Raw genomic sequence first — 49,800 nt, 5'->3', positions numbered from 1 at the left:
TTTTCTTCCGCTTCCCCTCCCAAGACATCCGCCCCAGTCCGTTCCGCGCCCCAACCGCGCCTCAGCGCCGCCGGTGAAGGGGCTTTTACGGTTAGCCCCGGAGAGTCGCAAGAGGTTTTTTTCACAAAACTGCAATTTTCTTCATCCCGCCGGATTTTTCCTCGAAAAGCTTCGTTTTCGCTCAAGCATCTCGTCGCAGCCCTTGACCCTCCAGTGACTGGAAGGACTATTTTACAGGAAAACACGGAAGGAGAGGCCATGCCCGGCGACGCCACATTGAGAATCGAGGTTCAGGGGATGAACTGTGCGGCTTGTGCCGGGCGGGCCGAACGCGCGCTCGGCGCGCTGCCCGGGCTCCACGATGTTTCGGTCAATTTTGCCAGTGGTCAGGCAAGCATGGTGGTGCAGGGGGCGCAGGCCAGCGACGTGGCCGAGGCCCTCGAGGCCGCCAATTACCCGGCGCGCGAGGAAAGCGTGACCCTGAGCGTCTCGGGCATGAGTTGTGCCTCCTGTATCAACCGGGTCGAGGCCGCTCTCAAAGCCCTGCCTGCCGTGCTCGAGGCTCGCGCCAATCTGGCCAATGAGACCGCGCAGGTCCGCTTCCTACCCGGCGGTACCGATGCCGCGGATCTGGCGCATAGGCTGACCGAGGCGGGCTATCCCGCACGGGTGCAGGATGACGAAGGCGAGGATCAGGTCGTCCGGCGCGCTGCCGAGATCGACCAAGCCCGCAGGCAGGTCTGGGTTGCAGGTCTTCTGACGCTGCCGGTGTTCGTGCTGGAAATGGGCAGCCATGTCATCCCCGGCCTGCATGGGCTGATCGCCGGGACCATTGGCATGGGCGCATCCTGGTTGGTGCAATTCGTGCTGACCACGGCTGTGCTCATCTGGCCGGGGCGGCAATTCTATCGGTTGGGCATGCCTGCGCTGCTCAAGGGCGCGCCGGACATGAACAGCCTCGTGGCCCTCGGCGCAAGCGCCGCCTGGGCCTATTCCACCGTCGCGCTCTTCGCGCCCGCGTTGCTGCCCGAGGGCACCCGTGCGGTCTATTTCGAGGCCGCGGCGGTGATCGTCACGCTGATCCTGACGGGCCGCTGGCTCGAGGCGCGGGCCAAGGGGCGCACCGGGGCCGCGATTCAGCGCCTGATCGGGTTGCAACCCAGGACCGCGCGGGTCGAGCGCAACGGCGAGGTCCGTGATCTTGCCATCGAGGAGGTCGCGGTCGGCGATCTCCTCCACCTGCGCCCCGGCGAACAGGTGGCCATCGACGGCGAGGTGACCGAGGGCAGCTCCTATATCGACGAATCGATGATCACCGGAGAGCCCGCCCCGGTGGCCAAGGGCCCCGGCGACATGGTCGTGGGCGGCACCATCAACGGCGATGGCGCGCTCAGCCTTCGCGCCACTGCCGTGGGTAGGGACACGGTGCTGGCGCGGATCGTCGCCATGGTCGAAGAGGCGCAGGGCGCGAAACTGCCGGTGCAGGCGCTGGCCGACCGGGTGGTGCGCGTCTTCGTGCCGATCGTCATCGCGGTGGCACTGGTGACGGTGGCGGTCTGGCTGATGGTCGGCCCCGCCCCGGCCCTCACGCATGCGTTGGTCGCCGGGGTTTCGGTGCTGCTCATCGCCTGCCCCTGCGCGATGGGGCTCGCCACCCCCACCTCGATCATGGTGGGCACCGGGCGCGCCGCCGAGATTGGCGTGCTCTTTCGCAAGGGCGAGGCCCTGCAACGGCTCGATGAGGCGCACGTCGTGGCCTTCGACAAGACCGGCACGCTCACCCAAGGCAAGCCCGCCGTGACACAGATCACGGTGAGTGATACCTGGGACGAGGCGACGGTGCTGCGGCTTGCGGCGGCGGCGCAGGGCAAATCCGAGCATCCCATCGCGCGCGCCATGGAAGATGCGGCGACGCGGCAGGAGCTGGACCTGCCCAAGGTCCAGAGCTTCAAGGCCATCGCCGGTCACGGGATCGAAGCCGAGGTCGACGGCCATAGCCTGCTGATCGGCGCGGCCCGACTGATGATCCGCGAGGGGATCGAAATCGGCGCGCTTGAGACCGCGGCCGAGGATCTGGCCGGGAAAGGCCAAACCGCGATTCACGTCGCCATCGACGGGCAGCACGCTGCCGTTCTGGGCATCGCCGATGCGGCCAAACCCTCCAGCCGGGCGGTCATCGAGGCGCTGCATGCGCGCGGCCTCAGGACCGCGATGATCACCGGCGACAGCAGTGCGACGGCGCAGGCCATCGCCCAAGAGCTTGGCATCGACCATGTCGAGGCCGAGGTGCTGCCCGAAGGCAAGGTCGATGCGGTGCGCCGCCTGCAGGACCGCTTCGGTGTCACCGCCTTTGTCGGCGACGGGATCAATGACGCACCGGCCCTTGCACAGGCCGATATCGGCATCGCCGTGGGCACCGGCACCGATGTCGCCATCGAATCGGCGGATGTGGTGCTGATGTCCGGCGATCTGGCCGGGGTGGTCAACGCGCTCGACCTGTCGCACCGCACCCTGCGCAACATCCGGCAAAACCTCTTCTGGGCTTTTGCCTACAACACGGCGCTCATTCCGGTGGCGGCGGGGCTGCTCTACCCGGTGACAGGGCTCATGCTCTCGCCGATGCTGGCGGCGGGGGCGATGGCGCTCTCCTCGGTCTTTGTCCTGTCGAACGCGCTGCGCCTGCGCGGAGTGCGCCCTGCGATGGAGGGTAGCGCATGAACATTTCCGACGTGGCCCGCGACACCGGCCTGCCGCCCAAGACGATCCGCTATTACGAGGAGATCGGCCTGATCCGCCCGCTGCGCAGCGAGAACGGCTATCGCGTGTTCCGTGACAGCGATGTCCACAAGCTGGCCTTTCTCGGCCGCGCCCGCACGCTCGGCTTTTCCATCGAGGATTGCCGCACGCTTCTGGCCCTCTATGAGGATCAGGACCGCGCGAGCGCCGATGTCAAGCAGGTGGCGCAGGACCATCTGAACCAGATCGAGGACAAGATCGCACAGCTGCAATCCATGCAGGCCACCTTGCAATATCTGGTTCGGGAATGCGCCGGCGACAACCGGCCCGATTGCCCGATCCTCAGCGATCTCGCCAAAGGCTGAAACCGGAGGCCGCCATCGACAGATGGCCCACCGGAGTGGGTTTCTTCTTGGTGAAAATACTCAAAAAGCGTCACTCGCCATAGGCGAGCCCCTCGCGGCGGGGATCGGCCCCGCCCTGCAGGGTCTCGCCGATCTCGATCGCATGCAAGCCGGAGGTCAGATCGCGCACCGTCACCTCGTAGCCCATTTCTCGCAGCGGCGCGGCAAGACGCGGCTCTTCCAGATCATAGGCCCCGAAGCGATTGACCAGATGCGGCAGGGCCACGGCCTCCTGCACATCCATCCCCCAATCCGCCCAGGCGATGATCGTCTTGGCCACATAGCCGATGATCATGCTTCCCCCCGGACTGCCCAGAACCAGCACCGGCGCACCATCGCGGCGCAGGATCGTGGGCGCCATGGACGAGCGCGGGCGCTTGCCTGGCTCCACCCGGTTGGCAATCGGACGGCCCTCGTCATGGCTGGCAAAGGAGAAATCCGTCAGTTCGTTGTTGAGAAGGAACCCCCGCGCCATGAGCCGCGAACCGAAGCCGTTCTCGATGGTCGTGGTCATGCTGAGCGCATTGCCATAGCCATCGACAATCGAGATTTGCGAGGTCGACGGCAGCTCGATGGATTGGTCGTCGGCCAGGTTAAGCGCGTGGTCGAATTCCGGCCTGCCCGGCGCGACCTCTGGCAGGGCATCGTCCCCCCGCAACAACTCCGAGCGCGATCTCAGGTAATCCGGGGCCAGCAGCCCCTTGAGCGGCACCGGCACGAAATCGCTATCGGCGAGGTAGCGCCCCCGGTCGGCAAAGGCCAGACGGCTGGCATCGCCAATCAGCCGCCACGCCTCCGGATCGTCGGGGCCGAGCCCGGCCAGATCAAACGGCGAGAGCAGCCCGAGGATCTGCCCGACGGTCGACGCGCCGGACGAGGGCGGTCCCATCCCGCAGACCTCATAGACGCGATAGGGCACGCAGAGCGCGGGCCGCTCTTTCACTCGGTAGATCGCCAGATCGGTTTCACTCAGCACCCCCGGATTGCCCGGCGCGCCCTGCACCGTGGCCACAATATCCGCCGCGATCTCGCCTGTATAAAAGGCGCGTGGACCATGCTCCGCGAGGGTACGCAACGTGTCGGCATAGGCCGGGTTGCGCAACCGGTCCCCCACGGCGAGCGGCTCGCCACCCGGCAGGAAATAGGCGCGCGTTGCCGGGAACCGTGCAAGCCGCTCTGCATCGCCCGCCACCAGCGCGGCCAGGCGCGGGCTGACCGGAAACCCGTCCTCGGCCAGCCGGATCGCATCTTCGAACAGCCCCGGCCAAGCGGCCCGCCCCCACCTCTCATGCGCCGCCTTCAACAACGCGGGCGTGCCCGGCGTACCCACTGAGCGCCCGCCCACAACCGCGTCGAAAAACTCCAGCGGCTGGCCCGTCTCATCCTGAAAAAGGGTTGGCGTGGCCTCCAGCGGCGCAGTTTCGCGCCCGTCAAGCGTGGTGATCTCGCCGCTCGCCCCATCATGCCAGACAAGGAACGCACCACCCCCCAGTCCCGAGCTTTGCGGCTCCACCAGCCCCAGCACCGCCTGCACCGCCACCATCGCATCCGCCGCCGTGCCGCCCGCGCGCAGCACCTTCGCACCCGCCTCGACCGCCAGCGGATGCGCCGCTGCGATCATCCAGGTTTCCGCCTCGACCGGGCGGCCCGCATCCTTGGACGCCTGCGCGCCCGCCAGCAGGCCGGGTACCTGCAAGGCCCCTGCCCCTGCCCCTTCCGGCGCGACGGTATCCGCCGCCTGCTGCGCGTGAACCGGAATGCACAGACCGATCCCCAAGGCCAGAAACGCCAGAAACAGCGCGCGCATGTGCCAAACCCTCCCTATAGCGGATCGGTGCGCCAGAGCGTCACCTTGAGCCCACCATGCGCCACCGGCGGCCCGGCTGGCAAGAACGGCAACCCGGTGGATTTCGCGAGGCCCCCATCGCTGGTCACCAGCCCCACGCGCCAGCCACGCATCTCGCGCCGCAACACTTCGCCAAGGCTTGCATAGAGACCAAAAAGCAGCTTGCGATTGCCGATCCGCGCGCCATAAGGCGGGTTGATCATCACCAGACCCGGCGGGCCTTCGGGCCGGGTCAGGGCCGAAATCGGCTGGCAGACAAATTGCGTGATCTCCCCCACCCCGGCGCGGACGGCATTCTCGCTCGCCATGCGCACCGCACCCGCGTCGCGGTCACAACCGTAGAATCGCAGCGGCGTCTCGCGCGGCGCGGGGCCATGCCGCATCGCCGCCCATGCCTGCGCATCGAACCCCGCCAGATCCTCGAAAGCGAAACGCCGCGCCCGCCCGGGCATCAGCCCCGTCGCGATCTCGGCGGCCTCGATCGGAAAGGTGCCCGAGCCGCACATCGGATCAAGCACCGGCTCCGATCCATCATACCTGCATTGCCGCAGGAAAAGCGCCGCCAGCGTCTCGCGCATCGGGGCCTTGCCCACGGCCTCCTTGGAACCGCGCCGATGCAAAGGCTCGCCGGAGGTATCAAGGCTGAACGTCACCAGATCATCCTCGATCCGCGCCATCAGGCGCAGCGCCGCATCCTCGCGCACCTCGCCCCCCAACACATCGGTCAGCGCGCCCACGATCCGCTGCGTTGCCGCCCCCGCGTGGTAGATCTTCGACTTGCGGCAGGTCACCTCGACCCGCACCGGCACATCGGCGCGCAGATGCGCGGCCCAGTCGAATTTGCGCGCCCGCTTGTCGAGTTGGGCAAGGTGAAACGCCCGAAACGACCCGATCCGCGCCAGCACCCGCCCGGCCCCGCGCAACTCCAGATTGGCGCGCCAGACATCGGGCCATATGCCCATGAAACTGACCCCGCCGGGCAGAACGGTAACGGGGCCAAACCCGGCCTCGCGCGCCTCTTCGGCAAGGGCGGTTTCATGCCCCGGCGGGGCGGCGAGGAATATCTCGAAAGGGTCCGCGTGGCTCAATGCAGAATCACAACATCGCCGGCACGACCTGATCGGGCGGGCGATGCCCGTCGTCAAAGGTCTTGATATTGATGATCACCTTCTCGCCCATCTCGATCCGGCCCTCGACCGTGGCCGATCCCATATGCGGCAAGAGCACCACGTTCTTGAGCTCACGCAGGCGCGGGTTGATTTCGGTCCCGTGCTCATAGACATCGAGGCCCGCGCCCGCGATCTCTCCGGCGCGCAGCATCCGCGTGAGCGCGTTCTCGTCGATCACCTCGCCGCGCGAGGTATTCACGATCACCGCATCGGGCTTCATCAACTTCAGCCGCCGCGCGTTCATCAGGTGAAAGGTCGAGGGCGTGTGCGGGCAGTTGATGCTCAGCACATCCATCCGTGCCACCATCTGATCGAGGCTTTCCCAGTAGGTGGCCTCCAGTGCCCGCTCGATCTCGGGGCGCAAGCGACGACGGTTGTGGTAATGCACCTGCATGCCAAAGGCCGCCGCACGCCGCGCCACCGCCTGCCCGATCCGGCCCATGCCAAGTATGCCCAGACGCCGCCCGGCCACACGGCCACCCAGAAGGGCCGTCGGCGACCAGCCCTGCCAGTCTCCCGACTGCATCCGCGCCAACCCCTCGGGCAGGCGGCGGGTCACGCTCAGGATCAGCGCCATGGTCATGTCGGCGGTGTCATCGGTCAGCACACCGGGCGTGTTCGACACAAGAATACCGTGCTGACGCGCGGTGTTGACGTCGATATGATCGACACCCGCGCCGTAATTGGCGATCAGCTTCAGCCGGTCGCTCGCCTGCGCGATCAGCCCCGCATCAATCCGGTCCGAGAGCGTCGGCACGATCACATCGGCCTCGCGCATGGCGCGGGCAAGCTCTTCGCGGCTCATCGGCGCGTCATCCTCACGCAGCGCCACATCGAACAATTCGCGCATCCGCGTTTCGACCGGCTCGGGCAGGCGTCGCGTCACGACAACACTCAGGCGGGCAGATGGCATGAAACGCCTCCTCAAGCTTTCATTTCTTGCGCGTTGCTGCCAGAGTGGCGCAGGAAAGAGCGAGGCACAAGAACCCGCTTGCAGTTTGACGGGCAGAAATCGAATGGCAGTGATGAAATCAGGTGGCTTGACGGCGCTTGCGCTGGTGCTCTGGCCGTTCTTTGCCGGGGCCGCGGATCGCGGCCCGGTGACCAACCTGCCCCTTCCGCGCTACGTGTCGATGAAGGCCTCCGAGGCCAATGTGCGGCGCGGCCCCAGCCTGACCCACCGGATCGACTGGGTGTTCAAGCGCCGCGACATGCCGCTGATGATCACCGCCGAATACGGCCATTGGCGGCGCGTTCAGGATCGCGACGGCGCGGGCGGCTGGATGCATTACACGCTTCTGTCGGGCGTGCGCACGGCCATCGTCGAGGCCGAAATGCTCGAAATGCTCGCCCGGCCCGAACCCGGTGCGATGGTGGTGGCACGGTTGGAACAGGGGGTGATAACGCGGCTCTCCGAATGCGGCCCGGACTGGTGCGAGATCTCCGCGCAAGGCTATGACGGCTGGGCCCCGAAATCGGCACTTTGGGGGATCGAAGCGGAGGAAACGCTGGACTGATCCAGCCCGCCCCACGAAAGCCGCATATTTTTTGCTTTCCGCTCTTGAACCGCGCGAGGCTCCAGAGTAATTAGCGCGGCACGTTGGGGTGTAGCCAAGTGGTAAGGCAGCGGTTTTTGGTACCGTGTACCGTAGGTTCGAATCCTACCACCCCAGCCAGTGACCTTGACCACCTCGGCGGAAATTCCGTTAAAGCCCAACTGGAAACGGGTTTTTTCCGAAATCGGCGCTTGATCGGTCACTGAAATCCCGCAACATTTCCCGCAACACCGCCAATCTGGTGGGTAATTTCGCGCGGGAGGTTGTGATGGCGAAAAGGATCTTGGCGGCGGCGGTGGCGGTTCTGGTGGGGCTTGCGGCGCTCCTGTTCATTACCGGGTCACCATCGGGCGACGGCCCGGGCCTCGAGCGGACGGGCTATTTCAAGGATGATGAGCGATTCCGGGTGATGGCGTTTCGCGCTGGCGAGCCGCTCGACCGGGGCGCGGCCGAGGCCGCGTTGGCGAATGTGATGCACAGTGACGGGGCCACGACCTGGGCGGTGGTCTACGGGCCGGGCGCACAAGAGCCCGGCCCTGCGCTGACCACCGCCGGGTCGCGCGCCGCCGCGCTCGATCTCATCATGTCGCCGCCCTTCGATGGCTGGGATTGGTATCTCACGATCCGGCATGACGGGCAGCGCATGCTCGCGCCCCGTTGAGCCGCGTCATGGGCATCACCTGCGACCGGGGCCGGTGGTATTGGGTGAAGCGGGTGCCCGCCCGTTATCAAGGGGTGGTGCGCGGTGCGGATGGCCACCCGGTGAGCCAAGTGCGCCAGGCGCTGCATACGGACAGCCGGGCCGAGGCGCTGCGCAAGGCGGCAAAGGTAGAGGCCGAGCGGTTGGCGCAGTGGGAGGCGCTGCTGGCGGGCGAGATGGGGGCCGCGCGCGCGCATTACGAGGCGGCCCGGCGCATCGCCGAGGCACGCGGCTTTGCCTATCGCGCCGCCCCCGATCTCGCGCGCGACGATCTGGCCGAGCTGGTGGCTCGGCTCTCGGCGCTCGAACCCGGGAGCCCCGCACCGGTCGCGGCGGCGGTGCTGGGCACGGTGCCGCCCGTCCTGCCCGATCTGCGCGAGGTGTTCACCGATTACATCGATCTCACCCGCAGCCGCCACACGCAGAAATCCGACACGCAGCGCCACCGCTGGGAATTGCCGCGCCGCCGCGCGGTGGAGAACTTCGTGACCGTCTGCGGCGGCGGCACCCCGATGCCGGTGGGCGAGATCGACCGCGCGATGGCGCTGCGCTTTCGCGCCTGGTGGTCGGAGCGGGTGGCGGGCGGCATGAAGGTGGAGAGCGCGAACAAGGATATCGGGCATCTGGCCGAGATCCTCGGCACCTGGGCGCGACTCACCAGCACCGAGATCGACAACCCGTTCAAGGGACTGCGACTCGAGGGCAATGACGCGGTGCAGCGACCCGCCTTTTCGCGCGACTGGGTGGCGGGGCGGCTGCTGGCCCCCGGCGCGCTCTCAGGGCTGAATGCCACCGCGCGCGACGTGCTGCTGGTGATGATCAACACAGGCCTGCGCCCCTCGGAGATCACCGACGCGCCGCCCGAGGATATCGAGGTGGGGGTGAACATCCCGTTTCTGCGCGTGGCCCCGCACGGTCGCGAATTGAAAGTGCGCCACACGCGGCGCGACGTGCCGCTGCTGGGCGTGTCGCTCGAGGCGGCGCGGCGGTTGCGCGAGGCGGGCGGGGCCGGGCGCTACCGGCACAAGGCGGCGGCGTGGTCGGCCACGGTCAACAAGTATCTGGGCGAGCACGGGCTGCGCGAAACGCCCGCGCATGTGGCCTACAGCCTGCGCCACTATGTGGAGGATGCCCTGCTGGCGGCTGGGGTGGATGACCGGGTGCGCGCCGATATCCTGGGCCACCGCTACCCGCGCCCTCTCTACGGGTCAGGGGGTGCGCTGGCAGGGCGGGCGGCGGCGCTGGCGAAGATTGCGTTGTGAGTTTCGTCATTTGTTTACGAAGGGGGTGACTTACGCCCAACTTGTTGAAAGGCTGAGCAACATTGGAATCAGCGAGAAGGAAGCGAACGTTCGCAACAAGCTAACCAGAGGGAAGTTTAGTGCGGCGTTCCTGTTGTAATGTCTAATCGGGATTGGATCACGGCACTTGTATTTGGAATAGCTCTTCTCGCGATGCTGGGTTACGGCGCGTTCCACGTCACTCTAAAGCATGATGAATATGCCCGAGACCGCGAGAGCATAACCACACAAAATAATGCCGAACGCGAAACCCGCATTGCCAATTGCCTCGTAAGAGGATCTTTTGACGCCGCGATCCAGTGTATTGAAGAAGAGATAGCAGCCGACCAGGAAGAAAAGAGTTCCTACAAAGACCTGAAAGCCCAACAGGATATGTCTATCTGGGCCCTGAGCATGGCCATCGCCTCTTTCTTGGCTCTTTTGCTTACTGCTGTTGGCATTTTCTTCGTGTGGCGTACTGTTAGCCTTACAAGAGAAACTCTGACTGCCACTCAAAGAATGGCAATCGATGCAAGAAAGATCGGGGATATGGAAAATAGAGCGTGGCTTGCGTGTGAGCTGAAAATTCCCAATGGTCTTCTGGCAGCGCGAGACAGCCTCCCTTTTGGCATGGAACTGCAAATCACCAACATCGGCAGGAGTTTGGCGGTTGACGTGCTTGCAGACGTTTTTCTGTTCCAGGAGTTTTCTCACCATGATGAAGCAGAAATCGAAGGATTGCGGCTTAAGCTGATCAATCGGGTCGAGACCGACTACGAGCGGGCCGGCCTTATCCTGCCTGAAGAGACATTCCGCAAAGCGCGGGCGGAAGCGCTGAAAGTCGACCCATGTCGCGTAAAGCCGTTCCTTGGGGGTATCATGCCATGTGCCTGCATTGTTGCTGTCTACAGGACAGAAACCGATAACGATTGGCATAGCACAGCCACGCTCTTCGACATCTATGTTCGAGATGCTGATGGGGTCGGCCTTGGCCACCCGTTTACAATGGACGGGCGCGCCATCCCCGAGGAGGGACTCAACGTGGTCAAGCGCAGAAACGCCATTGCCAATTAACATGACCGTGAGCGCCGCAAAGAGAATGTTTGGGATGTGCATATCCATCTTCCCGGAATAAAGGGCATCTCACCGGTGTTGCGTTTTCCGAAGATGTTGCGCGCGGTCCGGTAAGGCTGGGTGCGCAGGGCTTGGCGCGCGGGCTGAGCTCGCGCCGCTAGGACGCCCGCACCCTCGCGCCACCGCCCGCGCCCGGGCCAGCGCGCCCTCCTGCGCGTCGAGCCGCGCCACTTCCGATTCGAGACGCAGGAAGATCGGCAGAGCGGGCTCGCCCAGCAGCTCCACCATTTCGGCGGCGCGGATATGGGCGGCGCGGATATCCGCCGGGCTGGGCTCGGGGCGGGCGGTCACGGAGTCAGCGGCCGCGGGCCACGAATGTCGGCTTGATCTGGTGGAAATCAAGGCGGCGCACGAGGCGGTTATAGCTGATACCCGCGCGCTGAGCGGCGGCATATTTCGAGCCGCCCACCTCGGTCATCAGCTTCTCGAGATAGCGCCGTTCCGCCTGTTCGAGGGTGTGGGCGAGGGGCTTTTCGGTGGTCACTTGAAAATTGGTCATCACACAACTCCAGGCTGACTTTCCCCGGCATTATGCAATGCGCCATTTCGCTTGTCACTATTTCATGGTGATCAAAAATGTTCCGCTATGGAAATGATTGTTCAAATTTTGGAAAAATCCTATACAGCCCAGCCAGCTTTCCGATGGGCTGATTCGCGTGCCCCATCACCTCGGACCAGGGCCGCCCATCGCGCGTCATGGCCAACAAGTGAGGCGGGGATAGCAGGCGAAACCCCACCAGATCGGGGGCCTTTTCGATGGCCACGAGATCACCCGCGATGGGCACCTCACCCTTTGCGATCAGCGCCAGATCGCCCGCGCGCCCGCCGATCAACGGCACCGGCTCGATCAGCCGTGCCGCCGCAAGATGCGCATCCGCGCCGCGCCACTCGAAAGTCCCGCGCACGGCTGCGGGCAGGTATTCGGCCAACGCAGAAAGGGCGCAGGGCTGCGCCTCGATATCTGCACCGGGATACCCCCCATCGCGCAGTGCCGCGAGCGGCACGCCCAGCGCGCGGGCCAGGGCGGCGAGACTGTCGGGACTGGGATTGCGCGTCTCGCCGCTGACGATCCGGGCGGTGTGGTTCACACTGAGCCCCGAATCGCGGCTGAGATTCGAGGCTTTCAGCCCGGCCCGGTGCATGAGCATCCCAAGCCGGAGCGCCAAGGGTGAGCGGTCATCCATCGGTCTGGCCTTTCCGTTGTGAAATTACATGTTCCACAATGTGGAAATAAATTTCCACATGAATTATAGGTGACCACCACGAAATGGTGAAACATGGGGCGCAGCCAAGGAGGTGCCCCGCATGTCGACCATCATCCCTTTCCCCGACCGGATCGCAACATCACCCCCCGCCATTCCACCGGGCGCGCGCGAGGTGCCGCGCCCGGTGGCGCTGGCACTCGGGGCCATTCTGTTGAGCGGCGGCCCGGTGCCGCTTCGCGAGATTTGCCTGCGCGGCGATCTGCATCGCACGGCCGCGCTGATCGAGATCGAATCCGCAGGTCTTTTCCGCACGCGCCGCGGGCTGACCGGCACGCGCATTGATCTCGACCATCCGCCCGATGGGATCGGCATGGCGCTGCGCACCGCCGCCGTGATTGCCTGGGCCTCGGCCTGCGGTGCGATGCCGGGGATCGAATGATGGGCCGCAATGACCGGATGCTGCGCTATCTGGGCGCGATCGAGGCGGCGCGCGCCCTGGGCGGCACCGCGCAATCGCGCAGCGGGCTCGACCCGCTGGGCGCGGTGGTGGCCGAGCGCATGGCGATCCTCGAGGGGCTGGCCCGGACGGGCGATGACGGGCGGCTCATGCTGACCATGACGGGGCGGAAATGGGCCCGCGCCCAGCTGCGCGATCTGGAGCCGCTCATCACCGCCGCCGGGCTGGCGGCGACCCCTGCGCGGGAGACTTGCGATGCCGGTTGAGTTCCTCTCCGGCGCGGGCCCCGTCACCCTGATCGAGGGCGATTGCCGCGAGGTGCTGGCGGGGCTGCCCGAGGCCAGTGTGGACGCGGTGGTGACCGATCCGCCCTATCACCTGGCGAGCATCGTCAAGCGGTTCGGCCCCGGTCAGGCCCCGGCGCAGCATGGGCGCGACGGGCTCTTTGCCCGCGCCGCGCGCGGATTCATGGGCCAGAGCTGGGATGGCGGCGATATCGCGTTTGATCCCGCCCTCTGGGCCGCCGTGCTGCGCGTGCTCAAGCCCGGCGGCCACCTGCTGGCCTTTTCGCATTCCAAGACCTACGCCCATATGCAGATCGCGGTAGAGGCGGCCGGGTTCGAGGCGCGCGATTCGATCCTCAACCTTTACGCCGCCGACCCGGCCTGGGCCGCCTTCCTCGAAAGCCTCACGCCTGACCAGATGGACGGGCTGGGCCGGGCGTTGGCATCATCCGACGCGCCGCTGCTGGCCTGGCTTTACGGCTGCGGCTTTCCCAAGAGCCATGACGTGGCCAAGGGGATCGACAAGCTCATGGGGGCCGAGCGGGACGTGGTGGCCACAAGGCCAGCCGACGACATCACGGGTGGGCAGCTGATGAAAAAGGCGACCAGCGGTGAGAGCCGCCCCCCGCGCGAGATCGCCATAACCGCCCCCGCCACACCCGAGGCCGCCGCCTGGGAGGGCTGGGGCACGGCCCTCAAGCCCGCATTCGAGCCGATCCTTGTGGCGCGCAAACCGCTTACCGAGACATCCGTCGCCCGGCAGGTGCTGGCCACCGGCACCGGCGGGCTGAATATCGACGGGGGGCGAGTCGGGAAGGAGCGTGTTGCGTCCTATCGCGGCACCGGGGTTCCGCGCCCATCCCAAAGCCCCTCGATGCACGAGCAGGCGATCCCCGAAAAGGTCGGTGAGAAAATCGGCCGCTGGCTCGCCAATGTCACCCACGATGCCAGCGCCGAGGTGCGGGCGCGATTCCCGGCCGATCCCTCGGGTACTGTCGCGCGGTTCTTTTACTCGGCCAAGGCAGACGCGACCGACCGGCAGGGCAGCCGCCACCCCACCGTCAAACCGCAAACGCTGATGCGCTGGCTGGTGAGGCTGGTGACGCCGCCGGGCGCGCTGGTGCTCGATCCGTTCGGCGGCTCGGGCAGCACCGGCTGGGCCGCGCATCGCGAGGGCCGCCGCGCCCTGCTGATCGAGCGCGAGCCGGATTATGCCGCGCATATCCGCCAGCGCATCGCCGGGCTCGACCGGCCCAGATCGCCTGAGACCGGCAAGGCATCCCGGCGGCAACCCGATCTGTTCGAGGTGAGAAAATGAGACATCGCCCCATCTGCATCGCGCCCCTGCGCGCCCATTGGCAGCCCCTGCCCGAGGCGCCGCGCGGATCGGCGGCCGAGGCGGCGGGCGCGGCGGCCGCGCTCGATCTGGCGGCGCTGGTGCATTTTCACGCGGCCCGCACCGCGCGGGCCAGCGGCGACGCGCGCGGGGCCGCGCGCCGCGCGAGGTGCGGCCTTATCCTGACCGAGCGGGCGCAGTGCGCGCGCGGGAGGGCGGCCTCATGAAATCGCTGCGCCGATCCGCCAAGATGCGCGCGGCACTCTCGATAGGCATCTGGTGTCTGGGGCAGTCCCTCGGCCCGGATCGCGCCGCCCTGGCCAGCGCCACGGGCCTGCGCGCGCCCGCGCTGGGCCAGGCCCTGGCCCGCGTGGAGAAACTGCGCCTCGATCCGGCCTGGGCCGCGCTGCTCGACCGCTGCGCCACGGCCTGGGGCGGGGTTCCGCCGCTGGAGCCGCGGCTTTGCCATCTGTCCCGCGCGCTGGGTGCCGATTTCACCCTCGCCGCCGCCGATCTCGAGCTGGCCCGCGCGCAGGCGCTGACCGGCACCCACCGGTTGATGCTCGACCCGGCCCTGCCCCGCGCCGCGCTGATCTGGGCGGGTGAGCCTGAGCCGTTCCCCACCGATCACGCGCTCCTTTGGCTGGCCGCCGGGATGCTGGATTTCGCACCAGAACCAAGCGCCTACCGTCTGAGGATCGCAGGCCCGCGCCGCGTCGCATCGCTGCGCGAGTTGCCGCAGGCCGATGTGGTGCCTCCCGCAAAAGGCCGATGGGCCGAGGAGGCGCTGCGCGCCAAGGCGCGGCGCGTGGCCCTGGCGTTTGAGACAGCCGGGCTGAGCGCGGAGGGTGAGATCGGCCTGCTCGCCGCACGCGACCGGCTCGGCCCGTCACTCTGGGCGGTGGCGCGCGATTGCCTGGGCCGTGCTCACCCACGCGAGCGGGTGGAGCGCGACATGGGCCTGCCTGGGCGCTCGGCCAAGGCGCTCTTGCTCGCGGCGGTGGAGCTCTGGCCGGAGGAGACGGGCAATGACTGACTGCCAGATCTGCGGCAACACGCCCGCCCCGTTCGGGCAAGGCTGGCCCGGCACCCCCGCCAGCCAGCCCGAGCCGGTGCGCGGCCGGAAATTGCGGCTCTGTGCCTTTGGTGGCCCGTGCCACGCGATGGCCGTGGCGCGGGTCATCCGGGCGGCGGGGCAGCCCTGGCCCGCGGGTGGATATCGCGGCATCGCGGCGGCGGATGTCGCGGCGGCGCTGGGAGAGCTTGGATTTGACAAGGCAGAGGCGCGGCGGCTGGCCCGCGCGTGACAAAGGAGACGGCGATGAACCCCGAATTCGTGAGCCTGACGGTGCAGGTGCTGATGGAAACCGAGGCGGCGGTGATGGTCGCCGATGCCGACCCCGGTGATGCGGTTTGGATTCCGCGCAGTCAGGTGGGCCTGCAGCCCGCCGGGCAGGGGTTGCACCACGTCACCCTGCCCGCCTGGCTCGCCCGCGACAAGGGGCTGATCTGATGGCGCGCGCGGTGATCTGGACGGGCAGCGGTTTTCTCGATCTCGAGGCCCCCGACCCCAATGCTATCCGGCTGGCGGATATCGCACGCGCCCTCTCGCGCGCCCCGCGTTTCGCGGGGCTGACCGAGCGCCCGCTGAGCGTGGCCGAGCATTGCCTGCTCTGCGAAGATCTGGCGCGGGGGTTTGCCCTGCCGCCGCGGCTGCGGCTCTGGGCGCTGCTGCACGACGCCGCCGAGGCGTATATCTGCGACCTGCCGGGGCCTCTCAAGGCGTGCCTGCCGGAATACCAGCGGATCGAGGAGGGGCTCTTGCGCGCGGTGGCGCAGCGCTTTGGCCTGATGTGGCCGGTGCCATACGCCGTTTGGGAAATCGACCGGATCGCGCTCAAGATCGAGCGGCGCGCGGTGCTGCCCGCCACACGCGGCCTGCCCGAATGGCCAGAGCTTCCCGCTGCAATTCCGGACTGGGCTCCCGAGGCGACCCCCGGAGCGATCCTCGATTGCGAGCCGGACACCACGCGCCAGCGGTTCGAATGGACCGCGCGGATGCTGATGGGCTGCTCGGACGAGGCCCGCGATGTCTGAGCCCTGCCACAACCACCACCGGCTCACCGTGGCCCACGCGCCCGGCCTCGTCTCGATCAGGATCGAGGATGACACCAGCGCGGCGCATTACCCGCTTACCCCCGACGCGGCCTTCGATCTGGCCTGCGACCTGATGATCCAGGCCGCCCGCGCCCGCGACCGGGAGGCGGAGGGATGAGCCTCTCGGATCGCATCCGTGACGAGATGTCCCTGACCGAGGAGGCCGGGCGCACCGTCGACTGGGATATGCGCAAATCCAACCCCGCGCGCGGCGACTGGTGGGCCTGCTGCCCGTTTCACGGCGAGGCGAGCCCCAGCTTTCACGTGACCGAGCCGGGCGGGATCGGTGGGCGCTTTTACTGTTTCGGCTGTCAGGCGGGCGGCTCGGTGATCGATTTTGTGATGGCCCGCGACGGGATCGAGGCGGGCGAGGCCATCCGCCGTCTCGCCCGACCGGAGTGGCGCGAGGAGAGCGATGCCGACCGCGCCGCCCGTGACCAGCGCCGCGCCGCGGCACAGACGCGCGCCGAGGCCCAGCGCGCCGAGGCGGCCCGCGCCGGTCTTGGCCGCGCGCAGGAGATCTGGACGCGCACCCGCCCCGGCGGCGAGATGCTTGCCACCTATCTCGAGGGGCGCGGCATCCGGCTGGGCGCATTGGGCGGCGTGCCGCCCTCGCTGCGCCTGCATCCCGATCTGCCCTGCTGGGAGGAGGGCGGCAAATCGGTGCTGCATCGCGGCCCGGCGATGGTGGCGCGGGTGGGCCGCGCGGCGGCGGCGGGCGTGCACATCACCTGGATCGACGGCCCCGCGCGCGCGCGCACCGCCGGGCAGAAGATCCCGAAGAAAATGCGCGGGGCCACCGGCGCGATGTTCGGCCAGCCGGTGGCGCTGACCCGGCCTGCGCCGGTGATGATCGCGGGCGAGGGGATCGAGACCACGCTTGCCGTGCTGGCGGCCATCCGCCTTGCCTCCCCCGCCGCCCGGATCGGGGCCGAGGCAGCCCTGTCGCGACCCGCCCTGGTCGGGCGCGGCGACGGGACGGGCTGGGTGCCGCCCGAGGGGACGCGCGGGGTGATCCTGCTGGCCGATCCCTCGTCCCGCGCCCCGGATGTGGCGCGCGAGATGACCCATGCCGCCCGTGCGCGGCTGCAAGCAAGGGACCTGGCGGTGCGCGTGGCGCTGCCGCGCGGCCGCTGGGATCACGACGAGGATTTTGCCGATCTTGCCCTCGCGGGGGCGCTTTTCGAAGGAGTGTAAGACATGCTGGAAAACAGCCAGATTGAGAACGCCCGGCAGACCTGGATTGCCCGCCGGTTCACCGAGATCATCAACGCGCGCGGCGACGATCCAAAGGCAACGGCTTGCGCACTCGCCCGCGCGTCGCAGGATCTGCATAACACGGCGCTGCAGAGAACCCCGGCACTCTTTGCGGAGATCGCCGTGACCGCGTTCGACGCGCTGATCGTCGAATGCGGGCGGCGCGGGGCGGATGGCCGCGCCACGGCGGCCCTCGTGGCGGGCGAGTTGCGCGTCGCCGAATACCTGGCTGCCCGCGCGTTGCACGCGCGCGCCGAGGGTGAGGAGCCCGGCGATGGAGCGTAAACCTGCAGCCGCCCGCGATGCCGCCGTGGTCGAGATGGCGCAGGGCGGGGCCAGCCGCGAAGAGATCGCCCGTGCCTTTGGCATCCACCCGATGAATGTCACCAAGATCTGCCAGGCCGCGCGCGAGCAGGGCATCGCGGTGCCCTATTTCAACGCGCCGCGCGCCCTGCGCATCCCGCCCACGGCTGCCGCCGCGCTGGCCCCGCATGCCCGCGCCCGCGGAATTTCCACCCCCGATCTGGCCATCCGCCTCCTGACCGCCTGCGCCGAGGAGCCGGTGCTGATCGACAACATTCTGGAGGATCTGTGATGCCTGACATATTCGATCTCGACGCTTCCCTTTTCATGGCGGTGCGCCGCGCGGCCGATACCGATGAACCCGCGCGCATCTATCTCGAGGGCGTGCTGGTCGAGCCGCGCGCCGATGGTGGGGCCTTTCTCGTGCCACCGATGGCCGCGTGATGCTGGTGGGGTTTGAGCCGAGCGCCACCGCCCCGCGCCCCGCCATCCTGCGCCTGACCCTGCCCTGCCTCCCCGCGCCGGAGACGGATGAATGGGGCGACGTGACCGAATTCGAACCCTGGCGCGCCGCCCGCCTGCAGGCGCAGATCGCGGGCGAAAACGTGCCCGCCGTGGCAGGGTTCGCAGCGAACGAGGCCGCGCCACACTGGCATGCCCTGATCGAGGAGATCGCACCGGCAAAGCTCTACCCCGACTGGCGCAAGGTGATGACCGGCAAGGGCCAACTGAGGCCACTTCCCAAAACCTATAACGGCTACGGGCTCGACCCGGATCTGCTGGCCCGCGTCACGGGCGGCGATGGCGGCGTGACGCTCGGCCCGGCCGCCCAGGATGGCGCGCCCTGGCGGCTGCGCTTTGAGAACGGCAATCTCACGGGCGTGATCATGCCGCGATGGATGAAGCTCGATGAGTCATTCGCGCTGGCGGCCATCCTCGAGGGCAAGACATGACCAGCCCGCGCGAGACCCCCGCCACTCCCGGCGGCACCGACGCGCGCCTCGCCGCACTGGCCCGCGTCATCGCCCGGCTCGAGGCCGCGACAGGCAGGAGGCAGGCAAAACCATGAGCCTCGAACGTGCCCCGCGCGGCCTCATTGGTTGCGAAACATCCGGCGTCATGCGCCGAGCCTTCGCTGCGCGCGGATGGGACGTGTGGTCCTGCGACCTTCTTCCCGCCGAGGATGGCAGTAACCGTCACATTGTCGCCGATCTGCGCGAGGTGTTGGACAAAGGATGGGATTTTCTCGGCGTCTTTCACCCACCTTGCACCCGGCTCTGCAATTCCGGCGTGCGATGGCTTCACACTCCCCCGCGCGGCAAGACCCGCGCCCAGATGTGGGTCGAGCTTGAAGAGGCGGCGACTTTCTTCTCGGATTGTTGGACTGCGGATATCCCGCACGTCGCCGTTGAAAACCCGGTCATGCACAAACACGCCCGCTTGCGCATCCGCGATTTCGCACCGCCCGCCCAGACAGTGCAGCCCTGGTGGTTTGGAGATCCAGCCTTCAAGGCCACATCACTTTGGCTGCGTGGTTTGCCTCTACTGCGCAAGACCACGGTTCTCGATCCACCCCGCCCGGGCACGGATGAGCACAAGAAATGGTCCGCAATCCACAGAGCCCCACCCGGCCCGGATCGCTGGAAAATGCGGTCGCGCAGCTTCGGGGGCATGGCAGAGGCCATGGCCAGCCAATGGGATGCGCCCGCACGGGCCGGGCTGCAATCAATCGAGGAGAAGCAGTCATGACACTGGAATCCATCGACCCGCAAGGTCTGAAACCCGCCGAGCTGCGCGATCAGCCCGCGCCAATGCTCACTTGGGCGCGCATTGCCGATCTGCGCATCGACCGCAGCTACCAGCGACCCCTCACGCCCGCCTCCCGCCGCGCGATCCGGGCGATGGCGGATGGCTGGGATTGGACGCGCTATCAGCCGATCCTTTGCGCCCCGGCCGAGGGCGGGCTGTTGGTGGTTGTGGACGGCCAGCACCGCGCCCATGCCGGACTGCTGGCCGGGATCGAGGAATTGCCCGCCATGACCGTGCCGATGACCCGAGCCCAGCAGGCGGCGGGCTTTGCTGCCGTCAACCGCGACCGGATCGCGATCAACGCGCTCGCCATCTATCGCGCCGAGCTGACCGCTGGAGCGGACTGGGCGCAGGCGTGCCGCGAGGCGGTGGAGGCGGCGGGCTGCCGGATCGCCACCTCGAACCCCAGCGCGATGCACAAGAAACCGGGCATGGTCTATGCCATCGGGATCATCCGCCGGATGGTCACCCGCGGCGAGGCGGCGGCCGTCACTGCGGGTCTGCGCGCGATACGTGAGAGTGACGCGGGCCGCGTGATGGAAAGCTATGCCGCCCCGGTTCTCAACCCGTGGCTTTCGGCGCTGGCGCGGGACAACCGCTTTCTGCGGCTCGATCTCGCCCCGGTCTTCGACGGGATCGATTTCGAGACCCTGCGCGAAAACGCGACCCGCGCCGCCCGCACGCAGAACACCGCCGCTCGCGGGTTGATGATCGACGCCATCGCGCAGCGGTTGAAAGACGTGATGGCGGGCCACTGACAAGAGCCGGAAAGGCCGGAAATGGGAATACTCGACGATCTGGTGGCCCGGCCGCGCACCGTGGCGCTCACGCTGCCTGAGCGGCTCAAGCTCACCTTCAATGACGAGGATAACGCCGCGCGGCTGCTGGCCGTCTACGGCCCCGATCTGGTGTATGTCACCGGCCGGGGCTGGGCGGTCTGGGATGGCACGCGCTATTCCTTTCGCTCGGGCGATCTGGCCGCGATGGAAGTCGGCCACAAGCTGCGCAGCCTGGTACTGGAAGAGGCCCGCTTTGCCCGCGAGGAGGCCGAATTTCCCGACTGGCAGATCGCCAATGCCATCGCGGCCGCCACCCGCGCACGGCCCCCCCAGAGCCTCACCCGCGAGGATGCCATCGCCCAGCTGCGCCGCGAGACGGCCGGAAAGCTGCAGGGCCATGCAGTCAAATGCGGCAATGTCCACAAGGTCACCGCCGCAATGACCGTGGCGCGGTATCGCACCCGCGCCGAGGTCGAGGATATGGATGCCGACCCCTGGCGGCTGGCAGTTCCCAACGGCGAGATCGATCTGCGCGCGGTGGCGGATTACGAGCGCCCGGCCGGGGCCAGCCGCGACGAGCTGGCCGCCTTGCGCGCGCCGTGGCTGCGCGAGACGGCCCGCTACCACCGCCCCACGAAATGCGCGGGCGCGCTCTTTGATCCCCACGCCGAGGCCCCGAAATGGGAGGAGTTCCTGGCGCTGATCCAACCCGATGAGGCGGTGCGCGCGGCGCTGCAGCGCAGCCTGGGGGCCTGCCTGCTGGGTGAAAACCGGGCGCAGGTGGCGCTCTTCCTGCGCGGCCCCGGCGGCAACGGCAAATCCACCCTGCTCAACGTGTTCCAGCACGTAATGGGCATGCGCGACGGCTACGCCCAGCCCTGCAAGATCGAGATGTTTCTCGACACCGGCAACGCAGGCGCGGGTGCCGCCACCCCCGAGGAGGTCAACCTGCCCGGCGCACGCGCCTATGTGGCGACCGAGCCCGATGCCCGCGACGTACTCTCGACCAAGAAGATCAAGGCGCTGACCGGGGGCGACCGGCGTATGAGCCGGGGCAATTTCCAGGATTTCTTTTTCTGGACGCCGCGCGGCGTGCCGCTGATCAGCTGCAACCGCACGCCCAAGATCAAGGGTGAGGATGATGGCACCAAGCGCCGCCTCATCTTCATCCCCTTCGATGTGAACCTGCGCGCCCTGCCCCCTGAGCGCCAGCGTGCCCAGGCCGAGGTCGAGGCCGAGCTTCGCGCCGAGGCGTCGGGCATTCTCAACTGGCTGCTCGAGGGGCTGTCGGAATTCCTGGCGCGCGGGATCGACCCGCCCGAGGTGATGCTGGCATTGAAGGCCCGGCTACTGGAATCCGGCGATCCCGTGGGCACGTTCCTCTCGGAGATGATCGAAGAGGCCAGGCCCTCGGAGGGCGAGCGCATCCGCGTGGCGCATCTCTACCGCGTCTACGAGCGCTGGTGCGATGATGAGGGCCGCACGCTCTACCAGCCGCGCCCGTTCGGCGACGTGATGGTCGAAAAGGGCCATGAGCGCGGCAAGCATGGCGGCCATTCCGTCTGGCGCAACATCCGCTGGGCGCAATCGGCTGCCCCGCTGGTGGCCGATGTGTTGGGGCTCGAGCATGCGCCCACGGCCGCCCCCGCGCCCCCCTCGGCCGAGCCGCCGCCCTTCTGATCCCCCCTGCCTTTCACACGGCATTGGCACCCCCGCGCCCCCGTTGCGGCGCTGGGGGTCTTGGGGATGTTCATCCCCAGATCCTCTCTCCCGGGGGCCGGGGAAGGGAAAAGGCGGGCCAAACCTTGCCAAAACATTACCGAAAGCCTGAACGGCATTTTAACGAACGGGCCGAATTCTGGGGATGTTGGGGATGCGTTGGGGATGAAGAGTTGCGCTTCATCCCCAAGATTTTTACCACCAACCTCTTATTTTAATTCATTCTTTTCTCTTTTTGGGGACGATGGGGACGAAAAAAGAGGGAAAGTATGGAAAAAAATATGCAGTGCTTTAGCGGCAAAAAAGAAAGCGACAATAGGGGATCGCGTCCCCAACATCCCCAACGCCCCCAAACAGACCGGAGGTCCGCCATGCCGACATGTCCCCGCTACCGCAGCCCGCGCCACCCCAGGGTGAGCCTTGCCGACCCGTCCGGGCTCGGCGCGCCCGATCTGCCCGGCGCAGCCCAGCCTGCCCCGACCGACGCCCGCGTCGCCGTGCACACCGCCGATCACGCCCCCGCCCTGCGCGACTATCCCGCCCCATTGCGCGCGGCTTGTCTCGACTATGCCCGCGCCTTCGCCGCAGCGCGCGCCGGTGATTGCCACGCCATTGCCCGGCTCAAGGCGATGGATGCCGCCATCGGCCCCGGCGAGGCCACCTTGCTGCGCTACATCTATGCCGGTCAGCGCGACGCGGTGGTGGTGCCGGTGACCCTGCGCGCGGTGCTTCGGCTGGTGGTGATCGAGCGGCGCAGGCTGCGCGATATCCTGGCGCTGGCCGGGTTCGATGAGCAGAACGCCCTCGCTCGGCTACGCCTTGCCGCCGCCCTTTCCGAGGCTGCGCACCGCCTCGCCCTGCATCTGGGCCATGTCGATCCGCGTCCGCTGATCACACGCCGGGCCCCGCCCCGCCCGATCTGATCGCACCGCCTGATCGCCAAGACAGCGCGCGCTCCGATTTGACCGGATGCGCGGGCGGCGCGCATGGATAGCCGCATCCGATGGCTGCCGCCGGGCATATCCCTCTTCCATCCGCCCGGCGGCGGTCTCGGCCCTCGGGGGTGTGGCGTGCAGATCAGGATCGATCACAATATCAGGCAGGTGCAGCGCGGGCTGAATGACGTGGCCCGGCGGCAGATCCCGTTCGCGACCAGCAAGGCGATCAATGACGCGCTGCGCGAGATCGAGCGCAACATGATCAAGCGGATGCGCCGCGTGCTCGACCGCCCGACCCGCTTCACCCTGCGTGCCTTCGCCATCCGACGCGCCAGCAAGCGGCGGCTCACCGGCGCGATCTTCGCAAGGGACCGGCAGGCGGGTTACCTGAGTTTTGCCGAGTCGGGCGGCACGCGGCGGCCAGACGGGCGGGCGCTCGCCGTGCCGACCGGGCGCAGGCTCAACCGCTTTGGCAACGTGCCACGCGGCGGGGTGCGCTCCGATCTCGGGAAAGACCGCGTGTTCTCGGGCAAGCCGAAAGGCAATCAGGGTCCGGCGGGCGTCTATCAGCGCATGGGCCGCGGCGGTCGCGCCGCCCTGCGCCAGCTCTACATCTACAAGCCCTTCACCCGCTACCTGCGCAAGCCGCTCGGCTTTGGCAAGACAGCCCGCACGACCGCCGAGAAGCGCCTGCCGACCTTGCTGCAACGGGCCTTGCTGGCCGCGATCAGGACGGCCCGGCGATAATAGGTTCTTTCCCCCATCGCCGCGTGGGTCTGTTCGAAGGCTTGTTTGGTTTGGGTTTTCTGGCTCCGGCGTAACTGACTGAATCGGTTGAGGTTTTTGATAGCAATGTTGCGAGACCTGACAGCTGAGGAAAAGGACCTGGTGGCGCGGCATTCGCTGCCCGGGGGGGTGCGCGACGCGCTGGTGAACAAGGCGCAGCTGGGTGACGGGCTGGGGGTTTCGCAAACCACGATCTCGGCCTGGCTGCGCGAGGGACTGCCTTTCGAGGAGGCAGGCACCAACGGGCGGGCCTATATGTTCCGGCTGAGCCTCGCTTGGGCGTGGCGTGCCGCGCGCCAGGCCGAGGATGAGGCCGCCCGCGCGGCGGGCAATGCCGCCGTCGAGCAGCTGCAGATGGCGCTCCTGGGCGGCGACTCGGCGGCCCCGCAAAGCGGGCTGAGCCTGGCCGATCAGCGCAAGCTGCTGGAGCTCGAGCATCTGCGCGCCATTGCGGCTCGGGATCGCGGCGAGCTCATCCGCCGCGAGGATGTGGTGGCGGGGCTCGAGGAGGTGTTCGCCACGCTGCGCGACTCGCTTGACGCGCTGCCCGACCGGCTGGCGCGCGAGATCGGAATCGACGGGGCGCAGATCGAGGCGGTGGAGCGGGTCTGTGACGATGCCCTGGGTCTCGCGGCATCGGCGGTGGCCGGGATCATCGGCGAGGCGGCGGCGGATCGGGGCGCGGGCCAGGAGACGGGCGCGGGTGAGGCCACGGGCGCGGGGGCCAGGGCACGCGCCGATCAAGGCGAGGGGTTGGCGGCATGAGCGATCACGCCTGTCTCGACCGACCCGGTTCGCTGAATGTAGAGCCATTGCCGCCCTATGCGGGGATGGATGATGCGATTGCCGAGGCGTTGCCGATGCTGCGCCCGCTGGCCCGCGTCAAGGTCAGCGAAACCGCCACGCGGCGGCGGATCGAGTCGGGGGGCCAGTGGGTGCAGTGGCGGCCGGACGTGGCCCCCTACATGACCGAGCCGATGGATCTGGTCACCTCGCGGCGGTTCGATTCTATCGCCTTTGTCGGCCCGGCCCGGTGCTCGAAATCCGAGGCGCTGGTGATTAACCCACTGGTGCATGCGGTCTTGGCACAACCGCGCAGCGTGGCCGTGTTCAGCCCGCGCAAGCAGGCCGCCACCGAGTGGAGCATGGGCGCGCTCGATCCGTTCATTGCCAACAGCCCCGAGTTGCGCACCCGGCTGATGCGCGGCAAGGGCGGGGACAACATCCTGAGCAAGCGATTCCGGGGCGGCGCGCGGCTGACCATCGACTGGCCCGCAAAGGACCGGCTGGCGCAACGCTCGCTGGCACTGGTGGTGGGCACCGATTACGACGCCTTCCCTGAAGATGTGGGCGGCGATGGCGGGGCCTTCGCGCTGATGCGCAAGCGCACCGAGGCGGCCGGATCGCGCGGCATGACGATTGTGGAATCAAGCCCGCGCTTTTCGATTCTCGACGAGGCATGGCGGCCCAAGACTCCGCACGAGGCTCCGCCCTGCGGCGGCATCGCGGCGATCTTCAACCGGGGCACACGCGGCCGCCTCTACTGGACTTGCCGCGATTGTTCGGGCGCGTTCATCCCCAGCCTCGAGCGGATGCAATGGCCCAAGGAGGGTAGCCCGCATGAGCGGGGCGCGGCGGCGCATATGGCCTGCCCGCATTGCGGATCGGTGATCGAGGCCGGGGCCAAGCGCGAGATGAATGCCCGCGCGCAGTGGCTGCACGAGGAGGAGGATGGCCGGGCGGTGCCGCTCGGCGATCTCACCCGCCGGGCCAGCACGGCCAGCTATTGGCTGCCCGGCCCGGCGGCGGCACTGGCGAGCTGGGCGCAGATCGTCACGCGATACCTCGAGGCGCATGCGGTTTTCGAGGCTACGGGTGGCGAGGGCGATCTGCGCGCGGTGACCAATACCGAGCTTGGCCTGCCCTACCTGCCGCGCGCCCGGGCCGCGTCGGAATCGCTCTCGGAGGAGGTGTTGCGCGCCGGGGCCACCGATCACCCCTGGGGGCAGGTGCCCGCGCGCACCGCCTTCATTCTCGCGGCGGTCGATGTGCAGGTCGGGCGCTTCGCCGTCCAGATCGAGGCATGGCAGCCCGGCCTCGAGCGGGTGGTGATCGACCGGTTCGATCTGTTCACCCCGCCGGAAGGTGCTCCGGCTGCCGCCGGGCGGCGGATCGATCCGGCGCGCTATGGCGAGGACTGGGATGCGCTGCTGGCGCTGGCAGACAGGACGTGGCCGGTCGCGGGCCATGACGGCACAGCCATGCGCGCCCTGGCCGTGGTGGTGGATGCGCGCGGCGAGGCGGGGGTGACGCCCAACGCCTACGGGTTTTGGCGGCGGGCAAAGCAGAGCCATCGGGGCCGGTTTCACGTGGTCATGGGCAGGCCCGGCGACAACGTCAAGCGGGCCGAGGTGCGTTACCCGGAATCGCATCACGCGGGCAAGCGCCACGCGGCGCGCGACGTGCCGGTGATCCGGGCGGGCACCGACCGGCTGAAAGACGAGATCGCGGCCTCGCTGCTGCGCCGCGAGGATGGCGCGCGCAAGCTGCATGTCCCGCGCGGCGCGCCTGCGGAGATCTTCGCCGAATATGCCGCCGAGCGACGCGGTGACAAGGGGTGGCGGATACGCCCCGGCGTGCAGCGCAACGAGGCGCTCGACCTGTCGGTTTACGGCCTGGCGCTGGCCATCGTGCTGGGGGCCGAGGCGGTGGACTGGGACAACCCGCCCGCCTGGGCGCTGCCGGGGCTTGGCAACATGATGCGCGTCGAGACGGGACCGGAGACCGGGCCCGAGGACGCGCCCGCCGCAAAAAGTGGCGGCTGGGTGGTGCGCAAACCGAAAAGGAGATGGTGAGATGAAAGCCTACAAACATTGGCGGGATGTGCCGGGCCATGCCTGGCCCTGGCTGGATTTCAGCCCCGAGGAGATGGCCAGCCGCGACGATGGCAGCCTTATGGTGGATGCCCGCGCGATGGACCGGTTGCAAAGCTTGCGCGATGCGCTGGGCGCGCCGATGATCATCACCTCGGCCTATCGCAGCCCGGCGCATAACGCCCGCGTCGGCGGGGCCAAGGGCTCGCTGCACCTTCAGGGGCGCGCCTTCGACGTGTCCATGGCCAATCACGACCCGGCGCTTTTCGAGGCGGCGGCGCGCAAGGCCGGGTTCACCGGGTTCGGCTTCTATCCCGCGCAGGGATTCATGCACATCGACACGGGCCCTGAGCGGAATTGGGGCACGCCCTTTGCGCCGCGCCCCAGCGGCCGCTTTGCCGCCGAGGCCGCGCCGGTGCCGCTGCGCCGCGACCCGGTGGTGACGGGGGGCGGCCTTGCCGCGGGCGCGGCCGGACTGACCGGCGGGCTGGCGGCGGCGCAGGCGCAGATCGAGCAGGCGCACGGGCTCTTCGAGGGTTTCGCCGCGCAGTCCGAGGCGCTGCGCTGGGTGTTGCTCGCCTGTGTGATCGGCGGGGCGGCGCTGGCGATCTGGTCGCGGCTGCGCGCGCGGCGCGGGCTGGGGGATTGAGGTGATGGACTCCACGGCCAACCTTTCGCTGCCCTTTCTGATCGCGGATCAGGCCGGAAAGAATGTGACCCATAACGAGGCGCTACGGCTACTCGACGCGGTGGTGCAGCTATCGGTGATCGACCGTGACCGGATCGTGCCACCCTCGAATGACGTGGCGGATGGGTCGCGCCACCTGGTGGCTCCCGGTGCCATCGGAGACTGGGCGGGATGGGATGGCAGCGTGGCACTCTATTCGGGAGGGGGCTGGCTGAGGCTGATCCCCAAGACCGGATGGCAGGCGTTCGTCGAGGCCGAGGGTGTCACGCTGACATATGACGGGTCGCAATGGACAGGGCCGGACGTGCTGGCCCTGGAGGGGGGTGCTGCGACCCGCGCGCGCGTCGTGGTTTCGGAAACCGGCCCGATGTCGGGGCCGAGCATGGAAACGGGACTGATCATTCCCAATCGCGCCATCGTTCTGGCCGTGGCGGTGCGCACGGTCACCGATATCACAGGGGCCGCGAGCTTCGACGCAGGGCTCCCGGGGGAGGCGTCGAAATTCGGTGGAAGTCTCGGGGTGGCGGCGGGATCGGTAAACCTGGGCGTGATCGGGCCGCAGCCGTTCTTTGCCGACACGCCCGTGATCCTGACCGCGAATGGCGGCGACTTCACAGGGGGTGCGGTGCGCGCGTCCCTTCACGTTCTGGAATTCGACGCGCCGATGGCGTGAGGGAGGGACGATGAGCCTGCATTCACCAATACCAGCCCAGCTGACCGCCGGAGATGACTGGGCCTTTACCTTCGCAAGCCTCGCCGCGTCTTGGCCCGCGCCTGCCTATGCGTTGGCGCTGGCGCTGGCCCCGGCGGCGGGTGGGCCGGGGCTGGGCGTGCCGGGCGCATTCGAGGATGGGGCCTGGGTGGTGCGCGTGACGGCGACCGAGACCGCGCCGCTTGTCACCGGCGACTGGACCTGGGCGGCGCGGGTGGTGGCAGCGGCAGACGGGGCGCGCCAGACTGTGGCGCGCGGCGGATTCGAGCTTTTGCCCGACCCGCTGGCCAGCGACGCGGATCGGCGCAGCGATGCCGAGCGCATCCTGGCCGCCATTGAGGCGCGGATCGAAGGGAGGATATCGAAGGATGCCGATAGCTATTCCATCGAGGGACGGTCGATCAGCCGGATGCCGATGGAACAGCTCTTGCGCCTGCGCGGGATCTACCAGCGGGAGGTCGCGGCGGATCGCGCGCGGCGCGAAGGCCGAATGGTGTCGCTCTTCACCCAGAGAAGGATGGCGATCAAATGAGGCTCTGGCCCTTCTCCCGCAAGAGCGATGCGCAGGCCCTGGCGGCGCAGACGCGGCAAGAGCCGGTGCCGCCCAGGCGGCGCGGTTTCCAGGCGGCACGGCCCGACCGGCTGGCGGGCGGATTCTCGATCTTCGCCGCCAGTCCGCGCGCGGAAATCCGGCGCGACATTCGCGGGCTGGTGGGCCATGCGCGGCACGCGGCGCGCAACATGGATGTGCAGCGGTCTTACGAGATGTTGGCGCGGCGGCATGTGGTGGGCCCGGCGGGCATCCGGTTGCAGATGGATGTGCGCGACGCGCCCGACCGGCCAGACGAGGCCGCCAACCGGCTGATCGAGCAAGCCTGGGCGCGCTGGGGGCGGCGCGGCAATGCCACGCTTTGCGGTCGGCTGAGCTGGTGGGATGTGGAGAATATCGCGATCACGGGCCTCGTGCGCGAGGGCGGGCTCTTTGTGCGGTTGCGGCGGGGGACGGGGCCTTACGGACTGCAGGTGGAGCCGCTGCAATTCGACCTGCTCGATCTCGATCTCACGGGCCCGGTACCGGGCGGTGGCGTGGCGGAATCGGGGATCGAGTTCGATGATGACGGCCGGGTGCTGGCCTATCACTTCTGGCGGCGGCACCCGGCCGAGGCGCATCATGGTCGCCCCCAGGCGCGGCTGCGCATCCCGGCGCGCGAGGTGGTGCATGTGCTGGTGCATGAGGAGGTGGGGCAGTCCCTGGGGATTCCGCGCAGTGCCACCGCATTACGGCTGATGAACATGGCCGAGAAATTCCAGGAGAGCGCGATGGCGGCGGCGCATTACGGGGCCGCCAACATGATGTTTTTCACGCAGGAGGATTCTTCGGGCCAGATCAGCGCCGCGGCCGCCACCGAGGTGCCCATCGACGAGATGGAGGCGGGCACGATGGCGGTGTTGCCGCCCGGCGTCACGCCCACGAATTTCAGCCCGGCCTACCCGGATGCGCAGGTCGAGCCCTTCATGCGTCATATGTCCAACACGATGGCGGCGGGGCTGGGCGTCTCGGCCGAGACGCTGACCGCCGATCTGAGCCGCGCCAATTTCTCGAGCCTGCGCGCGGGCAAGGGTGAGGAGCGTGACGAGTGGCGGATGCTGCAGCGGGTGCTGTTCGAGGGGCTGCACCAGCCGGTTTTCGATGCCTGGCTGCCCGCAGCCATGGCGGCGGGCCGTGTTCCGCTGCCGCTGAGTCGGCTGGACAAGTTCCGGTCTGCGACCTGGCGGCCGCGCGGCTGGGCCAGCGTCAATCCCAAGGATGACGCCAACGCTCGCAAGACGGAGGTCGAGATGGGGCTGCGCTCGCGCACCGAGATCGCCGCCGAGCGGGGCCGGGATTACGCCGATATCGTGGCCGAGCTGGCCGCCGAGCAGCGGCTGCTCGATGCAAACGGGGTGCGCATGCCCGCGCCCCCGGCGGTGGTGATGATGAGCGGGCAGGATGGAGAGAGCGATGGGTGAGAATTTCAGATCGGCCCTTTGGTGCCGCAATGACGAGGCTACCCCGGCCCCGCGAACGGGGGCGGCGGTTCGCCTGCATGCCGAGATCCCGCCGCAGGCAGATGGCAGCCGCCGGGTGGAATTCGCCTTTTCGTCGGAGGAGCCGTATCTCCGGCGGGATTTCGAGACTGGCGAGCCCTTCCTCGAGGTGCTGGGGCACCGCGCGGATGAGATCAATCTGTCATGGATTTCAAGCGGGCGGGCCCCGCTTTTGAAGGATCACGTGCCGATGGTGGATCACGCCATCGGCGTGGTGGAGCGCGCCTGGCTGGATGGCACCGGCCGGGCGCGCGCGGCGGTGCGGTTTTCGCGCAGCGCCGCGGGCGATGATGTCATGGCGCGGGTGCACGCCGGTGAGATCGTCAATGTGAGCGTCGGTTACTCGATCCAGGCCGCCGAGCGTGCGGGCGAGCGGGATGGCATCCCTATCGTGCGCGTGACGCGCTGGACACCGCGCGAGATCAGCTTTGTCGCCCTGCCCGCCGATACCACGGTGGGCGTCGGGCGGCAGATACCGGACACGGAAAATGGAGGGCACGAGATGCCGAAAGATATCGAACGGGCCGCGCAGGCGGCGATGACGGGACTGAGTGGGCTGCATACCCGCGACGATGGCACCGGGGGCACGGGCAGCCGCCCGCAATCCTCGCTGGCCATGGCACGCGCGGCCGAAGGTGGCCAGGGCCGCGCGCAGGGCGCAGGCCATGAGGCCGCGCAGACCGGGGGTGCTGGTGGCCAGGGCACGAATGACCAGGGCGCGCGCGCTTCCGCCCAGCCCGGGCAGGGCGAGAGCGGGACCGGGGCTGCCCCCGCGCAGGCGCGGGGTGGCATGGATGGCGAGCAGATGCTGCGCATGGAGCGCCAGCGGATCGCCGAGATCGACGCGGCGGCCCGCGAATTCGATCTGCCCGACGATATGGTGCAGCGCGCCCGACGCGATGGCACCTCGCTCGATGCCTTCCACCGCCAGGTGCTCGACCATCTGCGTGGCCAGAGCGGGGAAAGCACCCGCGCGCGCGAGACCATGATCGGCATGAGCGATGGGGAAACCCGCAGTTTTTCGATCATGAACCTGGTGCGCTACCTGGTGAACCCGAACGACCAGGCAGCGCAGCGTGCGGCCGGGTTCGAGATCGAGGCGAGCCGCGCCGCCGCCGACCGGCTGGGGCGCGATCCGGGTGGCGTGTTCATCCCGCCCGATGTGCTGATGCGTGGCAACTTCCTGCGCGCGCAGGGCACAGGCACGGCGGGCGCGGGCGGCGCGCTGGTCGAAACGCAGCATCTGGCGGGTTCGTTCATCGACCTTCTGCGCAACCGGCTGGCGCTGGCCAGTGCGGGCGTGACCATACTTACCGGCCTGCGCGGCAATGTTTCGATCCCCAAGATGACCGCGGGCACCAGCCATGAATGGGTCGATGAGGGCGGCGCGCCCACGGACACGCAGGCCACGTTTGCCAATGTGACCATGACGCCGCACACGGTGGGCGTGCCGGTGCCGATCACCCGGCGGCTGCTGCTGCAATCCGACCCGTCCATCGAGGCGCTGATCCGCGCCGAGATTCTCGCGCGGGTGGCCATTGCCATCGACAAGGTGGCGCTGGCGGGCGAAGCATCACCGGCCGCGCCGAGCGGGCTGCGCGATGTCATCGCGGCCGGGGCGGATATCTGGGCCGCGGCCGGCGCGCCGACCCATGCCGAGATCGTGGCGCTGGAATCGGCGGTGGCGGCCGAGAATGCGGATATTGGCAGCCTTGCCTATATTTACAACGCGCAGATGTCCGGCCGCCTGAAATCCACCGAGATTTCAGCGGGAACGGCGGTTTTCATCGAGGGCACTGACGGCACGGTCAACGGCCATCGGCGCATCCGGTCGAACCAGTCCGGGGCCAATGATGTCTATTTCGGCAACTGGGCCGATCTGATCATCGGCATGTGGTCGGGGCTCGATCTGCGCGAGGATCGCGCCACGCTGGCCAGCTCGGACGGGCTGGTGCTGCGCGCCTTCCAGGATGTCGACGTGGCCATCCGCCGGGCCGAAAGCTTCCACATGGGCCGCAACCTCTGATCGGGGCCTGAATCCCCCGGGCGGGGGTGAGCCCCGCCCGGGCTGACACGTAAAACGGAGTGAGAGAAATGGCGAAAGTTCCCTCGGGCACGGTGCCCGTGAAAGTGAAGGCCAAGACCGTCTATGGCGGCAAGACCTACAAGCCGGGCGAGATCGCCCATGTCGACCCGGTGATCGCCCGGCGCATGGCCGAGCGCGGCCGCGTCGTGGCATCGGACGAAAACCGCGCGGTACAGGAGGGGGGCCGCCCCGATCCTGCTGAGATCAAGGCTAAAGCCGAGGCGGAAGCCAAGGCGGAAGCGGGAGCCAAGGCCGAGGCGGACGCCCAGAAGAACGCGGGCTCAAAATGATCGGCATCGAAGATCCCGGCGATCACGATCTTTTCACCGACCCGGAGGTGTTCGGCGATCTCGCGCAGTACACGCCGCAGGGCGGTGCCCTGATCGAGGTGCCGGGCATCTTCACCGCCGCGCATGCGCGCGTGCTCGACGGGGCGGGGCCGGGGGTTTCCTCGGTCTCGCCCGTCTTCGCGATTTTCGAGGATGCGCTGCCCGAAAGCCCCGCGCAGGGCGACACGCTCGATCTGCGCGGGCAGAGCTGGCGGGTGGCGGATCTGGAACCTGACGGCACCGGTATGGTGCGTCTTATCCTGGAGAGACTGTAATGTTGAAAGGCAAGGATGGCGTGGTGAAATTCGGCACGCCCGTGGCGGCGGTGCTCGCCGTGCAGAGCTGGAACCTGGACCCGCAGGCCGATGAGGTCTCGGGCTGGGGCATGGGCGATGAATGGGAGGAGAGCTTCGCCACGATCAAGCGCTACTCGGGCTCGGTCGAGGTCTATCTCAACCCCGCTGACGCGGCGGTGCCCGATCTGGCGGAAACCGTGGCGGTGGAGCTTTTCCCCGGCGGCGAGACCACGGGCAGCGGCTTTTTCTCGGGCAATGTGGTGATCACCGGCAAGGCCATGTCCGGCTCGAAAGACGGCATCCCTACCATGACACTCAACATCAAGGGCACCGGTGCCCTGACAGAATCGACGGTGGTGTGATGGCTAATGCACTCGAGGCGCTCAAGGCGCATTACGCGCGGATGCGGTCGCAGAAAATGGCCGTGCCCGAAATCACCGATCCCGAAACCGGCGCACCCCTGGTGGTTTACTTCGACCCGCCGACGAATGCGCAGGCGCAAATGGTGCAGGCACGTGCCGGGGGGTCTGACGGGCGGCTCACACTCTACACGGTGATCTATCTGGCCAAGGATGCTGAGGGCAAGCGACTGTTCGAGGATGATGCGCCCACCGTCAAGGCGCTCTCGGAGGATGTCGATGGCGGGGTGCTGGCGCGGATCGCCGCCCGGATCATGGGGCGCACATCGCCCGAAGATCTGGGAAACTGATCGAGGCGCAGTCCGATCTGCGGTTTCTCTATCGCCTCGCCCTGACCCTGGGCAAATCCCTGGGCGAGGTGATGGAGATGCCGATGGAGGAGGTCTCGGGCTGGGCCGCGTTTCTCGACTGGCAGAGCAAACAGAAAAAGAGGTGAGAGATGGGGCTGCGCGATCTGTTCTTCGCGATCACGGCAAGCGACAAGACCGGCGGCGCGTTCGGATCGGTCAACCGCAACCTGCGCACCACCGAGGGGCTATCGGCCAGCGTGAGCGAGCGGCTGGGTCGTGCGGGCGGGGCAATGCAGCGTTTTGGCGCGCGCGGTTCGGTGGCCAGCGCCGGTGTGGTGGCGGTGTTTCGCGACTCGCTTTCACTCTTCGATCAGCAGGAGCGCGCCGAGACCAAGGTCGCGCAGGCGATCAAGACCACGGGCGGCGCGGCCGGGTTCACCGCCGATGAGCTCTTTCGCCAGGCCAGCGCGCTGCAGGCCGTCACCCGCTTTGGCGATGAGGATATCCTGGGCAATGTCACCGCGCAGCTGCTGACCTTCACGAATGTGAGCGGCACCGCCTTCGAGCGCGCCCAGGAGCTGGTGCTCGATTTCGTCGCGACAACGGGGCGCGGCGCGCTCGACACCTCGATCCAGTTCGGCAAGGCGCTCAACGATCCGGTGAAGGGCCTGACGGCGCTGTCGCGCGCGGGCATCCAGTTCAGCGATGCACAGAAAGACCTGATCAAGGATATGGTCGCGGTGGGCGATGTCGCGGGGGCGCAGGCGCTCATCCTTGATGAGCTCGAGACGCAATATGGCGGCCAGGCCCGCGCGGCGCGCGAGGCAGGCACCGGCGTGGTCGATGCCTTTTCAAACAGTTTCGGCGATCTCAAGGAAATCGTCGGCGGGGTCTTTTTGCAGGATGTGCTGCCGCCGATTGTGGATGGCATGCAGAGCGTGGTCACCTCGTTCCAAACGCTTGATGAGCCGACCCAGCGTTTCATCACCCTGATCGGCCTCGCCGCCGTCGCGGTGCCACCGCTGACCGCCGCGCTGGGCCTGCTGGTTTCGGGCATGGCGGCGTTGGGCGGGCCGGTCACGCTGGCGATTGCCGGGGTCGCGGCCATCACCGCGGGGGTCGTCGCCTTCTGGCCCGAGCAGGAAAACGCCGCGAAGGCCACCGACCAGCTCACCGGCGCGCTGGGTGACGAGATCACGCAATCGCAGCTCTTGTCCGGGGTGCTGGGCGGCAGCACGACCATGTCGGTCGACGCCGCCCGCAAGAAGCTCTCGGAGGCGCGGGCCCGGCAGGAGAACGTCAAGGCGATCATCGCCGAGAACCGCGCGCTGAAATTGCAGAGCACCGATTACCAGGCCCTGCTTTCGGATATCTCGGACACCGAGGATGCGCTCAATTCGCTTGGCTTCCCGGCGATAGACGCGGCGACGCCGATCAACGCCGAGGCATTCGAGCAGACGCAAAAGCGCCTTGCCGATCTGCGCGTTCAACAGCAGGACTTTCTCAAGGCGGGTGAGGAGTTCGACGCGCAGCTCAGGCGCACCGAGGAAAACATCGCCACGCTCGAGGCTGCGCTGGCAAGTTCATCGGGCGGCGTGGTCAAGTTCGGCGGCGATATCGTCACGCCCATCGAGCCCACGAACCGGCTGTCGGATGCGCTGGCCGGTCGCGGCGGCGGCACGGCTCCATCGCTCAAGGACTCGATCAAGGATGTCGAGGGCGCGCTCGACAATCTCGGGCAGACGGGCGCGTTCGGCACGATCCGGTCGGAGCTGCGCGGGCTGATCGTAGAGGGCGGAAACTGGCGCGATGCCTGGGATAGCGTCATCGGATCGGTGGCCGACCGGGTGCTCGATCTGGCGCTCGATCCGGTCTGGGATGCCCTGTCGAACAGCCTGCAAAAGGCGTTGCCGGGCGCGGCGGGCGGCGGCCCGGCGGCCGCAGGCGGCGGCGGGTTCTTCGCAGGCCTGAGCGGTCTGATCGGCAACGTGCTGGGCTTTGACGATGGCGGTGCCTTTACTGTCTCGGGACGTGCGGGCACCGACCGCAACCTCGCCACCGTGCGGCTGAGCGAGGGCGAGGAGGTGCAGGTGACGCGGCGCGGCGACGCAGGCCGCGGGCCGGTGATCAACGTCACGATCCAGACACCCGACCCGGCCGCCTTCAAGGCCAGCCGCGCGCAGATCGGGCGGCAGCTGGGCGCGGTCGTGGCCGCCGGGCAGAGGGCCTCGTGATGGCGCATCTGGACATTCATTTCCCGCGCGATATCGCGCAGGGCTGCCAGGGCCTGATCGAGCGGCGCGACGAGATCGTGCAGCTCGCCTCGGGACGTGAGGAGAGCAATCAGCGCTGGGTCGATTCGCGGCGATCCTGGTCGGGCGGTCTCGCGATCCGCAAGGCGGCCGATCTGGCAGCCGTGGTCGAGGTGTTCGAGGAGGCGCGCGGACGTGCAAACAGCTTTCATTTCCGCGACTGGCTCGATCACCGATCCGCGCCGCACGGGGCACCGATCACCGCCAGCGATCAGCCCATCGGCCAGCCCGCCGCTACCGGCACGCTTTACGAGGTGGGCGCAGGCGATGGCGCGCGGCGCGAGTTCCAGTTGGTCAAGCGGTACGGCGCGGCCAATCCCTACCTGCGCCCCATCGCCCTGCCCGACCCGGCCAGCCTGCGCGTCGCGGTGGACGGTGCTGAGACCACGGCTTTCGCGCTCGCCAGCCCCGGTGGGCGGATCACGTTTGACGTGGCCCCGCCGCCGGGCGCGGTGCTAACGGCCGGGTTCGAGTTCGATGTGCCGGTGCGGTTCGAGACGGCCAATCTCGCGGTGAGCTGGGCCTATTTTCGCGGGCAGGACGGGCTGGGCGAGGTGCCGGATTTCACGCTGATCGAGGTCCGGCTCGACGGGGAGGCTGCGTGATGGATGCGTTTGCGCAGGCCCTGGCCAGCGGCTCGACCCGGCTGGCCCGGCTGTTCCGGGTCGAGCGGCGCGACGGCATGGTGCTGGGCTTCACCGATCACGACCGCGATATCACCCGCGATGGCGTGATCTTTCGCGCCGCCGCGGCCCTTACCGCGTCGGAAAGCGCGGCCGTGCTGGGGCTGGCCCCCGATGAGCTCGATGCGGCGGGAGCCCTGTCGGATGACGCGATCACCGAGGCCGATCTGGCCGCCGGGGCCTATGACGCAGCAGAGGTCGAGATGTGGGAGGCCGATTGGTCCGCCCCGGCCGTGGCGCGGCTGATCGGGCGGTTCACCATCGGCGAGGTGGTGCGCGGCCCGGTGGCCTTCACCGCCGAGCTGCGCGGGATCACCGCCGCACTCGCCCGCCCGCAAGGCCGGGTGCATTCGAACATGTGCGACGTGGCGCGGCTGGGCGATGCCCGCTGCAGGCTCGATCTCGACGCGGGTGGCTGGCGATTGGCGGGCACGGTCGAGGCGGTGCATGAGCTCGAGGTTGCCCTGTCGGGGATCGACGTCGAGGGCGGTTTCTTCAATCGCGGCCTCCTGCGCTTCACCTCGGGGGCGGTCACTGGTGCCGAGATCGATATCCGCCTGTCGCAGCGCGAAGGATCTGCACTGCGGCTTTCGCTCTGGCGGGTGCTGCCCGAGGGGGTGGCAGTGGGCGACGCGGTCGAGGTGGAGGCGGGCTGCGACCGGTCCTTCCTGATGTGCCGGGACCGCTTCGCCAATCAGCTCAATTTCCGGGGCTTTCCGCTCATGCCCGAGGAATCCTTTGCGGGCGAATATGCGGTCACGGGCGAGCCCGATCAGGATGGAGGGTCGCGCTTTGGCTGAGCAGGCAGACAGGCGGGCGGTGATTGCGGCGGCGCTGGCCTGGCGGGGCACGCCCTGGCACCGGGCGGCCAGCCTCCGCGGGGTGGGATGCGATTGCGTGGGCCTGATCCGGGGCGTGGTGCGCGACGTGACGGGCGTGGATATCCCCGCCCCGCCATGGTCGCCCGACTGGCCCACCGCCACGCCCGAGCCGCTTATCGCGGCCGCGCGGCGCTGGCTCCTGCCACTCGATCCGGGTGCCGCGCATCCCGGCGATGTGGTCACCCTGCGGCTCGGGCATCTGCGCGCGGCGCATGCGGGCATCCTGGTGCCGGGCGGAATCGTGCATGCGACCGAGCGCGCGGGCGTGGTGCGCGTGAGCGTGCCGCCGGGGCGCGGCATCACCACCGCCTGGGCCATACCGGCCGCACCGGAGGAGGGCTGAGCCATGGCGACATTGCTTTTCGCAGCGGCAGGATCAGCCATCGGCGGGGCCATCGGCGGCTCGGTGCTGGGCGTCTCGGCGGCGGTGATCGGACAGGCGGCGGGCGGCATCGTCGGGCGCGTGATCGACAACGCGCTGTTCGGCGGGCTGCCCTCGGTCAGCCGCGAGGGGCCACGCCTCGAGTCGGTGCAGGTGATGACCGCTCAGGAAGGCGTACCGCTGACCGATCTGGCGGGCCGGTCCAAGATCGGCGGCACCGTGATCTGGGCGACCCGTCTGCGCGAGGAGACGCGCGTGAACCGCGACCGCGTGGGCAGCGGCAAGCAGAAACAGACCGTCACGACCACCAGTTTCGAGTATTTCGCGAGCTTCGCGGTGAGCCTCGGTGAGGGGCCGGCCGCGCATCTGGGGCGCATCTGGGCCGATGGTCGGCTGTTCGATTTTTCCGACATGATCGCCGAGGGGCGGCTCCGGTTCTACACCGGCTCGGAGGATCAGCTGCCCGACCCGCTGATCGAGGCTGTCGAGGGGCCGAGCCCGGCGTTTCGCGGCACCGCCTATCTGGTGTTCGAGGATCTGCCGCTCGAGGATTTTGGCAACCGCGTGCCGCAGATCACCGCCGAGGTCTGGAGCGCGCCGGGCGAGATGGAAGCCCTTGTGCGCGGGGTCAACGTGATCCCCGGCTCGACCGAATGGGGCTACAGCCCCGCGCCGGTCAACGCGGTGAGCCGCGGCAGTTTTGGCGAGGTTGTCGAGGAATTCCCCGAGAATAACCACCGGTTCAAGACGGTCAGCGACTGGTCGCTGTCGATGGACATGCTGGGTGATCTGCTGCCGAACGCGGGCACCGTGAGCCTGATTGTGGCGTGGTTCGGCACCGATCTGCGCGCCGGGCTCTGCGAGATCAAGCCGCGCGTCGAGAACAAGGAAAAGGAGACGCAACCGGCCTGGGCGGCGGCGGGCCTCACCCGCGCCACGGCCGAGCTGGTGGGCCAGGTGGGCGATGCGGCCGCGTTCGGGTCGGCCCCGGCGGATGCCAGCGTGATCGGGGCAATCACCGATCTGCGCGCCCGCGGGTATCGCGTGGTGTTCTATCCGTTCATCATGATGGATATTCCCGGCGATGCCGCCCTGCCCGCGCCGGATGGCCAGGGCATGCAGGGCGCGTTTCCCTGGCGCGGCCGGATCGCGCCCCGCGCGGGCGAGGATGTGGCCGCCGAGATCGCCGCTTTCATGGGTGATGGTGCGAGCGACTGGCGCTTTCGCCGGTTCATCCTGCACCTGGCCGATCTCGCGGCCCAGGCGGGCGGCGTCGATGCCTTCCTGATTGGGTCCGAGCTGCGCGACCTGACCATGGCCCGCGCCGCTGATGAAAGCTATCCTTTCGTCGACGCGCTGCGCGGTCTGGCAGGCGAGGTGCGCGGCGTGCTGGGGCCTCAGACCCTAATCAGCTATGCCGCCGACTGGTCGGAATATCACTCGCACCGGGTGGGTGGGGATGTGCGGTTTCACCTCGATCCGCTCTGGGCGGATGCGCAGATCGATTTCGTGGGGATCGACAATTACCTGCCCATGTCGGATTGGCGGCCGGGGCGCGATCACCTCGATTTTGACGCCCAGGCAGGGCCGGTCAGCCCCTACGATCTGGGCTACCTCAAATCGAACATCGAGGGCGGTGAATTCTGGGATTGGTTCTATGCCGATCAGGCCGCCCGCGAGGCGCAGGACCGCACACCGATTTTCGACGGAGCTCATGGCGAGCACTGGGTGTTTCGGCAAAAGGCGATTCGCGACTGGCACGGCACGGTGCATCACGACCGGCTCGGCGGGGTGCGCGCGGCCCAGCCCACCGCCTGGGTGCCCGGATCGAAACCGGTCTGGTTCACCGAGACCGGCTGCCCGGCGGTCGATCTGGGCACCAATCAACCGAATGTGTTTTTCGCCGCCAATTCCAGCGAGGCGGCGCTGCCGCATTTCAGCGCCGGGGTGCGCGACGATTTCATCCAGCGCCAGTTCCTGCGCGCGCAATTCGAGTGGTGGGCGGAGAACGGCGCGGGCGTGCTCGACGTCAATGATATCCAGGTCTGGGCCTGGGATGCGCGGCTCTGGCCCGAGTTCCCGTCGCTTTCGGGGCTCTGGGCGGACGGGCCGGACTGGCGGCGCGGGCACTGGCTCAACGGGCGCGCGGGCGCGGCCCCGGCCGCCGAGACCATTGCCCGGCGGCTCACGCGCCAGCACGGGTTGCCGCCCGCGCGCCTCGATGTCAGCGCGGCACACGGGCAGGCCGATGGCTACCCGGCCTCGGGACCGATGGGATTCCGCGACTGGCTGCAGCCGCTCGAGGTCGGTCTCGCGCTCACCGCCTGGGAGGAGGAGGGGGTGATCGTGATCGCCGCGCGCGGGGCGGCGCGCGAGGCGGGCGAATTGATCGAGGACCGGATGGCCGAGCGCGGCGATCAGCTCTTCGACGCCACTCGCGGCGCGCTCGAGGATGTGGCCCGCGCCGCCGAGTTCAAGTTTCGCAACGGCTCTTTTAGTTACGACGCGGCAGTGGCCCGCGCGCGCATCCAGGCAGGCGGCGAGGCCGGAATCGCGCGCGCGGAATCGCCGCTCGTGCTCGATTTTGATCGAGGCGCGCAGGTTGCCGACCGGCTTTTGTTCGGCGCGGCCGAGGGGCGCGAGCGGCTGGTGTTTTCCGCGCCGCGCTCGGCGGTCGATCTGCGCCCAGGCCGCATCCTGCCCGTGCGGATCGAGGGGGCATTGGGCCTGCGCCGGATGCTGGTCGAGCGGGTCACCCTGGGCGAGGCGCTGGCGGTGGAGGCACGGATCTTCGCGCCGCAGATATTCGAACCCTCGGCGGGCGTGTTCCGCCTGCCCCCGCGCCAGCGCAGCCTGCCGTCAAACGCCGTGCTGCTGGTGTTTCTCGACCTGCCGATCCTGCCCGAGCCCGTGGGAGAGGACTGGGATGGCGTGCTGGCCGCGCATGCCTCCCCCTGGCCGGGCCTTGTCACCGTCTCGCGCGGACCCGCGCAGACCGGTACGTTCAGCGCCGCGGCCCCGGTCGAGGCCCCGGCCACCATCGGCACGCTCACCGGCGATCTGGGGCCCGGCCCCTGTGCCGTGTTCACCCCGGATGTGGTAAGCGTCGATGTCGAGATTTTCGGCGGCAGTCTCGTGAGCCGGTCGCGCGAGGATGTGCTGGCGGGGGCCAATCTCGCCGCGATCCGCCACGCGACCGGCTGGGAGGTTCTGAGCTTCACCACGGCCGAGCTGATCGGCCCGCGCCGCTATCGCCTGAGCGGGCTTCTGCGCGGGCAGCGCGGCAGCGAGCATCTGGTGCGCGGCACCGCGCCCTCGGGCGCACGGATCGTCATGCTCGACGGGGCGCTGCGCCCGGCCGGGCTCGCGGCCTCGGAGGCGGGCGCGGATTTCTGGTGGCGCTGGGGACCGGCCGCGCGCCCGGTGGCAGAGCACCAGCTGGGCCAGCACCGGTTCGCGGGCGAGGGCTTGCGGCCCTTCGCGCCGGTACACCTGCGCGCGCATGTGCAGGCGGGCGATTGGCGGATCACATGGATCAGGCGGTCGCGCCTGCCGGTCGACACCTGGTGGGAGACAGGCATAGAGCCGCCCCTCGGCGAGGCATCGGAGCGCTACCGCGTCGAGATCGGGCCCGAAGGCGCACCGCTGCGCGTGATCGAGATCGAGGGCGCGCAGGAGTTTCTCTACACCGCCGCGATGGCCAGTGCCGATGGCGTGGCCCCGCCTTTCGCGCTGCGCGTGGCGCAGATATCGGACACGGCAGGCCCCGGTCGCGCCGCAGAATTGGAGGTGACCGGATGACCGACGCCAATGCCATCCTCGAGGCCGCCCGCGCGCGGATCGCCGCCGCCTGGCCCGAGGCGACGGATGTGACCGGCAGCGCCCATGCGCCCGAGGAGGCGCGCCTGCCCGCCTGGCGCGCGCGCATCGATCCGGGCGATACCGAACCGGCCGGGATGGGCAGCCCTCCCTCCTGGCTGCGCGAGGCTGATCTCACGGTCGAGATCGTCATGGCCCCCTCGGCCGATCCCGAGGCCACGCTGCAGGCGCTGGGGCGCTGGGCGCAGATGGTGCTGCTGGCCCCGCCCGCAGATCTCGGGCTCGACCTGCTGCGCTGCGACCCGGTCGAGATCACCACCGAGCACGCGGCGGGCAAGCGTCAGCTGGGCCGCGTCGAGGCGATCCTGCGCCTGCAATTCCAAGAGCCCGCCGCGGCCCCGCAATTTCCCCAACTGTGACGAGGCCAGAGATGACAGACGGAACGGATGACAGGTTGAAACGGATCGAGGATAAGCTCGACGGACTGACCGAGGCGGTCGTGCGCCTCGCCCGGATCGAGGAGCGCGTGGCCACCATCCTGCAGCGCATGGATGAGGCCGACCGCGCCCGCGCGTCGCACCAGTCCCGAATCGCCGATCTCGAGCGGATGATCGACCGGCGCGCCGGAATGCTGGTCGCGCTCGAGCGGCTGTTCTGGATCGCTGCCACCGCCGGGCTCACGGTCTGGGCCTCGAGCCTCGCCGCCTGATCCCGCAACAAATCCCGCAACATTTTGAACGCCAGAGTCCAGCAGCGGATTGTTTTAAAAGGGAAATCAGAATTATTGAAATCCTACCACCCCAGCCAGTCACTCGCACAGCTCGTGACGTCTTGCGCTGCAATGGTTCTTCCTGATTTTCATTTTGGAAGTGCCCCAAGCGCTGCCCCAACCTCTGCTTTATTTCCCGCCCGAAAGATCAGGGTATGGATTTCGCGCAACACCGTCATCGCAACCGCACTCATACCACTTGCTGACCCAAGCGATCGGCCTCACAAGCGCACCATCGTAATCGATGGAAGCAATAGCCGTGACACTCTCGAGCGCCGTCATATTGGTAGGACTGATCGCCGTCGCCGGGCTGCTTGCGGCGCTGCGCTCGAACTTTAACGACCAGAGGTAGTCCGGATTTCGGCTATAACTGGTTTTGACGACACCTTCGAGTGCTGCCCCAGCCGCCACCATCTCGCCCGCAACGGGTGAAACGGGTGGCGACCAGAGCAGTCTTACGAGGCTATGCCACGCTAGCCCATATCGAGGTCCACACCGTACGCAGCGAACTCCCAGTCGTCGTGTTTGTTGTCGGCCCTCGTCCCGACCTCCAAGTGGTCAGGATTGATGCAGAGGCCGTTGTTGCATCGGTGGCGAACCACGTCATCGAAGGTCAGCACCTCGCGGCGGGTTATCGCATAGATGAAGCGATAGGCGCGCGTCTGGTGGCCCCTGAAGCGAACCTTGCGGCGGGATGGCCCGGGGGTCACCAAGCAGACATCGGGCGTCTCCGTGGCACTCTGGAGCAGTGTGGAGACCCGGTGAAGGGCCTCCTCGTGGTGGTTGCGGATCACATCGGCCAGCCAGCGCTCCGTCGGCTCAATCAGCAGGCACCTCATATGTCGATCTCCACGTCATCGCTAATCGGCTGTCGTGAGCCATCGGGGCCGATGACCTCGCCTCTCTGGGCGGAATGGCCGGGTCGGAGCCACACCACACGCGCGTAATCCACACCACCCCACTTGACCGAGACCTTATGCCAGCCAAGCTCCAGCATCTTGTGGCGGATCGTTTCCGCGTTTGCGTGCATCGTCGATTGGCCTCACCGCAGCTGACGTGGTTGATACCTATGCCTCTGTCGTCGGCAGCGATGTCGTCTTCGACTTCGATATCAGTTCCGTCACACTGTTGGGCCTGACCACAACCACCGGGTTGGAAAGCGATCTTCTCTTCGTCTGACGAGAGGCGCTAATCGAAAAGCGGCGGGCTTCGGTTCGCCGCTTCCTTCAATTGTATTGAGCCCCGACCCTCAGGTCGGGCAGCCGGTTGAGTCCGGGATGCTCGATATTCTTGGGTTTGTGGACATCCAGCGTGAAGGGTGCAGGGTTGCGACGCGGTTCCAATTTGCCGTGTAGCTGCAATCTGCTTTGTCGTAGCCTGTGGGTATCTCTCTGAATTCCCTGCTTTTCTCAAAGTAGGTCTCAACCAGATCTCGCCACATGCGGGCGTCAGCGTCATAGCGCCGCTGGTGCTTGCGGTTCGCGTTCGGAAGGATCACGGCAATTGCACGCCGCGCGTCGCGATCTTTCCGAAGCCATTTCGCATCGACGCCTTGTCCGCCAAACGCGCCCCAGCGACGCCGCATCACACAGAGCGATTGCCCCGCGGCCTGCGCGTCGGGCGCGCCTAGACAGTCTTTGAAGTCGGGCCTGCTCCCCCCGCGCCGATATCCCAGAACAGCCCCGCCATGAGCCGCAGCGCATCGCGGCACACGGGTTTCAGGACATGCTCGTCGGGCGCGTGCTGCGAACAGCCGCGATAGGAATGCGGCACCCAGACCGTGGGCAGCCCTAGGATCTCGGCAAAGGCGTCATTGGGCAACGACCCCGCGAGATTGGGCAGCACATGCGGCGCCTGCCCCGATGTCCGCTCCAGCGAGGCGGCGGTGAATTTCACCCAAGGGTGATCGGGATCAAGCCGCGTGGCGCGGAAGAACCCGCGATCATGCGCCACGATCTGCACCCCCTCGAACCCCTGCGCATCCAGATGCCGCCGCAGCGCGGGCAGGATGTCCTCGGGCGTCGTGCCCACCACGTAGCGCAACTGACAGGTCGCGCGCGCATGCGCCGAAATGGCGTTGACCGGGGCCTCCGGCACGCCGCTCTTCATGGCCAGAATGGCAAAGCTGTTCCAGCCATAGGCGCGCTCGGTGGGCGTCAGGCTTTCCTCGCCCCAATCGGGGTTGATCGCCGGGCCGTCACCGCCCTCGATCGGCAGGCCACCAAGCGCCGCCCGCACACTGTTGCTCAGACTGTCGGGCCGCCATTCGGGAATGCGGATCTGCCCGCGCGCATCGGTGATCGACGACAGCGCCTGCGCCAGGATCATCGCCGGATCGGCCAGGAGCCCCCCCCAATTCCCCGAATGATGCGCCCCTTCGCGCAGATCGACCACCAGATCGAAGGTCACGCCCCCGCGCGAGCCCATGAACATCGTCGGCGTCTCGGGCTGCAATCGCGGCCCGTCCGAGGCGATGAGCACATCCGCCGAAAGCGCATCCTTGTGGGCGGCAAAGAACTCATGCAGCCCCGGCGATCCGGTCTCCTCGCCGGTTTCGATCACGATCCGGCAGTTGAACCCCAATTGCCCGCGCGCCGCGATCACCGCCTCCATCGCCGCGATATTGATCAGGTGCTGCCCCTTGTTGTCGGCGGTGCCGCGCCCATAGAGCCGGTCGCCCTCCTCGACCAGTTTGAACGGATGCAGCCCTTCGCGCCACTGATCGGTCTGCGCGCGGATCACATCGCCATGCCCGTAGCTGAGGATCGTGGGCAGGTCGTCGTCCTCCTGCCGTTCGCCCACCAGCAGCGGCCCCGCCCCCGGCGCGGGATTGTCGTGGATGGCGCAGGCAAACCCCATGCCCGTCAGCCGTGGCAGCATCGCCTCTTGCAGATAGCGCAGCAGTTCCGGGGCCTGATCGGGGTTCTGGCTCTCGGTCTCATAGGCCACCAGATCGGCCAGCTCGGTCTGAAACCGGCCGTCGTCGAAGTAATCGGAAATCGTGGTGATCGCGGCATCTCTGGTCATGATGGTCCTGTCTGTTCTTCTGAAACGGCGTCACCCCAGGGTGACATGATCTCGGTGCAGCCGCTGTTCACGGTGCCCCGCCGCATCACCCCCGCAGGGCAGGCAAAGGCATAGGGGAACGGGCTGCGCCGGGTGGTATGTACGCTATATTCGGCGCGCAGACGCGCCAGCACCGCATCGGGCAGGGTCTCATCGGCGACCACCGCCGCCCCGCCCGACACGTCGATGCGCGGATGATGGAACGCCGCGCCAATCTCCATCCCGTAATCGGCCACGAAGGACGCCATCTGCACCATCGCCGAGACGATCTTGCGCCCGCCCGAGGCACCAAAGGCAAACCGCGCCCCATCCGCCTCGCCCAGGATCGGGCAAACATTCATCAGGCAGCGCTTGCCGGGGGCCAGCGAATTGGGCCGCCCCGGCACCGGATCGAACCACATGATCCCGTTGTTCATCGTGAACCCGGTCGAGGGCGACACCACCCGCGACCCGAAAATCGACAACAAGGTCTGCGTCTGCGCCACCATGTTGCCCTGCCGGTCCACCACCGAGAAATGCGTGGTGCAACCCGCATGCGTCTCGCTCTCACCGGTGTCGCCCATCGTGGACAGCCGGTCGGCATAGGCGGTATTCAACCCGTCCGCATAGGCGGCAAAGCCGTCGGCACCGGGCTGCACCCCCATCTCCCGGCCCTCCATCACCCGCAGGGCATCGGCAAAGGTCGGCCCGGCGGTCAGCCCCGGCAACACATCGAACCGCGCACCGCGATAATCGACGCGCAACGGGTCGCGAAACACCGCCTCATAGCCGCGCAAATCGTCATGGCTCAGACTGCCGCCCTTGGCCTGAATATCGGCTGCCATCGCCGCCCCCAGGTCGCCGTCATAGAGCGCCCGCGCGCCATGCCGCGCGATCTGCTCCAGACTGTCGGCCATCCGCCCCTGATCCAGCCGCTTTTCCGCCAGCGCCGTCCAGCCCGAGATCGTCGGCCACTGCCCGTCCTCCAGAAAGACGGCGGCGGCATCCGCATCCTTGGCCAGTTCCCGCGTGGTCGAGGCGATGATCAGCGCGGCATACCAATCCACCAGCATCCCCTCGCGCGCATGCGCGATGGCGGGGGCCAGCAGATCGGCCCAGGGCATACGGCCATAGCGCGCATGCATCCGCCCCATGCCATCAACCAGCCCCGGCACCGCCACGGCGGTGGCACTCTGCACGTTGCGGTCGCCCTCGACCTGCTCCCACGGGAAAAGATCGCCCGCCACACCCTTGCCGGTCAGCGGATAGTCGGCGGGATCAAGTGCTGCCGGTGCGCGCATCCCGTAATCCAGCGCCTCGGCCCGGCCGTCCTCCGCACGCCACAGCATCAGCGCACCGCCCCCCGCCGGGCCGCTCATCCACGGCTCCAGCACGCCAATGACGAAAGAGGTGGCAATCGCGGCATCCACCGCGTCACCCCCCGCCGCCAGCACATCGGCCCCCGCCTGCGCGGCCAGCCGGTGCTGCGCGGCGACGATGCCGTATTCGGTCTCGATGACGGTCTTGGTCGTGGTCGCCGTGCGCGCCAGGTTCACCGACATCTCACGCCGCCTTCGGATTGTGCATCGGGCTTTGCGGATCGTGCAGGTGGCACTCCACACGCCCGCCCGAAGTCTCGACGGCACGCGGCGCGGTGGTCTTGCACAGGTCCGTCACCATCGGGCAACGCGGATGGAAATGACAGCCCGAGGGCGGGTCGATGGGGTTGGGATAGGCCATGCCAAGCTGCGTATCGGGCACGCCCAGCCCCGGCTCCGGCGTCAACACCGATTTCAACAAAGCCTGCGTATAAGGATGCGCCGCCTCGTCAAACAGCCCCGCGACACCCGCCTCCTCGACGATGCGCCCCAGATACATCACCGCAACCCGCGTCGCCAGATGCTCCACCACAGCCAGATCATGGCTGATGAACAGATAGGTCAGCCCGAACTCGCGGCGCAGATCGCCCAAGAGGTTCAAAATCTGGCTCTGCACCGACACATCCAGCGCCGAGGTCGGCTCGTCGCAGATCACGATCTCGGGCTTCATGATCAGCGCGCGGGCAATTGCCACGCGCTGCCGCTGGCCGCCCGACATCTGGCTGGGAAAGGTGTTCATCACCCGCGCAGGCAGCCCCACGATATCGAGGATCGTGCGCACTTCCTTTTCCCAATGCGCGCGATCACCGATGCCATGCACGCGCAAGGGCAGCGACACGATGTCAAAGATGCTCTTGCGCGGGTTGAGCGACGAATAGGGATCCTGAAAAATCGGCTGAATCCGCCGCGCCAGCGTCATGCGGTCCTGCGCGCCGATCTCTTCGCCATCGACCAGCACCTGCCCCGCCGTGGGCGCCTCCAGCCCCAAGAGGATCTTGGCCAGCGTGGACTTGCCGCAGCCGGATTCACCCACCAGCCCCAGCACCTCGCCGCGCGGCAGCGAGAGCGACACGTCGTTGACCGCCGTCAGGGGCCGCGCCGTGCCGAACAGGCCCTGCTTGACGTGATAGGTCTTGGTCACGCCGCGCAATTCCAGAACGGCGGATGCAGATGCGTTGCTCATGCGGTGACCTCCTCTTCGGCATGGCGTTTGCCATCGGGATGAATGCAACGAAACATATGCGTGCCCTCTTCCCGGCGCGGGATATCGGCCTTGCACTCCGCGTGCGCAAAGGGACAGCGCGTGCGAAACGCGCAGCCCTGCACATCGCCGATCAGCGACGGCACGATGCCCGGAATGGTGCCCAGCGTGCTGCCCCGCTCGGTCTTGCCCGGCTGCGGGATGCAGCGCAGCAATCCGCGCGTATAGGGGTGCGACGGCGTGTTGAACACGTCGGTCGCCGGGCCGGTCTCCACCAACTCGCCCGCATACATCACCGCCACCTTGTCGGCCACACGCGCGACGACGCCCAGATCATGGGTAATGAGGATCATTGCCATGTTCATCTCGCGGCCCAGATCGTAAAGCAGCCGCAGGATCTGCGCCTGAATGGTGACGTCGAGCGCGGTGGTGGGTTCGTCCGCGATGATCAGTTCCGGCTCGCACATCAGCGCCATGGCGATCATCACCCGCTGGCGCAACCCGCCCGACAATTGATGCGGATACTGCCCAAGACGGCTGCGCGCGGCGGTGATCCCGACCTTTTCCAGTAGTTCCACCGCACGATCCCGCGCCGCCTCGCGACCGACAGATTTGTGCAACAGCAGCGCCTCGGTCAGCTGATCGCCAATCGTATAGGCCGGGTTGAGCGACGTCATCGGCTCCTGAAAGATCATCGCCATACGGTCACCGCGCAGCGCGCGCATGGCGCGCGGCTTGGCGGTCAGGATATCCGTGCCGTCGAAATCCATCCGGTCAGCGCTGCGCCGGATGGTCTTGCCCAACAGGCCCATCAGCGCCAGCGAGGTCAGCGACTTGCCCGACCCAGACTCGCCCACGATGCACAGCGTCTCGCCGCGCATCAGGTCGAAATCAATACCGCGCACCGCGTGCAATGTGCCACCACCAACGGGAATATCCAGCGTCAGGTTGCGCACGCTCAGCAGGGGTTTCTCCATGGTCTCAGCTCCGGTTTTCGGGGGCGGTGACGTCGCGCAGACCGTCGCCCATCAGGTTGATCGCCAGCACGAGGATGAACAGCACGGCGCCGGGAATGAGCACCATCCACGGCTCGAACAGCATCATGTTCTTGCCCTCCGACACCATCAGGCCCCAGCTTGGCGTGGGCGGCTGCACGCCGAGGCCGAGGAAGGACAGCGCCGCCTCCAGCAGGATCGCATGCGCCATTTCCAGCGTCACCACGACGATCAGGTTATTGGCGATATTGGGCATGATCTCCGACAGGATCACGCGCGGGGTCGAGGCGCCGATCGCGCGCGCGGCGGCCACATATTCGCGCCCCCGCACCTGCAAGGTCGAGGCGCGCATCACCACCGCGAACCGGTCCCACAAGAGCAGGCCGAGAACCACGATCACCACCTGCAACGATCCGCCCAGAATGGCCACCACCGCAAGCGCCACCAGAACCACCGGCATCGCCAGCCGCACGTTGATGAGAAACGTGACCACCATGTCCACGCGCCCGCCGAAATACCCGGCGGCCACGCCCATCGCGGTGCCGATCACACCCGAGATCAGCGCCGCAATCCCCCCGATCATCAGCGACACCCGCGCGCCGTAAATCAGCCGCGACAGGTAATCCCGCCCCAGATGGTCGGTGCCCAAGGGATGCTCCCAATCGCCGCCCAGAAACACCGGCGGCTCCATCCGCGTC

General features: G+C 67.9%; 59 protein-coding genes and 1 tRNA gene (1 of these 60 only partly in view). 46 read left to right on the top strand and 14 right to left on the bottom strand.

The genetic code is table 11. From position 1 onward, the window contains the following. Nucleotides 1–185: hypothetical protein (locus tag ACSSV4_RS03205; protein ID WP_454273368.1), on the bottom strand; the 185-nt coding region annotated here is incomplete at its 3' end. 73 nt (nt 186–258) lie between these two features. Here ACSSV4_RS03205 and ACSSV4_RS03200 point away from each other — a divergent pair. Then, entirely contained in the window at nt 259–2,718 is a 2,460-nt protein-coding gene (locus ACSSV4_RS03200; protein ID WP_454273366.1) for a heavy metal translocating P-type ATPase, read from the top strand. Next, nucleotides 2,715–3,101, top strand: a complete 387-nt coding sequence (cueR, locus tag ACSSV4_RS03195; protein ID WP_454273365.1) for a Cu(I)-responsive transcriptional regulator — start codon at nt 2,715–2,717, stop codon at nt 3,099–3,101. The genes ACSSV4_RS03200 and cueR overlap by 4 nt, the downstream gene beginning before the upstream one ends. Nucleotides 3,102–3,171: 70 nt before the next feature. On the opposite strand, the gene ggt is transcribed toward cueR, so the two are convergent. The 3 genes from ggt to ACSSV4_RS03180 are packed head-to-tail and all read right to left on the bottom strand — an operon-like array spanning nt 3,172 to nt 7,068. Next, nucleotides 3,172–4,947 carry a gamma-glutamyltransferase gene (ggt, locus tag ACSSV4_RS03190; RefSeq protein WP_454273364.1) on the bottom strand — a complete coding sequence of 592 codons (1,776 nt, stop codon included), beginning with the start codon at nt 4,945–4,947 and terminating at the stop codon, nt 3,172–3,174. A 14-nt stretch (nt 4,948–4,961) separates the two neighbouring features. Continuing rightward, nucleotides 4,962–6,074: a THUMP domain-containing class I SAM-dependent RNA methyltransferase gene (locus ACSSV4_RS03185; RefSeq protein ID WP_454273362.1), complete on the bottom strand. Its 1,113-nt coding sequence runs from the start codon at nt 6,072–6,074 to the stop codon at nt 4,962–4,964. A 7-nt stretch (nt 6,075–6,081) separates the two neighbouring features. Beyond that, complete coding sequence (locus ACSSV4_RS03180; protein WP_454273361.1) at nt 6,082–7,068, bottom strand: 2-hydroxyacid dehydrogenase; 987 nt, start codon at nt 7,066–7,068, stop codon at nt 6,082–6,084. A 103-nt stretch (nt 7,069–7,171) separates the two neighbouring features. Here ACSSV4_RS03180 and ACSSV4_RS03175 point away from each other — a divergent pair, with 103 nt between their 5' ends. The 6 genes from ACSSV4_RS03175 to ACSSV4_RS03150 all read left to right on the top strand — a co-directional run bounded on the left by ACSSV4_RS03175 (nt 7,172) and on the right by ACSSV4_RS03150 (nt 10,765). Beyond that, nucleotides 7,172–7,672, top strand: a complete 501-nt coding sequence (locus ACSSV4_RS03175) for an SH3 domain-containing protein (RefSeq protein WP_454273359.1) — start codon at nt 7,172–7,174, stop codon at nt 7,670–7,672. Nucleotides 7,673–7,756: 84 nt separating this feature from the next. Further along, nucleotides 7,757–7,831, top strand: a tRNA-Gln gene (locus ACSSV4_RS03170). A gap of 148 nt (nt 7,832–7,979) precedes the next feature. Then, nucleotides 7,980–8,372 (top strand): hypothetical protein, encoded by a 393-nt coding sequence (locus ACSSV4_RS03165; protein ID WP_454273357.1) that lies wholly within the window; start codon nt 7,980–7,982, stop codon nt 8,370–8,372. Beyond that, nucleotides 8,369–9,673: an integrase gene (locus ACSSV4_RS03160; RefSeq protein ID WP_454273356.1), complete on the top strand. Its 1,305-nt coding sequence runs from the start codon at nt 8,369–8,371 to the stop codon at nt 9,671–9,673. Before ACSSV4_RS03165 ends, ACSSV4_RS03160 begins: the two co-directional genes overlap by 4 nt. Beyond that, nucleotides 9,564–9,812 (top strand): DUF6471 domain-containing protein, encoded by a 249-nt coding sequence (locus tag ACSSV4_RS03155; RefSeq protein WP_454273355.1) that lies wholly within the window; start codon nt 9,564–9,566, stop codon nt 9,810–9,812. Before ACSSV4_RS03160 ends, ACSSV4_RS03155 begins: the two co-directional genes overlap by 110 nt. Before the next feature lie 53 nt (nt 9,813–9,865). Next, the gene (locus ACSSV4_RS03150; RefSeq protein ID WP_454273354.1) at nt 9,866–10,765 is read left to right on the top strand and encodes a hypothetical protein; all 900 of its coding nucleotides are present in this window, start codon (nt 9,866–9,868) and stop codon (nt 10,763–10,765) included. Nucleotides 10,766–10,834: 69 nt separating this feature from the next. On the opposite strand, the gene ACSSV4_RS03145 is transcribed toward ACSSV4_RS03150, so the two are convergent. The 3 genes from ACSSV4_RS03145 to ACSSV4_RS03135 all read right to left on the bottom strand — a co-directional run bounded on the left by ACSSV4_RS03145 (nt 10,835) and on the right by ACSSV4_RS03135 (nt 12,009). Then, nucleotides 10,835–11,116, bottom strand: coding sequence for a hypothetical protein (locus tag ACSSV4_RS03145; RefSeq protein WP_454273352.1), 282 nt, complete (start codon nt 11,114–11,116; stop codon nt 10,835–10,837). A gap of 4 nt (nt 11,117–11,120) precedes the next feature. Then, on the bottom strand, nt 11,121–11,324 hold the full coding sequence (locus ACSSV4_RS03140; protein WP_454273351.1) for a helix-turn-helix domain-containing protein: 204 nt from the start codon (nt 11,322–11,324) through the stop codon (nt 11,121–11,123). 85 nt (nt 11,325–11,409) lie between these two features. Beyond that, nucleotides 11,410–12,009, bottom strand: coding sequence for a helix-turn-helix domain-containing protein (locus tag ACSSV4_RS03135; RefSeq protein WP_454273350.1), 600 nt, complete (start codon nt 12,007–12,009; stop codon nt 11,410–11,412). Nucleotides 12,010–12,130: 121 nt separating this feature from the next. Between ACSSV4_RS03135 and ACSSV4_RS03130 the strand changes: the two genes are divergently transcribed. The 37 genes from ACSSV4_RS03130 (at nt 12,131) to ACSSV4_RS02950 (ending at nt 42,422) form a co-directional block, all read left to right on the top strand. Beyond that, on the top strand, nt 12,131–12,469 hold the full coding sequence (locus ACSSV4_RS03130) for a hypothetical protein (protein WP_454273348.1): 339 nt from the start codon (nt 12,131–12,133) through the stop codon (nt 12,467–12,469). After that, nucleotides 12,469–12,753, top strand: coding sequence for a hypothetical protein (locus ACSSV4_RS03125; protein WP_454273346.1), 285 nt, complete (start codon nt 12,469–12,471; stop codon nt 12,751–12,753). The genes ACSSV4_RS03130 and ACSSV4_RS03125 overlap by 1 nt, the downstream gene beginning before the upstream one ends. After that, entirely contained in the window at nt 12,743–14,089 is a 1,347-nt protein-coding gene (locus tag ACSSV4_RS03120; RefSeq protein ID WP_454273345.1) for a DNA-methyltransferase, read from the top strand. The genes ACSSV4_RS03125 and ACSSV4_RS03120 overlap by 11 nt, the downstream gene beginning before the upstream one ends. Then, nucleotides 14,086–14,334, top strand: a complete 249-nt coding sequence (locus tag ACSSV4_RS03115; RefSeq protein ID WP_454273344.1) for a hypothetical protein — start codon at nt 14,086–14,088, stop codon at nt 14,332–14,334. The genes ACSSV4_RS03120 and ACSSV4_RS03115 overlap by 4 nt, the downstream gene beginning before the upstream one ends. Further along, entirely contained in the window at nt 14,331–15,143 is an 813-nt protein-coding gene (locus ACSSV4_RS03110) for a hypothetical protein (protein ID WP_454273343.1), read from the top strand. The genes ACSSV4_RS03115 and ACSSV4_RS03110 overlap by 4 nt, the downstream gene beginning before the upstream one ends. Next, nucleotides 15,136–15,414: a hypothetical protein gene (locus ACSSV4_RS03105; RefSeq protein ID WP_454273342.1), complete on the top strand. Its 279-nt coding sequence runs from the start codon at nt 15,136–15,138 to the stop codon at nt 15,412–15,414. The genes ACSSV4_RS03110 and ACSSV4_RS03105 overlap by 8 nt, the downstream gene beginning before the upstream one ends. A 14-nt stretch (nt 15,415–15,428) precedes the next feature. Next, nucleotides 15,429–15,620, top strand: coding sequence for a hypothetical protein (locus ACSSV4_RS03100; RefSeq protein ID WP_454273341.1), 192 nt, complete (start codon nt 15,429–15,431; stop codon nt 15,618–15,620). Further along, nucleotides 15,620–16,204 (top strand): hypothetical protein, encoded by a 585-nt coding sequence (locus ACSSV4_RS03095; protein ID WP_454273340.1) that lies wholly within the window; start codon nt 15,620–15,622, stop codon nt 16,202–16,204. Before ACSSV4_RS03100 ends, ACSSV4_RS03095 begins: the two co-directional genes overlap by 1 nt. Next, complete coding sequence (locus tag ACSSV4_RS03090; RefSeq protein WP_454273338.1) at nt 16,197–16,382, top strand: hypothetical protein; 186 nt, start codon at nt 16,197–16,199, stop codon at nt 16,380–16,382. Before ACSSV4_RS03095 ends, ACSSV4_RS03090 begins: the two co-directional genes overlap by 8 nt. Continuing rightward, complete coding sequence (locus tag ACSSV4_RS03085; protein ID WP_454273337.1) at nt 16,379–17,461, top strand: CHC2 zinc finger domain-containing protein; 1,083 nt, start codon at nt 16,379–16,381, stop codon at nt 17,459–17,461. Before ACSSV4_RS03090 ends, ACSSV4_RS03085 begins: the two co-directional genes overlap by 4 nt. Before the next feature lie 3 nt (nt 17,462–17,464). Further along, nucleotides 17,465–17,806 (top strand): hypothetical protein, encoded by a 342-nt coding sequence (locus ACSSV4_RS03080; protein WP_454273335.1) that lies wholly within the window; start codon nt 17,465–17,467, stop codon nt 17,804–17,806. After that, complete coding sequence (locus ACSSV4_RS03075; protein ID WP_454273334.1) at nt 17,796–18,116, top strand: hypothetical protein; 321 nt, start codon at nt 17,796–17,798, stop codon at nt 18,114–18,116. Before ACSSV4_RS03080 ends, ACSSV4_RS03075 begins: the two co-directional genes overlap by 11 nt. After that, a complete protein-coding gene (locus ACSSV4_RS03070; RefSeq protein WP_454273333.1) occupies nt 18,116–18,268 on the top strand; it encodes a hypothetical protein in 153 nt (50 codons plus the stop codon). Before ACSSV4_RS03075 ends, ACSSV4_RS03070 begins: the two co-directional genes overlap by 1 nt. Further along, nucleotides 18,268–18,777 (top strand): hypothetical protein, encoded by a 510-nt coding sequence (locus ACSSV4_RS03065; RefSeq protein WP_454273332.1) that lies wholly within the window; start codon nt 18,268–18,270, stop codon nt 18,775–18,777. The genes ACSSV4_RS03070 and ACSSV4_RS03065 overlap by 1 nt, the downstream gene beginning before the upstream one ends. 112 nt (nt 18,778–18,889) lie before the next feature. Next, entirely contained in the window at nt 18,890–19,573 is a 684-nt protein-coding gene (locus tag ACSSV4_RS03060; protein WP_454273330.1) for a hypothetical protein, read from the top strand. After that, the gene (locus ACSSV4_RS03055; RefSeq protein WP_454273328.1) at nt 19,570–20,391 is read left to right on the top strand and encodes a hypothetical protein; all 822 of its coding nucleotides are present in this window, start codon (nt 19,570–19,572) and stop codon (nt 20,389–20,391) included. Before ACSSV4_RS03060 ends, ACSSV4_RS03055 begins: the two co-directional genes overlap by 4 nt. 21 nt (nt 20,392–20,412) lie before the next feature. After that, complete coding sequence (locus tag ACSSV4_RS03050) at nt 20,413–22,092, top strand: DNA primase family protein (protein WP_454273327.1); 1,680 nt, start codon at nt 20,413–20,415, stop codon at nt 22,090–22,092. A 410-nt stretch (nt 22,093–22,502) separates the two neighbouring features. After that, entirely contained in the window at nt 22,503–23,054 is a 552-nt protein-coding gene (locus ACSSV4_RS03045; protein ID WP_454273325.1) for a hypothetical protein, read from the top strand. Between the two features lie 147 nt (nt 23,055–23,201). After that, nucleotides 23,202–23,816, top strand: coding sequence for a hypothetical protein (locus ACSSV4_RS03040; protein ID WP_454273323.1), 615 nt, complete (start codon nt 23,202–23,204; stop codon nt 23,814–23,816). A 105-nt stretch (nt 23,817–23,921) separates the two neighbouring features. After that, on the top strand, nt 23,922–24,620 hold the full coding sequence (locus ACSSV4_RS03035; RefSeq protein WP_454273322.1) for a hypothetical protein: 699 nt from the start codon (nt 23,922–23,924) through the stop codon (nt 24,618–24,620). Then, complete coding sequence (locus ACSSV4_RS03030) at nt 24,617–26,710, top strand: terminase gpA endonuclease subunit (RefSeq protein ID WP_454273320.1); 2,094 nt, start codon at nt 24,617–24,619, stop codon at nt 26,708–26,710. The genes ACSSV4_RS03035 and ACSSV4_RS03030 overlap by 4 nt, the downstream gene beginning before the upstream one ends. Nucleotide 26,711: 1 nt before the next feature. After that, nucleotides 26,712–27,377, top strand: coding sequence for a YcbK family protein (locus ACSSV4_RS03025; RefSeq protein WP_454273318.1), 666 nt, complete (start codon nt 26,712–26,714; stop codon nt 27,375–27,377). Nucleotides 27,378–27,381: 4 nt separating this feature from the next. Next, nucleotides 27,382–28,089: a DUF2793 domain-containing protein gene (locus ACSSV4_RS03020; protein WP_454273317.1), complete on the top strand. Its 708-nt coding sequence runs from the start codon at nt 27,382–27,384 to the stop codon at nt 28,087–28,089. Nucleotides 28,090–28,099: 10 nt separating this feature from the next. Beyond that, complete coding sequence (locus ACSSV4_RS03015) at nt 28,100–28,660, top strand: hypothetical protein (RefSeq protein ID WP_454273315.1); 561 nt, start codon at nt 28,100–28,102, stop codon at nt 28,658–28,660. Further along, complete coding sequence (locus tag ACSSV4_RS03010; RefSeq protein WP_454273314.1) at nt 28,657–30,138, top strand: phage portal protein; 1,482 nt, start codon at nt 28,657–28,659, stop codon at nt 30,136–30,138. The genes ACSSV4_RS03015 and ACSSV4_RS03010 overlap by 4 nt, the downstream gene beginning before the upstream one ends. After that, complete coding sequence (locus ACSSV4_RS03005) at nt 30,131–32,242, top strand: phage major capsid protein (RefSeq protein WP_454273313.1); 2,112 nt, start codon at nt 30,131–30,133, stop codon at nt 32,240–32,242. The genes ACSSV4_RS03010 and ACSSV4_RS03005 overlap by 8 nt, the downstream gene beginning before the upstream one ends. A 68-nt stretch (nt 32,243–32,310) precedes the next feature. Next, nucleotides 32,311–32,592: a DUF7210 family protein gene (locus ACSSV4_RS03000; protein WP_454273312.1), complete on the top strand. Its 282-nt coding sequence runs from the start codon at nt 32,311–32,313 to the stop codon at nt 32,590–32,592. Continuing rightward, nucleotides 32,589–32,906, top strand: a complete 318-nt coding sequence (locus tag ACSSV4_RS02995; protein WP_454273311.1) for a head-tail joining protein — start codon at nt 32,589–32,591, stop codon at nt 32,904–32,906. Before ACSSV4_RS03000 ends, ACSSV4_RS02995 begins: the two co-directional genes overlap by 4 nt. Beyond that, nucleotides 32,906–33,289: a hypothetical protein gene (locus tag ACSSV4_RS02990; RefSeq protein ID WP_454273309.1), complete on the top strand. Its 384-nt coding sequence runs from the start codon at nt 32,906–32,908 to the stop codon at nt 33,287–33,289. The genes ACSSV4_RS02995 and ACSSV4_RS02990 overlap by 1 nt, the downstream gene beginning before the upstream one ends. Then, on the top strand, nt 33,289–33,636 hold the full coding sequence (locus tag ACSSV4_RS02985; protein WP_454273308.1) for a hypothetical protein: 348 nt from the start codon (nt 33,289–33,291) through the stop codon (nt 33,634–33,636). Before ACSSV4_RS02990 ends, ACSSV4_RS02985 begins: the two co-directional genes overlap by 1 nt. Nucleotides 33,637–33,785: 149 nt before the next feature. Continuing rightward, nucleotides 33,786–35,870 (top strand): phage tail length tape measure family protein, encoded by a 2,085-nt coding sequence (locus ACSSV4_RS02980; protein WP_454273307.1) that lies wholly within the window; start codon nt 33,786–33,788, stop codon nt 35,868–35,870. Continuing rightward, complete coding sequence (locus tag ACSSV4_RS02975) at nt 35,870–36,553, top strand: phage distal tail protein, Rcc01695 family (protein ID WP_454273306.1); 684 nt, start codon at nt 35,870–35,872, stop codon at nt 36,551–36,553. Before ACSSV4_RS02980 ends, ACSSV4_RS02975 begins: the two co-directional genes overlap by 1 nt. Continuing rightward, on the top strand, nt 36,553–37,431 hold the full coding sequence (locus tag ACSSV4_RS02970; protein ID WP_454273304.1) for a DUF2163 domain-containing protein: 879 nt from the start codon (nt 36,553–36,555) through the stop codon (nt 37,429–37,431). The genes ACSSV4_RS02975 and ACSSV4_RS02970 overlap by 1 nt, the downstream gene beginning before the upstream one ends. Next, the gene (locus tag ACSSV4_RS02965) at nt 37,424–37,855 is read left to right on the top strand and encodes a peptidase (RefSeq protein WP_454273303.1); all 432 of its coding nucleotides are present in this window, start codon (nt 37,424–37,426) and stop codon (nt 37,853–37,855) included. The genes ACSSV4_RS02970 and ACSSV4_RS02965 overlap by 8 nt, the downstream gene beginning before the upstream one ends. 3 nt (nt 37,856–37,858) lie before the next feature. Beyond that, on the top strand, nt 37,859–41,695 hold the full coding sequence (locus tag ACSSV4_RS02960) for a baseplate multidomain protein megatron (RefSeq protein ID WP_454273301.1): 3,837 nt from the start codon (nt 37,859–37,861) through the stop codon (nt 41,693–41,695). Then, nucleotides 41,692–42,132 carry a hypothetical protein gene (locus ACSSV4_RS02955; protein WP_454273300.1) on the top strand — a complete coding sequence of 147 codons (441 nt, stop codon included), beginning with the start codon at nt 41,692–41,694 and terminating at the stop codon, nt 42,130–42,132. The genes ACSSV4_RS02960 and ACSSV4_RS02955 overlap by 4 nt, the downstream gene beginning before the upstream one ends. A gap of 11 nt (nt 42,133–42,143) precedes the next feature. Beyond that, complete coding sequence (locus ACSSV4_RS02950) at nt 42,144–42,422, top strand: hypothetical protein (protein ID WP_454273299.1); 279 nt, start codon at nt 42,144–42,146, stop codon at nt 42,420–42,422. Nucleotides 42,423–42,955: 533 nt separating this feature from the next. On the opposite strand, the gene ACSSV4_RS02945 is transcribed toward ACSSV4_RS02950, so the two are convergent. Both ACSSV4_RS02945 and ACSSV4_RS02940 read right to left on the bottom strand, forming a co-directional pair. Continuing rightward, nucleotides 42,956–43,321: a hypothetical protein gene (locus tag ACSSV4_RS02945; protein WP_454273297.1), complete on the bottom strand. Its 366-nt coding sequence runs from the start codon at nt 43,319–43,321 to the stop codon at nt 42,956–42,958. Continuing rightward, on the bottom strand, nt 43,318–43,512 hold the full coding sequence (locus ACSSV4_RS02940) for a hypothetical protein (protein ID WP_454273296.1): 195 nt from the start codon (nt 43,510–43,512) through the stop codon (nt 43,318–43,320). The genes ACSSV4_RS02945 and ACSSV4_RS02940 overlap by 4 nt, the downstream gene beginning before the upstream one ends. Before the next feature lie 26 nt (nt 43,513–43,538). On the opposite strand from ACSSV4_RS02940, the gene ACSSV4_RS02935 reads away from it, so the two are divergent. Further along, complete coding sequence (locus ACSSV4_RS02935) at nt 43,539–43,661, top strand: hypothetical protein (protein WP_454273294.1); 123 nt, start codon at nt 43,539–43,541, stop codon at nt 43,659–43,661. A 447-nt stretch (nt 43,662–44,108) separates the two neighbouring features. On the opposite strand, the gene ACSSV4_RS02930 is transcribed toward ACSSV4_RS02935, so the two are convergent. The 5 genes in view from ACSSV4_RS02930 to ACSSV4_RS02910 are tightly spaced (at most 4 nt apart) and all read right to left on the bottom strand, a layout consistent with a single transcriptional unit that may run on beyond the window. Continuing rightward, nucleotides 44,109–45,509, bottom strand: a complete 1,401-nt coding sequence (locus ACSSV4_RS02930; RefSeq protein WP_454273293.1) for a M20 family metallopeptidase — start codon at nt 45,507–45,509, stop codon at nt 44,109–44,111. Beyond that, nucleotides 45,506–47,089, bottom strand: a complete 1,584-nt coding sequence (locus ACSSV4_RS02925; RefSeq protein WP_454273291.1) for a gamma-glutamyltransferase — start codon at nt 47,087–47,089, stop codon at nt 45,506–45,508. The genes ACSSV4_RS02930 and ACSSV4_RS02925 overlap by 4 nt, the downstream gene beginning before the upstream one ends. Nucleotide 47,090: 1 nt before the next feature. After that, nucleotides 47,091–48,089, bottom strand: a complete 999-nt coding sequence (locus ACSSV4_RS02920; RefSeq protein WP_454273289.1) for an ABC transporter ATP-binding protein — start codon at nt 48,087–48,089, stop codon at nt 47,091–47,093. Then, complete coding sequence (locus ACSSV4_RS02915; protein WP_454273288.1) at nt 48,086–49,084, bottom strand: ABC transporter ATP-binding protein; 999 nt, start codon at nt 49,082–49,084, stop codon at nt 48,086–48,088. The genes ACSSV4_RS02920 and ACSSV4_RS02915 overlap by 4 nt, the downstream gene beginning before the upstream one ends. Nucleotides 49,085–49,088: 4 nt before the next feature. Next, nucleotides 49,089–49,800: the 3' portion of an ABC transporter permease gene (locus ACSSV4_RS02910; RefSeq protein WP_454273287.1), read on the bottom strand. It continues 191 nt past the right edge of the window; the window shows 712 of its 903 coding nt (coding positions 192–903); its start codon lies off the right edge, out of view; it ends in the stop codon at nt 49,089–49,091.

The sequence above is a fragment of the Roseovarius sp. MBR-154 genome, assembly GCF_053628595.1.
The sequence above is the reverse complement of the archived record's forward strand: the minus strand, read 5'-3'. Positions and strand labels throughout refer to the sequence as shown.

Excerpts from the sequence above, each read along its gene's own strand:
- ACSSV4_RS03200 (WP_454273366.1), top strand. The coding sequence starts at position 259 with ATGCCCGGCGACGCCACATTGAGAATCGAGGTTCAGGGGATGAACTGT.
- cueR (WP_454273365.1), top strand. The coding sequence starts at position 2,715 with ATGAACATTTCCGACGTGGCCCGCGACACCGGCCTGCCGCCCAAGACG.
- ggt (WP_454273364.1), bottom strand. The coding sequence starts at position 4,947 with ATGCGCGCGCTGTTTCTGGCGTTTCTGGCCTTGGGGATCGGTCTGTGC.
- ACSSV4_RS03180 (WP_454273361.1), bottom strand. The coding sequence starts at position 7,068 with ATGCCATCTGCCCGCCTGAGTGTTGTCGTGACGCGACGCCTGCCCGAG.
- ACSSV4_RS03175 (WP_454273359.1), top strand. The coding sequence starts at position 7,172 with ATGGCAGTGATGAAATCAGGTGGCTTGACGGCGCTTGCGCTGGTGCTC.
- ACSSV4_RS03165 (WP_454273357.1), top strand. The coding sequence starts at position 7,980 with ATGGCGAAAAGGATCTTGGCGGCGGCGGTGGCGGTTCTGGTGGGGCTT.
- ACSSV4_RS03155 (WP_454273355.1), top strand. The coding sequence starts at position 9,564 with ATGACCGGGTGCGCGCCGATATCCTGGGCCACCGCTACCCGCGCCCTC.
- ACSSV4_RS03150 (WP_454273354.1), top strand. The coding sequence starts at position 9,866 with ATGCTGGGTTACGGCGCGTTCCACGTCACTCTAAAGCATGATGAATAT.
- ACSSV4_RS03140 (WP_454273351.1), bottom strand. The coding sequence starts at position 11,324 with ATGACCAATTTTCAAGTGACCACCGAAAAGCCCCTCGCCCACACCCTC.
- ACSSV4_RS03135 (WP_454273350.1), bottom strand. The coding sequence starts at position 12,009 with ATGGATGACCGCTCACCCTTGGCGCTCCGGCTTGGGATGCTCATGCAC.
- ACSSV4_RS03130 (WP_454273348.1), top strand. The coding sequence starts at position 12,131 with ATGTCGACCATCATCCCTTTCCCCGACCGGATCGCAACATCACCCCCC.
- ACSSV4_RS03125 (WP_454273346.1), top strand. The coding sequence starts at position 12,469 with ATGGGCCGCAATGACCGGATGCTGCGCTATCTGGGCGCGATCGAGGCG.
- ACSSV4_RS03120 (WP_454273345.1), top strand. The coding sequence starts at position 12,743 with ATGCCGGTTGAGTTCCTCTCCGGCGCGGGCCCCGTCACCCTGATCGAG.
- ACSSV4_RS03115 (WP_454273344.1), top strand. The coding sequence starts at position 14,086 with ATGAGACATCGCCCCATCTGCATCGCGCCCCTGCGCGCCCATTGGCAG.
- ACSSV4_RS03110 (WP_454273343.1), top strand. The coding sequence starts at position 14,331 with ATGAAATCGCTGCGCCGATCCGCCAAGATGCGCGCGGCACTCTCGATA.
- ACSSV4_RS03105 (WP_454273342.1), top strand. The coding sequence starts at position 15,136 with ATGACTGACTGCCAGATCTGCGGCAACACGCCCGCCCCGTTCGGGCAA.
- ACSSV4_RS03100 (WP_454273341.1), top strand. The coding sequence starts at position 15,429 with ATGAACCCCGAATTCGTGAGCCTGACGGTGCAGGTGCTGATGGAAACC.
- ACSSV4_RS03095 (WP_454273340.1), top strand. The coding sequence starts at position 15,620 with ATGGCGCGCGCGGTGATCTGGACGGGCAGCGGTTTTCTCGATCTCGAG.
- ACSSV4_RS03090 (WP_454273338.1), top strand. The coding sequence starts at position 16,197 with ATGTCTGAGCCCTGCCACAACCACCACCGGCTCACCGTGGCCCACGCG.
- ACSSV4_RS03085 (WP_454273337.1), top strand. The coding sequence starts at position 16,379 with ATGAGCCTCTCGGATCGCATCCGTGACGAGATGTCCCTGACCGAGGAG.
- ACSSV4_RS03080 (WP_454273335.1), top strand. The coding sequence starts at position 17,465 with ATGCTGGAAAACAGCCAGATTGAGAACGCCCGGCAGACCTGGATTGCC.
- ACSSV4_RS03075 (WP_454273334.1), top strand. The coding sequence starts at position 17,796 with ATGGAGCGTAAACCTGCAGCCGCCCGCGATGCCGCCGTGGTCGAGATG.
- ACSSV4_RS03070 (WP_454273333.1), top strand. The coding sequence starts at position 18,116 with ATGCCTGACATATTCGATCTCGACGCTTCCCTTTTCATGGCGGTGCGC.
- ACSSV4_RS03065 (WP_454273332.1), top strand. The coding sequence starts at position 18,268 with ATGCTGGTGGGGTTTGAGCCGAGCGCCACCGCCCCGCGCCCCGCCATC.
- ACSSV4_RS03060 (WP_454273330.1), top strand. The coding sequence starts at position 18,890 with ATGAGCCTCGAACGTGCCCCGCGCGGCCTCATTGGTTGCGAAACATCC.
- ACSSV4_RS03055 (WP_454273328.1), top strand. The coding sequence starts at position 19,570 with ATGACACTGGAATCCATCGACCCGCAAGGTCTGAAACCCGCCGAGCTG.
- ACSSV4_RS03050 (WP_454273327.1), top strand. The coding sequence starts at position 20,413 with ATGGGAATACTCGACGATCTGGTGGCCCGGCCGCGCACCGTGGCGCTC.
- ACSSV4_RS03045 (WP_454273325.1), top strand. The coding sequence starts at position 22,503 with ATGCCGACATGTCCCCGCTACCGCAGCCCGCGCCACCCCAGGGTGAGC.
- ACSSV4_RS03035 (WP_454273322.1), top strand. The coding sequence starts at position 23,922 with ATGTTGCGAGACCTGACAGCTGAGGAAAAGGACCTGGTGGCGCGGCAT.
- ACSSV4_RS03030 (WP_454273320.1), top strand. The coding sequence starts at position 24,617 with ATGAGCGATCACGCCTGTCTCGACCGACCCGGTTCGCTGAATGTAGAG.
- ACSSV4_RS03025 (WP_454273318.1), top strand. The coding sequence starts at position 26,712 with ATGAAAGCCTACAAACATTGGCGGGATGTGCCGGGCCATGCCTGGCCC.
- ACSSV4_RS03020 (WP_454273317.1), top strand. The coding sequence starts at position 27,382 with ATGGACTCCACGGCCAACCTTTCGCTGCCCTTTCTGATCGCGGATCAG.
- ACSSV4_RS03015 (WP_454273315.1), top strand. The coding sequence starts at position 28,100 with ATGAGCCTGCATTCACCAATACCAGCCCAGCTGACCGCCGGAGATGAC.
- ACSSV4_RS03010 (WP_454273314.1), top strand. The coding sequence starts at position 28,657 with ATGAGGCTCTGGCCCTTCTCCCGCAAGAGCGATGCGCAGGCCCTGGCG.
- ACSSV4_RS03005 (WP_454273313.1), top strand. The coding sequence starts at position 30,131 with ATGGGTGAGAATTTCAGATCGGCCCTTTGGTGCCGCAATGACGAGGCT.
- ACSSV4_RS03000 (WP_454273312.1), top strand. The coding sequence starts at position 32,311 with ATGGCGAAAGTTCCCTCGGGCACGGTGCCCGTGAAAGTGAAGGCCAAG.
- ACSSV4_RS02995 (WP_454273311.1), top strand. The coding sequence starts at position 32,589 with ATGATCGGCATCGAAGATCCCGGCGATCACGATCTTTTCACCGACCCG.
- ACSSV4_RS02990 (WP_454273309.1), top strand. The coding sequence starts at position 32,906 with ATGTTGAAAGGCAAGGATGGCGTGGTGAAATTCGGCACGCCCGTGGCG.
- ACSSV4_RS02985 (WP_454273308.1), top strand. The coding sequence starts at position 33,289 with ATGGCTAATGCACTCGAGGCGCTCAAGGCGCATTACGCGCGGATGCGG.
- ACSSV4_RS02980 (WP_454273307.1), top strand. The coding sequence starts at position 33,786 with ATGGGGCTGCGCGATCTGTTCTTCGCGATCACGGCAAGCGACAAGACC.
- ACSSV4_RS02975 (WP_454273306.1), top strand. The coding sequence starts at position 35,870 with ATGGCGCATCTGGACATTCATTTCCCGCGCGATATCGCGCAGGGCTGC.
- ACSSV4_RS02970 (WP_454273304.1), top strand. The coding sequence starts at position 36,553 with ATGGATGCGTTTGCGCAGGCCCTGGCCAGCGGCTCGACCCGGCTGGCC.
- ACSSV4_RS02960 (WP_454273301.1), top strand. The coding sequence starts at position 37,859 with ATGGCGACATTGCTTTTCGCAGCGGCAGGATCAGCCATCGGCGGGGCC.
- ACSSV4_RS02955 (WP_454273300.1), top strand. The coding sequence starts at position 41,692 with ATGACCGACGCCAATGCCATCCTCGAGGCCGCCCGCGCGCGGATCGCC.
- ACSSV4_RS02950 (WP_454273299.1), top strand. The coding sequence starts at position 42,144 with ATGACAGACGGAACGGATGACAGGTTGAAACGGATCGAGGATAAGCTC.
- ACSSV4_RS02945 (WP_454273297.1), bottom strand. The coding sequence starts at position 43,321 with ATGAGGTGCCTGCTGATTGAGCCGACGGAGCGCTGGCTGGCCGATGTG.
- ACSSV4_RS02940 (WP_454273296.1), bottom strand. The coding sequence starts at position 43,512 with ATGCACGCAAACGCGGAAACGATCCGCCACAAGATGCTGGAGCTTGGC.
- ACSSV4_RS02930 (WP_454273293.1), bottom strand. The coding sequence starts at position 45,509 with ATGACCAGAGATGCCGCGATCACCACGATTTCCGATTACTTCGACGAC.
- ACSSV4_RS02925 (WP_454273291.1), bottom strand. The coding sequence starts at position 47,089 with ATGTCGGTGAACCTGGCGCGCACGGCGACCACGACCAAGACCGTCATC.
- ACSSV4_RS02920 (WP_454273289.1), bottom strand. The coding sequence starts at position 48,089 with ATGAGCAACGCATCTGCATCCGCCGTTCTGGAATTGCGCGGCGTGACC.
- ACSSV4_RS02915 (WP_454273288.1), bottom strand. The coding sequence starts at position 49,084 with ATGGAGAAACCCCTGCTGAGCGTGCGCAACCTGACGCTGGATATTCCC.